Below are 57,671 nucleotides of genomic sequence, written 5' to 3'. Positions count from 1 at the left end.
TAGTGGTGTCAGCACCTGGGTTACAGGCTTGCCGTAGCCATGAAGAAGCGAAGTAATCAACGAATCATAGTTAATTCCATAAGCAATGGCCTGATTGACCTGACTCGATTTGGTTGGTGTATCGCCTACCATATTGAAGGCCAGATAAGCAACACGCTCAGTAGGCGTAGAGAATACTTGAAGTTCAGGCTTACTCTTGATATTATCCACATCATCAGGGCTTACAGCAGAGACAAAATCGGCCTTACCCGACTGCAAATCCGCAACACGGCTGGCTGGATTGGATACGAAGCGATATTCGACTGACGGGATTTCAGGCTTGCCGCCCCAATAGCTTGCATTGGCCTTCAGTGTAATTTGTGTGCCCTTTGCCCAGCTTTCAAATTGGTACGCACCGCTGCCTACGGGATTCAAGTTAAACTGATCGTTGCCTTTTTCCTTCACATACTTTTGCGGCACAATGCTCAAATTAACCAACTGCGTCAGCAGGGTTGGACTCGGTTGATCCGTCGTAATTTTGAGATCGGAGCCCTCGGCTTTCGCTGAAGAAATCATATTGAAATTGGCATACTGCGGACTACGGAAATCTTTATCCAAAATACGCTGAATACTGAAAGCTACGTCCTCTGCCGTAAGTGCATCTCCGTTATGAAACTTGATATCCCCACGGATTTTAAATGTCCATGTCGTCGGCGAGTCCTGTTTCCACGATTCAGCTACCCATGGCACAAATTTGTTGGTTTTAGGGTCGCGATGAATCAAATTGTCAAAAATGTTCCGGTATACCGAATAGCTGTCAAAGTTATATTGTAGCCCCGGGTCGAGATTCGACGATTCATTGGCTAAGTCAACGACCAGCTTGCGGCTTTCCTTTTGGGTAGTAGTATCCTGCGGCTTCTGTTCGGTGCTGGCCGCCTGCTTGTTGGCTATACTGCACCCTACAAGCGTGATAATCACTAATAAACTGAAAATAAGAGTTGCGCTTTTCAATAATGTTTTCATATAATCCTCCATGTTGTTTTCTATAAATAAAGTAAATCTTAGTTGAGATGGAGCATCGTATCCGCCCGAATCTTTTGCAAGTAGTTATAGACTGTAAATCTGGATACGCCCAACGTTCCAGCCACATATTCGATAGATCCCTTAATCAGGAAAGTGCCTTTTTGCTCCAAAAGTCGGACACATTCGATTTTTTCTTCCGTTTCCAGCAAAGATGGGGCCTTGTTAAAGCCATTCAGCACTTGACTGACCAGGTTGGCAATGACCTCCTGCACCGTGGAATAAAAGCTTTCCTTGTCCGATTCCTCATGCTCGAATTGAACCAACTGCTGCAGCTGATTTTGGATAGTTATCAAATGGCTGACATTCAAATTAATGCACATCGCACCGATAATCTGGTCCTCGGCGTCTCTAAGAAACACGGTTGATGATTTAAGCACATATCCTTTGGAGGATACCGTCTTGTAATTAGCTATATCCTTGATTTGTGCTGCAGGCTTCTTCAATTCTTGCAAAACCAAATCTGTAATAGGAGCTCCGACCTTCCGCTCTGTTATGGTTCCCGCCAAGTGTATCAAAGACTGCTCGAGATCAGAAAAGTCATGAATCGCAATTTCACATTCTTTCCCTAGCATTTTCACCAGCATATCCGCGGTGCGAATGGCTTGATCGAAAATGGATTGCTGTGTATGGTTCATGTCACCCTTCCTTTATCTTATCCTCTTGTCATCCGTTCTCCAGGCTCCAGTACAGGAACTTCCACCTGAACAGTTTCAGGATATTTAATTCCACTACCTGTATTCAGCGCAATGACGGTTTCATTCTGTTGAATCCAGCCGCTTTCCCTAAGCTTGCGAGCTGCCGAGAACGTCGCCGCACCTTCTGGGCAGATGAACACACCTTCCAATCGAGCAACGTCTGCCTGTTCCCTCAACAGTTCCGCATCATCAATGGCAATCGCACAACCGCCTGTTTTATAAATGGCTTCCAGCACCAAAAAGTCGCCTAATGCTTTGGGCACATTGATTCCAAAAGCTATAGTTGTCGAATCCTCCCAAAATTGCGAGTCCGCTTTACCTTCCTCCCATGCCTTTACAATCGGTGCGCAGCCCTTCGCCTGAACAGCGACCAAACGTGGAAGTTTGTTTTCAATCCAACCTAATTCGACAAGCTCCTGCAGCGCTTTATAAATGCCAATCAAACCGACTCCACCCCCTGTAGGGTAAAGAATCACGTCAGGCAGCTTCCAATCGAGCTGTTCGATAATTTCCAGCCCCATTGTTTTCTTGCCCTCGATCCGATAAGGCTCTTTCAGAGTGGACGCATCATACAGATTGTATTCCTTGACGGCTTGGCCTACAATTTTACCAGCATCGCTGATCAGACCATTGACCAGATTCAAATTGGCACCTGAAATCGCACATTCATTGCGAGTAATGACCGGAGCTTCAACGGGCATCACGATCGAAGCCTGGATACCAGCTCTTGCCGCATATAATGCCCAAGCCGCTCCAGCGTTGCCATTGGTAGGCATCGCCAGCTCCTGCACCGCCAACTCCTTGGCTTTGGATACACCAACCGCCGCTCCTCGTGCCTTAAAGCTGCCTGTGGGGATGATCCCTTCATCCTTCATCCACAGATGATCAATTCCCATAGCCGAGCCGATTCGATCCATTGGCAGTAGAGGGGTCATTCCTTCGCCCAGCGTTACGATATTCTCAGGGTCCACGACTGGAAGAAGCTCATGATATCTCCATAGATCATTGGATCGTCCAGCGAGACTGGCCGGAGTCCAATGCTTTTTAAGCTCCTGCAAATCGTAATCGACTAATAAAGGAGAACCGCACGCGCACAACTGCTGGATGACATCAGATCCGTATTTCGTTTGGCATTTGGGACAATGCAGATGGCTTATATAACTGAATTTCATAGCTAAAACCTCCTTTTTTGAAAAATAATGGATCTTACAACTTTGTACCAGCTGCAATTTTTTTGTAATCGACTAGCAATAACCTATTCAGAAAAATAAAAAGCTCTAATGAGCCTGTAAGAAACAGGACAAATTAGAGCCTTCGGTGGTCCGATCAGCTTATTATTCTATTAATCTGGTAGGAATACTTTTGTATTGCTGAAAAGTAATTTAGCACGGAAAAAAGGTGGTGTCAACACTTATTACTAAATTATTTGATTAGTTACAATTTTTTTGTTACCGATAGTAAGCGATCTAGCTTGATCAAGCGCAAAGTGTCGTAGCCTCCTACAACACCGTACGATCACTGCTCATCGGATCTCTTCGGATTCAGAGTAATCTTTCTTACCAATTCAAAAAAACCATCACTCATATGCGATGGTTTCAGTCAATTATCCAACTATATACAAATCGATATCCTCCATATGGAAAGCAATCAATTCCTATATTCCTATTATTTTTAATAACTATTATTTATATGTACCTGCAACATGTCTATCTTTTTAGGCTGCTTCCTGTTCCTTTTCCGCTTTCCTGAACCTTTTGAACTGAATCAAGATCATCAGGAAATGAACAAAGAACACTCCGGCTATAATATAAAATACAAGTGAAATGCCGAGACTGCTTGCCACCAATCCGCCAAATATGGCTCCTGACAAATTCCCCAATGAGCCAGCGCTTGCGTTATAGGCAAATACGCTGCCTTGAATATGAGACGGAGTCAACTTGCGCAGCAGTGAACTGATCGATGGGATCACGCCACCGATACATAAACCGGTTACAAACCGAATGCCCATAAGCACCCAAGGATCTGTGACCAAACCTTGAGGAATATGCAGAATGGCAATGAGTATAAGCGATAAGAGCAGGATAATGGAATGACCGTGTCTATCCCCCATTCTTCCAAGAATCGGTGCCGTGATCATGGTGCCTAGGGCCGTAGATGCAAATATGAGGCCAGCCATAATTTCAATATGGTCCACGATGTTCATGCTTTTTACATACAACGAAATCATCGGACTAATACTAGCAAAGCTTATAGATATTAGATATGTAGAAATAAATAGCGTCAGAATGAGTGGTGATTGTCCAAGGACTTGACGCAAGGCTGTCTTACTAGGAACTTTTCGATCACGATTTTTGGATTGAAGGATTGGATGACTCAGCTTAAGCAAATTTGTGAACCTGAATTTAGAGTATTTTGTGGTTTCCTTTACTCCTACCACTGTCAGCAGCGCAGCTATGAAAATAAAGAGACCCGTTATAAAGAAGGAATCTCGTATCCCCAACCATTCAGCTAGAACACCACCAATTAGCGGACCTAACAATTGACCCGTGACTTGTCCAGTTTGCAGCGTACCTAACGCGTTGCCCACCTTTTGCTTGGGTGCTTCGATCGCCAATAACGCTACAGAAGAAGTGGGATAACCCCCCATTGTGCCAAAAGCGGCGCGAAGCAGAAGAAGCTGTATGGGAGTATCAACGAGCCCCATCGCTGCGATGATAACTGCCGAGCCTATAGCTGTTATTACCATAACCAATTTTTGTCCGTACGTATCGGAAAACTTACCCCACAAGGGAGATATCAGTGCGATCATTAAATGATTGATTCCGAAAATCATGGCGGCCCATAGAGCAGCCTGCTTCACATCGTGTACTCCAAGATCCTGCACATAAAGCGGCAAAAAAGGGATAATCATGCCAATACCAACCGAAGTTAAAAAGTTTCCTATCCATAAGATGTATAAATTGCGTTTCCAGACCTCCATATGGAATAACCTTCTTTTCCGGTGAAATAGTTACTTATTCAATGTAAGTATATTGCTTCACTCCGTCAAGGGAAAAAGTGACTTATTCTTTTAGCATATATGCGGTTCACTAACATTCGCACGACTAAGTCTACAATCCCGCAGGTTCTCAAGCTTACAATTGTTCGAATATAATGAAGATTTGATGGTTATGTGGCTGGAATATATATAAACAGAGGAGCCACGCTCCAATCCATCAAACAACGGATCATGAGAATAGGCTCGACACAACGGAGCTCCTGGATCAAGTGCTGCCCTGCATTCCAATGCATAAATCCCAAGCTCACGCGTTATATAACCGGAGGTGTCTCCACCCGCAATAAGGATACGGGAAAGCCCCTGCTCAGCTATTAACCTTTGAGTCAGCACTCCAAGTGCACTTCCCAATAGACGGCCGCTGTCTTCCGCTTTTAAGCCTTGTTCCATAAGCGCTTCGCGGATATTGGCGATGCTGTCATCATTCGGACCAGCGGCTGAATACAAGATTACGCTTTTGCCTTGCTTTAATGCCTCTTGCGCTTCACATTCCACATCGTAGGATGACGGTCAAGCCTGTGAACCGTATCCCCACCTGCCGCAAAATGATTGCCAAATATGGTGTATCTGCGCAAATAAGGAACACCTGCGAGCAGAGGTATTTAACGGCTGCCGAATACGTACTTACCAATTTCCGCCGCCTTAAGATTAACCCAATCCGGTATCTCATTGGTTTCTATATGCATTTCCATAAGCCTCCAACGGGTTTTTGCAATCGCTTTCAAAAATAATAAAGAAAACCCTGCTATGAAACCATCCACAATACCGACCTCTGATGTTTATCTTTCTGATTTCCTATAGCCGATACCAAAACGGTCTTTAAAACATGAATTTGCTAAAAAATGCCAAGCTCGAAGTTGCTTCGAGGCTTAGCATCAATTTTCACTACAACGATTGAGTTTATTTACTTATTGTTAACGACCTGGCAACCGAAGCTGCTTCCTTTATCATACTTAAATATTTAGCAGGATCCGTTTCTTCTTTACCTAATCCCTTGTACACATTTTCAGTCGGTCCGGCATTAATAAAGACGTTGCCTTGGATCACACCTATTTTACTGAAAGGGACTCCCCTTTTAAAAACAGGACCGTTAACGAATTGAGTCCATTCGTCCTCTGAACCCCATAGCTGTACATTAAAAATATGAGCTTCTCCTAATAACTTGTTGTCAGGAACATAAGTAAATGTAATCCCTGATTCAAGCTCTTCAATTTTGTAATTCGGTGCCCAGCTTACAGGTATCGCTAGTGAAAAATTATATTTATGGTTTACGTACAAAACGGTTGGATTGATGTCTGTTTGTATGTTTTCCACACTTGCCTGCTCTACTAATTTACCTTCTTTTTTTGAGTAAATCGTCTTTTGGTACGATAATTCGTTATTGGATAACCATTGAACAAGACTATAATCCGTGTCAGGAGTACCTTGCTTAATTACGGTCTCCTGATTGGTTGCCAAATCCAAAACGTGCACGCTGTATACCCCACCATCTACAAATTCGTCTTTGACTGATCTTGATTCTGTGTCGGGTCGTGTAAAAGCGAGCTTAGTTCCGTCAGGGGAAAACAATAAGCTCTTGGTGCCTGTGTAAGTGATCGACTTTACCAAGTCTCCAGTAGAAGTTCGGTAAATCTCACCGCGTCTCAAAGGTGAAGTGCCAAAATCCAACGCCAAATACTTACTATCTGGAGACCAGTTTATGGCTCCTAATGTATCTCGACTGCTTTTGAGTTTAATAGGCTCGGCACTTAAATGATTGATATACATAGAGGTTCCGTTTTTTGTATAAAACGTATACTCGTCGTTAGGTGAGATCGATTTATCACGAACAATATCCTGACCGATGTAACCTTTAAAAGCGCTCAGCTTTATTAGTTCTTTTTTATCATAGGTGCCTCGGCTGCTTTCTAGGAGTTTCCCTAATGTATCGGCCTGTTTTTTAATAAATTCTCCTGTAATCAGGTTGATATCCTCTTCTTTGCTAAGCTCTGGACGCATAGTATCCGTATCTCCGCCCGTATAGCCTATCAGGTACCAATCCTGGTCCCGATTTTGAAATCTATACTTATGAGTCCATACCTCGTTTGAACCACCAGATACTGTAACCACAAATGAGCCATTAGATATCGATAAGCCTTCTAAGGGATCAGAGAATTTACCACCACAAATTTTACAGAGAACAGATTCTTTAGCATAAATACTTGGTTTATAGCTTCCATCTGGTAATCCTAAATAAATAACAATATCTCGACTTGTGCCCGTTTGTGAAGGATTTTCTACAATGACTACGATATCGTCAATTCCGTCTTTATTTAGATCACCTTTTGCTGAGGCTTCTGAACCGTTAACTTTCGAAGATACAACTTTACCCTTAGGTAGAAAAGAGACAATCTCCTTGGAATAGTCTTTCGGGCCGGTATTGATTATCTTCCCTTTTAAGTCTACATGAAACGTTTTTGTTCCGGCTTGTACTCTTTCATCTTCACTCTTCTTATCTTTATCTGTAATAGCCGCTTGCCGCAAAGGAACTACCGTAAATATAATAGAATCCCCCGATAAGGTAGAAGATAAATGGGTTTGGTAAGGTGAACCGAGGAAATCCATTTCACTAAGCAATTGATTGGAGGTTCCATCCGTTTTGGCTTCGTTTAATTTGTAACTATCATCTGAGGTCGTATACAGGATTCTGTCATTATTGAGGACATTCAGAGATACTACATGTCTTACATCTAAAATCTTCGTTATACTGCTTCCATCACTTTTCTTCTTATAAAGCTTATACTCGTCCTTATCGTTTATAAAATACTCCCAAGGCCCTGTATCCTGAACGGGTTCCTTGTTTATATTAACAGCGGCTTGGTGAGTTGCATTTTCTTTCTTTTGTTCTGACTTTGACTCGGAATTGCTTTGATGGTTCGTACACGCAGTTGCCAGAAAAGCTACTAATAAGATACAAGCAAAAATTTTCATTTAAGGCTACCCTCGCTTCAAAAGTTTCATGCTGAACTATTTTATAATTGAATTTGACTATAAGCAAATATTATTTTTTATGTTATACATTTCCATACTAAAATACGCTAAGCTCCTGAAATACAGAGGCTTAGCGTATTTTTTCGTAACAAGTAATTAACACCTATTCCAACAAATCGGTGACCGCACCAAGTGAAGCAGAAGAAACCAGCCGCGCATATTTCACTAATACTCCAGAAGAAACCTTAAGGGAGGGTTGAATCCAAGCCAGTCTACGTTTTTCAAGTTCCTCTGGACTGACATCGAATGTAATTTCCTGAGTCTCGCTGTCGATCGTCACGATATCTCCTTCTTCCAGCAGGGCAATAGGGCCTCCTACCTGTGCTTCTGGTGTAATATGGCCAACGACAAAACCATGAGAGCCTCCCGAGAACCTGCCGTCGGTTAACAGCGCGACTTCCCCACCTAGTCCTTTGCCTACGATCAACGCCGTTACTGAAAGCATCTCAGGCATTCCGGGTCCGCCCTTGGGTCCCGCATATCGGATGACGAGTACGTCTCCTTTTCGTATTTCATCGTTAACGATTGCTTGCGTTGCCTCTTCCTCACCGTTGTAGACGCGAGCGGGTCCCGAAAAACGCAGCTTTTTAAGACCTGACATTTTGGCTACTGCACCATCCGGCGCCAAATTTCCTCGGAGTACGACCAAAGGACCATTCGGCTTTAAAGGGTTATCAAAAGGCCGGATAATCGTCTGATCGATACTTAAGTCGTCTGCTGCTGCCAAGTTTTCAGCCAAGGTTTTACCGGTAACGGTCATACAATCCCCATGCAGAAGTCCACGTTCCAGCAGCAGCTTCATAACCCCGGCAACGCCGCCAATATCATTAAGATCCTGCATGACGAACGTTCCACTCGGCTTCAGGTCAGCAAGATGCGGCACCCGTAACCGAATCCGCTCAAAATCGTCCAATGTTAAATCGACCTGTACCGAGTGAGCAATCGCCAATAGATGCAAAATCGCATTGGTAGAACCGCCCAGCGCCATGACAACGGTTATCGCGTTTTCAAACGCCCGCTTGGTCATAATATCTCTCGGCGTGATTCCCTTTTCCAACAGCTCGATGACGGTTCGTCCAGCCTCAGCGCACTCCAACGCTTTGGCTGGAGAAATAGCAGGTGTCGAAGAGGAGCCCGGCAAGCTCATTCCCATCGCTTCAGCAGCGGAAGCCATCGTATTTGCCGTATACATGCCACCGCAGGAGCCAGGTCCTGGACAAGCATTGCACTCAATGGCATGCAGCTGCTCATCATTAATTTTACCCTCGTGATATTGCCCAACAGCTTCAAAGGCGCTGACGATATCGATGCTTTTGCCATCGAGTTTCCCGGGTTGAATCGTTCCCCCATATACGTACACTGCGGGTACATTGATCCGTCCAATGGCCATCAAGCAGGCTGGCGTATTTTTATCACAACCTCCGACTGCAACCATGCCGTCAAAACGTTCGGCATTCATAACGATTTCGATAGAATCGGCGATGACTTCACGGCTCGGCAGTGAGAACAGCATCCCTTCGTGCCCCATCGAAATCCCATCCGATACGGTGATTGTGTTAAAAATCAAGGGCGCACCACCATGTGCTTGCACTCCCTTTTTCGCTTCGACTGCTAGTTGATCGATGTGCATGTTACAGGGGGTTACCTCGCTCCAGGTACTGGCTATACCGATCATAGGCTTCTTGAAATCCTCATCCTTAAAGCCAACAGCACGCAGCATGGCACGGTTAGGCGTCCGATTCACTCCCTCACTAATGACCTTACTGCGAATCCTCAAATCTTTTTTGTCAGCCATCATGATCCACCCTCTCCAAATTAAATAATTGCGTACAGCTCCTGCATCGGTCTTATTAAATTTTGCTTCATCATCGCGGAAGCCGCTGCCGGATCATGCTTTTCGAGCGCTTCAACAATAGCTGAATGCTCCTTGACAGAGGTCATGGTTCCCGTAACAGGCTGCTTCAAAAATACATATTTGAACCTTCTGATGTGAATTTGCAGCGAGGCGCTGAAGGAAGAAATATAGACATTGTCCGATATATCTACGATCAGATTGTGAAACTGCTCATCAAGCTCCATAGCCTGATACGGCTGCCCCTGCTCGATCGCCTTGGCAAACTGATGGTTCAATTCCTTAAGCTGCTCAATATGCGATGGTAATATGAGTCCCGATGCAAATTCCGCGGCGAGCGCATGAAGGGCTGCCAGTGTCGGATACATTTTCAAAATGTCGTCCTTTTCAATAGTCGTTACTTTCGTTTCTTTGCCTGGGTGCATCTCTACTAGCCCCTGTACTTCAAGCAGTTGAAAGGCTTCGCGGATTGGTGTTCTGCTGACAGCCAGAGATTCGGCTAGCTCAGCATCAAGCAGCTTTTCACCCGGGAGCAGTGTACCTTCAATAATCCATCTTTGAATTTGAGATAAGGCGCGTTCTTTGGCGGACATTCGAATAGGTGTAGAAAAATTGGACGGTACCGGCATCAAGATCATCCTTCATTGTTTTGTTATATGCAATATATCGCATACATATATTAAATGCAACTTTTATTTATTCAAGATGATCCTATCAACCACTATTCGCGACATAGCAGCCAACTATGCTTTTTACTTTCCTTAATTCCATGAAAAAAGCCCCGATTCCTGTGTGTTTTCAGGATTTCGGAGCTCTTTCACCTAAATAAAATGGACTGCTTCTGTCTTCATTTAACTACGTATTTTTCAATCGCACCAAGTATTATCGGCAGCCCACAAACGAACATCTCTAAGTTTGGGGATGACTTGGACAACCACATGAATGGATTACAGGCGTTCAGCCCACTCTTCCTTATTGCTCCAATCCTTGGCCTTCCAACGCAGTACATCGGGATTAGCCATGTGGATAATTTCTTTGAAAAATTCAAGCCGCTCCAGATCGGTCATCGGCACAAAGCTCTTCGCGACCCTTAAGTTGTTTTCCAACTGCTCCATCGATTCCATCCCGATAATGGCTGTAGAGATGGGCAGCGACCATGTATAACGCAATGCTTTTTCGTACCACTGAGCAAGTCTTCCCAGACCGATAACCTTCATCCCGATGATCGCCATGCCTTTATCATTCGCTTTTGGCAAAAATTCTTCAGCAAAGCTGTAAATGAAATGATCCGCAGCAGACAAGGCAACCAATGCGCTATCAAACGGGAATCGTTCAATCGCTTCGATCTGAACATTCGGATTTGTATGTCCACTAATACTGATATGCTTGATAATCCCTTGTTCCTTGGCCTCAATCAATGCCTGCAGAGCACCGTCCTTGGCAAAACACTGCTCTAGCTGCTCCATCGTTCTTACATCATGCAGACGCCATTCTTCTACATGATCCGTTTGTAGTCGCTTCAAGCTGGCTTCGATTGAACGCAAGGAACCGTCGCGAGTTCTATCGATCGTCTTCGTAGCAATCCAAACCTGGGATCTACGGCTGCCTAAAGCTAACCCAAGTCTCTCCTCGGATTGTCCTTTAGAGTAGATCGGAGCTGTGTCGAAGTAGGTAATTCCTTCATCAATAGCTCTGTTTACAATCTGAATTGCTTCCTCTTCGGTACAGTTGTGCTCATCGACAATACGTTGGGCTCCAAAGCTGAGTATCGGGAATTCCTGTCCAGTTTGTCCAAATTTACGCTTCTCCATTGTGCAATCCTCCTTCATGTTTTGCGAAGCAAAATGAACTTCGTAAGCATTGCCTGATTATGTTTATTGCCTGCTCATACAAACTTTTTATTTCTTTATCAGTATAAACGATCTTGGCATTTGTCAAAAGCTTAGACTAACGTGCTATGGATGCTCACTTAAATTAAATTCACCTAAGCTGGCACCTTTGGCAAAAAATCGCTTGATGTTATTCTCAACAGTCGGATCAGGGATTAGCGGCGGTGCATGATGCGGCTTGATTCGGGCATCGATAATCATATTATCACAAGCCCAATGCTTATTCTCATAATAACTGTTCACACCATAAATGTCGGTAGAGGGATTGCTGCGCGTGAATGTAGCCCACAGAAAATTGCTGATGGTCGCACTAATAAATGGACTTTCATCACACAAAATGATCAGTGGGCAAGCTGGAATTGGCCCCTTGGCTTGAATGGATTCACATAATTCTTGTAGTTGCTGCTGCGCGTGAGCGTAGTCGATAAATGTTGGTCCTTGAAGCGCCACAACACCCGGCATCACCAATCTTGCCTGTTCTCCCCCTCTTAATTCTTTTAAAGCATCGGGTACTTCCGTACATAATTCTCTTTTTTTATCACCATATGCTGCGATAACGACCTTGCTGCCGCTATTTAAACCAGTACCTGAATAATCAAGAGTATCGATGGTCGTATTAGTGTAAAAATGAATGTCGCGATGCAGATCGATACGTTCCAGAATATAGGTTAAAAAATCCACTTCACGATGGGTATCCAAGGGTTGATTTTCTTCTGCCGTAATGAATAAAAACTTAGCCAGACTCAGCTGTCCTGTCCCCAAAATTCGGTTGGCAATCGTTAGCATCTCGGTAGGCTGCTTTACCTGCTGGTAGGGCGTATATCTTTCACTTCCAATTGCAAAAAGCAAGGGATGCACGCCAGCGGCATCAACAGCATGGACTTCTTTTACGCCAGGGATTTCCTGTTTGATGGCATCACCTGTTAATTGATGGATAAGCTCTCCAAATGCGGTATCTTCCTGGGGCGGACGACCAACGACAGTAAACGGCCAGATGGCATTAGGCTTGGCATACACTTTATGTACTTTCATTAGCGGAAAAGGATGCGTGAGGCTGTAATAACCCAAATGATCGCCAAAAGGCCCTTCCGGTTTGGTTTCACCAGGATGTATTTCTCCAGTAATGACAAAATCAGCATCATGGCTAATACAATGTCCTTCGATATAGCTGTAGCGAAACCTGCGCCCTCCAAGTAAACCGGCAAAGGTCATTTCACTTAACCCTTCCGGTAAAGGCATAACAGCCGACAATGTATGTGCTGGAGGTCCACCTATAAAACAGCTTACTTTCAGAGGCAAGCCCTTCTTATTCGCTTTGTCCTGATGGACGCCAATTCCGCGGTGAATCTGATAATGCAGTCCAATTTCCTTATTTATTTCATATTCATTTCCATTCAATTGAACGCGATACATCCCCAAATTGGAATTCATAATTCCCGGTTTTTCTGGATCTTCCGTATACACTTGCGGCAGCGTGATAAAAGCACCACCATCCATAGGCCAGTGTTGAATGAGCGGAAGGTCGGATATATTGATTTCTTGTAGGGTCCCTGGTTGGTTTCCAGATATTTTCAAAGGGAGTGCCTTCCAGGCTGCGAGACCGGTACTTATATGTTTAAGCGGATTTTTGATCGCTTTGATTGGATCGCTGCGCAGAACCATTACGTTCTGTACTGAATCCCATGTGTGACGAAAAATAAACTTGCTGCGTTCTATGGTGCCAAAAAGGTTGGACACCGCTCGGAACTTAGAGCCCTTCACATTTTCAAATAACAATGCAGGGCCGCCCGCTTCATATACTTTCATATGAATGGCTGCCATTTCAAGATAAGGATCGACTTCCTCCTGAATACGGACCAAATGTCCATTCTGTTCTAAATCGATGATACATTCTTCCAAATTGCGATAAGTCATCAAACGGCTCCAATCTCTGATTATTATTATGGAACCTCAAGCCTATTGAGATTCATGCTGTTTAAAATATACAGTGTGCCTATACGGATTTCAACTGTTCCTACCGTTTATTACACTGCCACTACTCCTACCATACCACAGATGTCTATAAATTCCTGCATGCGAACAAAAGTAGAACAGAAAAAAAGATTACATAATATATATTATGTAATCTTTTTTTCTGTTGTTGAGAGCAAGCTTTTTACTTTTGGGTGACCTGTGCTTAACCGGATTCCTGAACAGAACGTAGGCTGTAGCGTTGATACAGCTGTGAGCAGCCAATTGAAGCTAGCACGATGATCGCCAAACCCCAATAAATATTTCCATAAGCGACGGAAAGCGGAAGTTGTTTCTGCCAAACTAAAGCGCTGGCCGTCGCAGCCACACCGAATGCTCCACTGAAGAACTGCAGCAGCTGGAACAGCCCAAGACCTGAGCCTATTTGCGATTTCGGTAAAATACGTGACATTTCATTGGAAATTGCGCTTGACAGGAAAGTAAACCCGATGCTGAGCAGTATATAAATAAGCATAACAGCAATATAGGATGTGCTGGCAAATAGAGCGAACAGAATAACGGAAGCAAGCACTAGCAGAGGAACATAACGTATGATAGCCCCATTGCCATAGCTATCGATTATTTTGCCTACCCTACGGGAAAGTAGCATGGCCAGCAAAGAACCTGGGAAAATAATAAGTCCAGAGACGCTCGCACTGAGCTCAAATCGGTGTACCAAAATTTGTGGCATCAGAAACAGTGTTGCAAAGCTGCAGAGGTACGTTACGATTCCGACTGCGCCTAACGTCAAGTAAGCACGATTACGGAACAATACTGGCTGTACAAAAGGATCTGCAGCCCGATTAATTCGGATTATGAACAGCACGAGCGCCGCTATTCCCGCTGCCAAAGCTATCCATGATTGATTGGTAAGAAACAGCAGCAGCCCTGTCGTTCCTATCCCCACAAAAAGTGCTCCTAATGCATCAAATGAGCCTTTAGCCGGCTGCTCTTTCGGAAGAAGCATCCCGTAGAATGGAATCAACAAAAGCACGATCGCAGTAACTACAAATAAGTAATGCCATCCCAAATACTCGACAATTCCTCCACCTACTACAGGCCCGAGACCGAGACCAAGTGCAGCTGCTGACATCACGGTCGCCATGGCTTTGCCACGCCGCTCCAAAGGGATATAACGGGTAACTAGAACAAGCGAAAGCGCAGGAATAGAGCCAGCTCCAGATGCCTGCAAAATACGGACGATCAATAGCGGCAAAAAGCTATTACTGAAAAATCCACCGACCGCGGCGATACCCAGAAACATAAGACCGATAATAAATAATCGGCGAATCGGCACAAAATCGGACAATCGACTGAAAGTAATCGAAGAAATTGCAAATACAATCGAGTATCCTGTTACGATCCATGAGGTTGAAGCTGTTGAAATTCCGAATGCACGTGATACGTCCGGTAATGCAAGATTGAACATCATCGTATTCATAATGACAAGAACAACTGAAAATCCAAGCAATAAAGTCACCTTCCCTTCCTGTAGGGCAGGTCGGTCAGCTTCAACGGCTGATGTTACAATAGACGTTTGGGACATCTGGACACCTCACTTCTCGTTTGAATGTTCTATCATAATCGAACAATTGAAATATATCATGAGATATGATAAAATGCAATCATCAGTTTTGCCATTCTAAAGGAGGATTTCATATGAAAATTTTATTCCATCCAGACCGAGCTGATATCCATTTGTCTTCCGTCCTTTATGCTCTAAGTGATCCTATTCGTCTCTATCTTGTCGATACCATATATAAATCTGGCGAACGAACATGCGGAGATATCGAGGTTCCCGTCGTGAAATCAACGGTTTCCCACCATGCTCGTACGCTGAGGGAAGCTGGAATTGTTCACGTACGTATGCAAGGAACACAACGCTTCCTTTCGATTCGTACTGAAGATCTCGAAGCTCGTTTCCCGGGGCTGCTTGATGCTATACTTAAGGCTCATCAAACTTCGGGAGAAACGATTCCGTTTACCACGGACTGATAGCCCTTACATTTTGCACTAGCACAAATAGCAGCCCATAGGGGCTGCTATTTGCTTGTCAAACCGGATTGTCGGATAGCTATTTCTTGATTGATCTCAATAGCCTATTTTATTGTTTACATAATATTTGTTATGTAATCTTATTATTGATAAGTACATATTTTTTTTTGAAGCTGCTGGATTGACCTACAATTTCATCCGGTAAATCGCCTTATTCTCTAACCCGCGGATCGACTGCGTCCAATTTTCCGCTTCCGGGGTAGTATCCAATGCATCTTCCACCATTTGAAGCTTGGCATCTATGGTATCAATATGATGAAGAGCAATCGCCTCTGCGATTTGCGGTTGTACAGGACTTCCCCATTCACCTGAGTTATGATGAGACAAAACCATATGTTGAAGCGCCAACACACGATCCGAGTTTAAATCAATATTCGAAAGAATGGCTGCTTCTGTAATCCAGTTCGACGCCATCGAAATATGACCAAGCAGCTTACCATGGATACTATATTCGGATACAATCCCAAGTTGCGCAGTCATTTCCTCCGGCTTGGCAATGTCATGCAGAATGATGCCTGCAATTAGCAGATCCGGGTTCAAAAAAGGCCGCTGCTTGCATATAAACTCTCCGAGCTCTAGCATACGAACCATATGATAGGCCAATCCCGCAAAATAGGCATGATGATGGGTTTTGGCAGCAGGATAATGCATTAACCGCTCTTCAACCTTTTTGACACAGAAGGAAACGATCGTATGCATTTCTTTGTCTTGAATACTGTCCATCGCCTGCTTGATCGTATAAATCAGATCGACGGGACGGATGGGTGCCGAACGAATAAAATCAGTCAATGATACACCGTCATCATCGTTAGCTTTACGAATTTTGATGATCTTGATCTGCAGCTTTTCCCTGTAAGTTTGCACCAATCCCTGTACACGGACCAGCCCCATTGGAAAAAAAGTCTCCTTATCGGTTGCACTGGCATCCCAATATTTGGCTGGCAGCTGACCGGTCGCATCACAAAGAACGATATCCAAATAATCCTTTGCTGGCGTGGAATTGGTTTGTTTAATTTCAAGCTCCTTGATGAGATAAAACCCGACGAATTCATCTTGTGAATTTAAGGTTTTGATTAAAGACATTTATTCTTCCTCCTAAGGACTTTTCATAGAAAAGTCTACTTCGTAAGCTAATACCAGACTTTTCGTAGAAGTCTGCTTCGCAAGCTTAGACCGAACTATTCGCGGTGAAAATACCACTTCGTCAGTATTTGCTTGACTTTTCAAGCACACTCTTACATCAGTTTAATGACCAGACTCTCCTTACATAGATGTCTGAAGCTGAATCCACAGCGTTTTATTGCGAAATTCTTCTTCCTGCCCAAGCTCTTTACCGAACCAATCCGGTACTTTGAACATTTGTGCAGCATCAAGGTCTGGAAACTCAACCTCGACCACCACAAGATCGATTTGCTTATATTCGTCTATTTCATACAATATCCCATAATGATCCACGGTAGTACGCACTTTTTCCAATGGAATTAACTTGGAACGAGACAATAATTGTTGATACATATCCTCGGAAATAGAATATTCGATTTCCTCTCTAACCATTCCATGTCCTGATTTGAAGGTATGCGTATAGTGGCAGGATCCGTCAACGTCTATGAGCTGGCGTACCCTGATTTCCTCATCCTTGGAATAAGCCAGATAGGTTTGATATATCGTTCGCTTGGAAACCAAGGTGACATTCTCCTGATCCAGCACAGCTTGTGGAAACGCCGGTAATAAAAACTTTTTTTCAATTTCGATACCCATCGGCGAGCTCCCTTCGCTAAATATGCACGAATTACATTATAGATTTAAAACCTGTTGTTGTCGATACTGGCTGGCAACAATGACTGTTCTGACTTGTATTTAGTGCTATGCAAAAAATACAGCGGACTCTTCAAGTTTAATTGTCCGCTGTACAAAAATATCGAAATATAGAGTTGTCAAAAAAAGCTTAGTTTCTTCATCTTACTTCATTTAGACCGTGCGCTTTGTTGCAAGTGGCTTTAAATTGGCTTCAATCGATTGGCGCTGATCCTCCAGAAACGGAGGCAGTGCTAAGGATTCACCCAAAGTTTCAAAAGGCTCATCTGTATCAAAACCGGGACCGTCTGTTGCTAGCTCAAATAGGATACCGTTCGGCTCGCGGAAGTACAAGGATCGGAAATAGTATCTTTCCACGAATCCGGAATTACGCAATCCCGCTTTATTCAACACTTCGATCCATTTAAGCAATTCTTCATTATCATCTACACGAAAGGCAACATGATGCACACCGCCTTTACCGAGCGCAGCGACAGACAAATCATTGCGCGGCTCAACCTGCACTTCTGCACCTGATCCCCCTGCTCCGACCTGCATTACGATAATATCCTCTTGCCCATTAACTAACGCAGGGATTCGATTCTTCTCTGTAAACCCGATCAGCTTGAGAGCAGCAAGTGTTGAATCAGGCTTGCGTACAGTAAGCTTTACAGGTCCGAGTCCAATAATGCTGAATTGGGCAGGCACGGGACTTTGATCCCATGGAATACCACCCGTCACACCGGAATTCGTTTCATCGGAAACTAGCGAGAGCTGCTGACCTTCCGGGTCCTCGAAGAAAATAACGTTACGGCCTGCATAGGCTATAATCGCTGTATGTTTGACACCATGCTCCGTAAATCGTTCGAGCCAATACTCCAGTGCTGCGTCGCTTGGAACGCGCAAGGATGTGCCGGAAATACTGCTTGCTCCCGCGCGTGTCGGACCGATTCCCGGAAAATCAAAGAACGTAAGCTCAGTTCCTGGATTGCCCCGTTCATCTCCATAGAACAAGTGATATGCGGATGTATCATCCTGGTTGACAGTTTTTTTAATTAAACGCATACCAAGAACCTCGGTATAGAACTTGAAGTTGCCTGGCGCATCTCCGGTCATAGCTGATAAATGATGAATTCCTTTAACGTTCATGTTGATCCATCCTTTATGATTGTAGTTTTTTCAACAAATCTAGCAGCTGTTTTTGTTCAGTTGTGTTCAGCTTGTTGAATTGAGCCGCCTGAAAATGCTCCTGCATGGGGACCACATCTCCATATATGGCTTGACCCTGTGCAGTTAGCGACACGTACTTCGTTTTCCAGTCCTGCTCTCGCGTGATCCATCCAAGCTCTTCAACCTTTTGAATAATTTGAGCGATATTTCCTTTGGTTACAACAAGCTTGTCGGCCAAATCCTGCTGACTTATACGTCCCGCCGCTCCTACTTGAGCTAACACATCAAACTGTGCTGCGGTCATCTCCCATTTTTTCAAGTATTGATTCGTTTCGCGAATGCTTTGATTATAGAAGCGGGATAGCCGAAACCACAGCAAAATACCTAACCGCTTTTCCTGGTTGCTTAATGTGTGAAGTTCATCGTCTGCCACATCGCATCATCCCTCTTATATAACGTCAATCATTTGTTGGTTTAGTACTAAACCTATAATCAGTATATACCTAAACTTAAGAAATAGCAATCTGGTATAGATCTATGTGTGCAATCCATCTGCATGCAGCCAAGCACCAATAGACCCCGCATATTCACCATTCTCTATAAATAAAGGCGAAGCCCCTCTAAGCTTCGTATAGCGTTGAACCACTTCTTTAAGAAGATTATTCCCAATAAACGACGAACCAATAAAAATTACGGTTGTCGCCCCTGATTGTCCGGCAGCAAGTACGCTAACAGTTGCGACCGTTTCACCTACTAAACCTACTACAGAAGCTAACAGCTCTTCCTTGGAAAATGGAGGGTTGGAAGCCCCTTGTAAAATACGTCCAAAATTACTTGCTGTCAGGTCACCAGGAATTGGCGGCTCCACACCCTCATAAATATGACTCACTTTTAAATCAATACGATCACGCGCGCCATTGGCTGCCGCTTGTATAATTTCTTCATAATCTGTTAACCCCGTTAATAATTGGGATAAGCCAATCAAGGTACCACCTCCAATACCTGTACCACCAAGCCGACGGTGAGCGTCGCCATCCACCAAGTGTATCGAAGTGCCTGTACCTACATTGGTTAGAACATACAAACTATCCATTATGCCATGCTTTTCGAGGAAATACTGCACCCCTCTACAGGTTGCATCAAACTCAACTAGCTCTCCAGCTTTTTGCTGGATGAGAGACTGTATAGCTGAAGCTTTTCCGCCTGTCATACAAATTCGGGCATCGATCTGTCCATTAATCCAAGCTGCGACATGAGCCATCTCAGAAACTGGAAATTTGTTTAAAATAAGCTCGTTTTTTTCCATATAGGCGATCTTAATCAAAGTGCCCCCTGCATCAATTCCAATATTCATCATATACTTTCTCCTTTTCTGAACGACAAATGTAGATACAATAACTCCTAAGTATCTGGCGAGAATATTTATTTAATATCATTAATATTATGTATGATTAATTAATCCTAATTTTAACCATGTTCAACGTGATATTATCATCATTTTAGCAGATTTATTGCTCCTCTTATACGTTAATACCATTGTGATTTTTAGTCTGCAAAAAAAGCCGCCTCTGGCTGCCTTTGATGGTTGTGTTCTATTATATGACGTGTTTGCGTTTTTGAAGCAAATTTACTGTATTATAGAGTCGGTTAATGCGGATTCTGATCCATTGGAACTTGAGAACTAGGATGCACTTGTATAGCCTGCACATGATTTAAACATCCAATTATGTTTTCACAAAATATTAAAATCTTGGGCACAGCAGATAATGATCATTAGTTTACATAATAATAGTTATGTATTCTCATTGTTGCAGTGTCACTTCAGGTAAATCTTTCGGATCATGAGAACTGTTTCATTTCCCTCCTAATTGTGTAATAAATAACATGTCAAATTAAGGAGGTTTTTATCGGTGGTAACTACTAACATTTCATTCCAGGAAAATTCGGTACCGGTATTTTTATTCGGAGCGGATTCACGAATAATTCCTTCTTTGCTCTCTGCGCTACAGAAAAATCGATTAACGATATCTAGCCTAAAGGAATCTTTGGTGCGTATTGACTTGTTCCGCTCCCAAGCACTGTTGTATTCCGCGCAAGGTGACAAATATTCAATTCCTATTTTCCCTTAATGCACATATGAGGACCTTCAGGTCTCGTACTTATCCATAGATGTATAGGAAAGGAATGGAGCCGCGGCTTCGTTCCTTTTTTGTGCCTACAGGGCCTGTTTGCTGGATATCACCTGGATCGTGACAGGCAGCCCATTTTCACAGCTCGAACCATGTTATATAATGATAGATATAATGTCTGCCCAACCGGATTAACGATCCGGCGAATTAACTGAACGAATAGGAGTAATCAAATGGATATTGTGCAAATACCTACATATTTAATTGATGAAGATACGGATCAGCCCCGCTATCAATTTGACGAGGATTCTTTACAGGAGCTGATGAACAGCATCGCAGAGCTCGGACTGCTGTCCCCGATTAAAGTAAGAACAACGAAGGATGGCCGATATAAAATTATTTATGGCAACCGCCGTTATAAAGCATGCAGTACCTTGGGTAAGCCGACCATCCCCTGCATTGTTTCGGATGTAACCGATGAGTTGGAAATTTACTTGGAGCAAATCGCCGAGAATTTGACACGTGAAGGTTTTTCGCCAATTGAAGAAGCAGATGCCTTTAATAAGCTGCTTAAGGACCCAAAGTTCAGCAGCTCAACTAAATATCTCTCCAGTAAACTTGGCAAGCCAGAGAGCTATATCAAGAATAAGTGTGACCTGCTTAAATTCAGCAATGCGGTCAAAAAGTTGATTGTAGCTGGAACAGAAATCAAAATGGACAAGCTCACCGAACTGCAGGTACTGCCCCTTAAGGATTTGCCGATCGAATATCGGGATTCACTCGCACTCATGGTCGCCAGGGATGAGCTGTCCGTAAGTGATGTCAAGAAAATCGCCAAGCTTTTCAAGGATAAAGACATTTCTGATAATACAAAAACGAAGTTGCTATACAAATCAGGTTATGAGCTTATAGAAACATGGTCCGTATTTGAACAAAATAGAGTGGAACGATCCAAGCAGGCTGAGTCCAAAACCACGATAAAGGTTGATAAATCGGAAAAACTGACTCCTAAACAGACACCAACCGATGAAAATACAATCCCAGTGCCAAGCTCGATACCATCGGCAATAGAACTCAACCCCGAGCCCGATAAAAAAACGGATATCGAACCCTTACATAAGATTTCTGTACAAACAGGTACTGAAGCAGTGACAGAAGTTTTAATTGATCGTACACTACAGCGATTACTTTCCACTCTTCCTTCCTACAGCCCATTGTCTGATGAGGTGCTCCGTTCCTATGCGGATATATTCGAGAACGATAGAGAAAGTTTTCATGCCAGTGTGAAGCTGCTTGTCGACAATTTGGAAAAGCATCTGGAGCAGTGGAAAAAAGTGCAGGAGCTTACGCAGGACCAGATCGCCGCGTCTGGAGCTAACGTTAATTAAAAAGAGGCTGATTCCCCTTCTTACTGCTGGGGAATCAGCCTCTTTTTACTGTGTATATTCGCTTTATCTACCAGATCTTGTATGCATAAGCTAATTATGCAGCCATCCCAATGTTGTGTGCAGGTTGTGTATGAAGCTTGCCATAACGCTTGGAGGCTGAGGTCCGCTTGGAATTGAGATGATTGCGCGCAATTCCAATTGCCACGGCAGGCTCCAGCTGATCCCGTTGTGCCAGTTCCACCAGCACCGCAATATCTCCCAATTGATAAGCTGCTACGAGCATCCGCAGCAATGCCTTGGAGCTCTCAGCTTCAGGTAAGGCAAGTACGCCTTGCTCTAAATCCGATCTGACCGCCCCCAAAGATTGGCGTGCACGGTGAAGTGCCGCTTTGATTGCACCCTCAGTCGTATGCAGCATCTGAGCCGTCTCTATGATCGAATAGCCCAGGACATCCCGTAATAAAAAAACCGTTCTCTGCAAGGCTGACATATGCTTGATAAGCGCTAAAAAAGCAGTCTCCATTTCCAAAGCACCATGATCAGGCATTACCGTCATCGACTGCTCCTGTTTTAGTATGAAGGACAAGCTTCGGCTTCTTCGCAATTGATCTATCCACGTGTTTTTCGCAATACGCAGCAGATAGGCCTCCGGATTCGCATGTCCCGTCTCTTGTAGTATTGGCCTGGCTTTCAGCCACGTATCCTGCGCCAAATCCTCAGCATCCCAACTGGATCCCGTTATAGACAGACAGTACCGTTTAACGGTCATTTGCAGCTGTTCCCAATTCGTATGGCTACCCTTTTCTGTTGTGGGTTCCGTGCATTCTATTGAACCAGCTAAGATCATACAGCTCTCTCCTTTACCCGGTTAATGACCATATATCCCTTCCATATAGAAACGAATGAACCCTGAATAAAGATACGCACCCACTAAAAAAAATTGCTTCAGGGAGAAACACCGAAACGAGAATACCATTAAAATTGGATTTCACAAACAATCGGATGACTCCGTATCCTTTTTCTTAGTTGATTCGTTTGCTGAAAGAAAGCAGATAACCAACCAATACCAATTCATGGAGGTAATCAAATGAACAACAATTATGTGCCATACGTTGTAGAGCAAACCGGACGCGGTGAACGTTCCTACGATATTTATTCCAGGTTGTTGAAGGATAGAATCGTGTTCCTTGGTGCGGCGATTGATGATCAAATGGCCAACAGTATAACTGCTCAATTACTATTTTTGGCTGCTGAGGACCCGGAGAAAGAAATAAGTCTCTATATTAACAGCCCGGGGGGCTCCACATCTGCAGGATTTGCGATCTACGATACGATGCAATTCGTAAAGCCTCCCGTACACACCATATGCACAGGCTTTGCAGCTTCATTCGCAGCCATACTTCTACTGGCAGGAGCCAAAGGCAAACGTTTCGCACTACCTAACAGCGAGATTATGATACATCAACCGCATGGTGGAACACAGGGTCAAGCCAGTGATATTGCTATCAGCGCCAAGCGGATTATCGGGATTCGGGAGCGTTTAAACCGGATTACTTCCGAAAGAACGGGTCAACCCCTTGAAAAGATTGAGAAAGATATGGATCGTGACTATTTCATGTCCTCCATAGAGGCACAGGAATACGGCATTATTGATCAAGTGGTTACTTCATTGTAACATAACAACCTTACTTTTTGATGCAGAACGCAAACAAGCCCGCGGCCCCAATTTATGATTCGGAGCTGCGGGTTTATGCTTTGCAATGAAGTTCAGTTCTAAATCACTTCTGTTTTATAAGGGAAATAAAGCTACAGTATCCCTCTGCTTCAAGCCTTCAATCATTTGCTGCCATTGTAACGGCTTATCAGGCAGTACTGAATAATAGCGTGTCAGAAACTGTACAATTAACGTGGCAGGCACCTCAGTGCAGTCTTCATCGCTCGGTAAAAAACACAAATCCAGTACTTCAACCGCTTCACCATTGTTTTCCCAGGAAGGATGTACATAATCCAGCTCCAGGCGTTGGTAGCCCAAATGAGAAAGAACCTCGCGGCGCACATATGGATCCATCGGCTTAATACCACCAAATTCATGGTCTTCGATACGGTAAGGATCATAAATTTCCGCAAACATGCCAAGCATCGGCCGACCGGATAACGAGGCCTGTTCGAGTAAATCCTTCATTCTTTTAGCTGCCATGAATCGTCCGATCCCCAGACCTGCTTGCCCAATAATCGTAAAATCCGTCATCGCCACCTGCAAATCGTCATAGTAACGATACTCCGTTGCACCTACCACAGCCCCTTCATGAACAGCTACAAAAACACGAATGCCCGGGTCCTCCAGTGGATCCTTCCACAGCGAATACTCCAATACTTCCTCAGGTGGAAACACCTTTTTCATCAGCTCATGCATCAATAGAAAATTCGGGTCCTCAATACTTGTTATCCGTACAAATTCCATCCTTAACACTCCCAGCTACTAGTGAATTTCAACGTCATATTCTAATCTTTCACATACGTTTAAAAGGATTCCGCCACTCCATCAGCAGCCCGTAGTTGCAGGATTCTTCATCCTCCAAATAATTCGCAATAATATCAACTGGTGTTCGTCCACAGCGCATCAAAAAGCTGATCACCGGGTCCTTGAATCGTCCGTCCAGTATCGCTTGCACATATTGCTGTGCCGTCAATTCATTCGCAACTTTATGATAACCAGGCATACGCCCCCCACCCAGCAATCGGGTTAAGCCCAACTGTACCGTAACCTCATACATCGATTGCATTAACCATTTGCCCAAGCCGAGCTTACGGCAATCCGGACGAATACAGACATCGACAACATAGAGTGTATCGCCATCAGGAACATGTGTTCTTATATACCCATTATCCGTTACTTCTGCCCAGCTCTGACCAGACTGTTGTGAATGTGTATGAATACGCAGCCCTGTCATTGACCCCACAATTTCCCCAGCTATCTCCACACATAAGGCACCCTCGGGAAATCTGCTCACATGTTCATACAGCTGCTCCTTGTTCCACCACAGTTCAGATGGAAACGGTGGCGGAAAGCTTTCCTGCTGAATACGGATTAGCGCGTCAAAATCTTCATGCGAATAGCTGCGGATCAGCGCGGGCAGCGGTTTGTCCTCATGATATACATATAGCTCTTTGTAGTATAAAAACTTGTGATTACCTGTAAGCGCTGCTAAATCCTTGCCCACACTCAATTCAAATGGCCTCCTTGTTTATGACCAATCCGTATAGAGGTCGGTTCTGCGGTCCCGCCATGTCGTAACCGAACCTCGTTCTCTCACTTCTGCGAGCAGCTGCAGATCAAGATCAGCGGTAACCACCATATCATCATTAAGCTCACCTTGTGCCATGATGCCTCCTGGAGGAAATGGAACATCATTTGGTGTCAATACTGCGGCCTGACCAAAATTGCTGCGCATAAAATCAACAGTAGGAAGCGCACCTACGGTTCCTGTCGTAACCACATAAATCTGATTCTCGATCGTACGCGCATGACACGTATACCGAACCCGATGATAGCCGTGACGGTCATACGTGCATGACGGACAGAACAACACATCAGCGCCGCGGACTCGAGCCATCCGAACAATCTCAGGAAACTCCACATCATAACATACTAGAATAGCAATTCGCCCTTTATCTGTATCAAACACTTGAAGCAAATCTCCTGCTCCCATATTCCATTCCTTGATTTCTGCAGGTGTTATATGCAGCTTGTTCTGTGTTGCAATTCGTCCATCCGGATAAAATAAATGTGCCGTATTATACAGCTTTCCCTGCTCAGAGGTAACATGCGTTCCACCTATCAAATGCATACCCGTTTTCATAGCCAATCCTTTGAACAAGTCTAAATAAGCCTCGGTAAAATCAGGCAGCGCCTCAATCGGCAGCGGTTGTCCGTTCCCATCTCCAATGGACATTAATTGGGTCGTAAACAGCTCGGGAAACAGCACGAATTCGGATTCATACTCCTCAGCTATGTGGACATAATGTGCTACTTGCTTGGCAAACTCTTCAAAGCTTCCAATTGTGTGCAGATGATACTGTACTGCGGATACTCTCATTTTCATCGTTGCTCATACCCCAGTTTCTACGATTTATCTATAAATAAGTCCAATGAAATTGCATTACCAATTGTAGTATTTTACCTCATTCGTGAACAATCTTCAATTGATTTCAATTTGTATTACTTGACAATCTTTGTCGCAGGGTTTTCAAATGAAGTATTATATGGTAAGATACGATTCATCTAATCATCCTACGTTTGGAGGTTTAATATGCTGCAAAAAACGACACGTCTTACCCTTGTCGATCAAGTCATTATTCAGCTTGAGTCCATGATTGAATCCGGTACTTGGCCGATTGGAACGAAAATCCCGCCTGAACCGGGTCTAGTCAACGACCTGAATGTCAGCCGCAATACATTGCGAGAAGGTATAAAAGCGTTGTGCCATGCGGGAGTGCTAACGACAAAGCAGGGAGATGGCACTTATGTATCTTCCACCAGCGCACTTGGCGCGGCTATTCAACGTCGTGTCCACAAATCAGGCTTATTGGATACGCTGGAGGTTCGAAATGCTCTAGAGCAAGAAGCTGCAAGGCTATCCGCTGAAAGGCGTACTGAAGAGGATTTAGCGAAAATCCGGTTTTATCAACAGGAATGCCTTACCTTTAGAAAAAAAAGAGAGATGGAACAGTATGTGGCCGCAGATATGAAACTGCATCAGACCATTGTCGAATCGACTGGAAATCAAATGCTGATTGATTTATATGAGCATATTACTGAAGCTATTCGGGAATCGATAACGGTTATTATAAAAAAGAAATTTTCTGATAACCTACTACCAAATGCGCATGATCAACTGGTAGACGCGATATTCGCACAAGATTCCGATGCGGCCGTTCAACATGTTCAGCAGTTTATTAAAGAAATGAAACAAGCCATCGAGCAGGAGGACCTATAAATGGAACCCGAACCACGTACACTACATGCCAAAGCTGCTGCAGCTTCTACAGGATGGCTGCTTCTCCTAGGAATTATTTTGATCGCGGCCAATTTACGTGCCCCAATAACTGCGGTAGGTCCATTGATTGGGACGATTCGAGATGATTTAGGCTTATCAAATACGTTAGCGGGGATGATTACGACACTTCCGTTAATAGCCTTTGCTTTGCTGTCACCTGTGGCACCGAAGCTAGCTCGTCGTTTTGGCATGTCCCCAGTTTTGTTGAGTTCCTTAATTTTGCTGGTTATTGGCATTGTGCTCCGTTCAGCATCGAACATCAGCTCATTGCTAATTGGGACGGTCATCATGGGTCTTGCGATATCCATTTGCAATGTATTGATGCCTAGTTTGATCAAAGAAAAGTACCCACTGCAAATTGGAGTTATGATCGGTGTTTATGCAGTTGCAATGAATCTCAGTGGTGCTATTGCGTCCGGAATCAGTGTACCTGTAGCTAGTCAAACGGGTTTAGGTTGGAAGGGAGCTTTGGGTCTGTGGGGGGTGTTAGCAGTTATCGCTATTCTCTTCTGGATTCCCCAGCTAGGGCGTCAGCACAATAAATCTCAGATAACGAAGTCGAAAGAAAAACGTACAAATTTGTGGAAGTCCTCTCTGGCTTGGCAGGTGACTCTGTTTATGGGGCTGCAATCCATGCTATTTTATGTCGTCATTTCCTGGCTTCCTGAGATTTTGAAAAGTCAAGGCATGAGCTCAGATTCTGCAGGATGGGTCTTGTCTATTATGCAGCTCGCATTACTTCCACTTACTTTTATCGCACCGATATTAGCAGGACGTATGAAAAATCAAATCGTTCTTGTTATTGCTACGGCACTCTTTCTCTTCATAGGTATTGGTGGGCTATTGTCTGGAAATCATCTGGTGCTTCTTTGGTCGATCTTAATGGGAATCGGTGCGGGTTGTTCCTTCAGTATAGCGATGGCCTTTTTCGGGCTGCGTACATCGAATTCACATGACGCAGCCGAGCTATCTGGCATGGCTCAATCGGTAGGTTACATGTTAGCCGCTATCGGACCCACTTTATTTGGTTATCTGCACGACATGACTCACGGATGGAAAATCCCGCTAATCGTGCTGTTGGTAATCACAGTATTACTGCTCATTTTTGGTATCGCTGCTGGTCGTAATCGATTCATCGGAGCCCCAAAGACATGATGCATCTTAACCACCTGTCCCTCTCAACACAGACTTCGGCAGCCTAGGCACAACTCGGTTCATTGCTTCCTGCTTTTGCTTGTCGCCAACATGCGTATAAATTTGTGTCGTTTGTATACTTGCATGCCCCAGCAGCTCTTGCAAGGTTCGTATGTCGGTTCCCGCTATCACCTGCATCGTGGCAAACGTATGTCTGAGCTTATGGCTGGAGAACGATTTCCCTTGCAATTCACTAAATTCTCTCTTTAACTGGGCAAAATGGGCTTCGGCAATTTTTTGGATCATACGGGTAGAAATGCGGCGACCAAACTGCGATACGAAAAACGCCTGCTCAACCGTTTTTCTCGGATCAATCCGTTCTTCCAATGCCATATTTAAAATATGTACCAAGGACTCCGGTAGCGGAACCGATCTCCATTTGCGCCCTTTTCCGTATACTTGCAGCATCTGAGCCGAGCGGTTGAAATCCGCCATATTCAATCGATGTAGTTCACTTACACGTAAACCCGCATAGCTCATCAGCAAAAACATAGCGACATTCCGAATTTGGTGCTTCCCTTCTATCGATTCCAAAAATGCGGACAACACATGCTCATCCAGATACGAAGGCAGCGAGTTTCTCTCTACCTTTGATTTTTTCAAATGCAGAGCCGGATTGTTGTCCGCATATTTATGCTCAATTAAGGCATTAAAAAAAGTTCGAATTGAGGATAGATAACGATTCCGCGTAGAATCCCCTGCTCCCCCCTGACGCATTTTGGTGAGAAAACGCATCACGTCCAGAGCTTCCAGCTTACTCAATGATTTAGGTGCTATTGCAGCCAAAAATAATCGGACATCACCCAAATACGCTTTTTGCGTCTGAGGGGTAAATCCTTGGTCCTTCATCCAAATATCAAACAGCTCCAGGAGCTCTTCATCGGGGTATATACGGTCCATTCACGTTATCTCCGTTCGTTTAAAGTTAAATTACGCTAAATATCAATTTAGCGTAATTTTTTTGTGAAAAAAAAGACTGCAAAATGTTCATTCTGCAGCGGTTGAAGCTCATGTATCCAACGAAATTTCATGTATATTGATTTCATATTTTTATTTCCACCAAGCAGCAGAAGGATATTCGGAAGCATTTATGATAACCGCTTCGCCGATTCGAGGAGTTGCAATCGCCACACCTTGTTCTTTAGCGGCTTGAATCACTCGTTCAATCGGTTCCGTCCAATCATGAAAAGCCAATTTAAAAGCGCCCCAATGGATTGGAATCATCATATTCCCTTTCACATCAAGCTGTGCCTGAATCGTTTCCTCCGGCATCATATGTATGGCTGGCCATCTTTCATCATACTGACCGCATTCCATCATTGTCAAGTGAAAAGGACCATAGGTGTCACCAATCTTTTTGAAATGCGGTCCGTAACCACTGTCTCCACTAAAAAAAAGCTTATGCTCCGAACTCGCAATGACCCATGAGCACCATAAGGCTGTATTATTGTCCAATAGGTATCTGCCAGAAAAATGAATCGCCGGCGTACACACCAGCTTCAAGCCTACGAGCTCTGTTTCTTCCCACCAATTGAATTCATGAATTTTATCCTGATCAACACCCCATCTTGCCAAATGCTTGCCAACGCCGCGGGGCATATAGAAACTGCCAACTTTGTGCTTCAATTTTTGAATGGAGCCGTAGTCCAAATGATCATAATGGTCATGAGACAGCAGGACAGCATCAATCGGTGGGAGCTGATCAATGTCAATGGGAAGCTGCTTACTGTACCTTTTATTTCCGAACCAAGGAAACGGCGTCGGTGCTTTACCGAACATGGGGTCCAACAGCAATGTCTTTCCAGCGATTTCAATTAATAATGCCGAATGACCAAACCAAAACACTTTTGTATGGGAGTCATGAAGAAATCCAAGCTCAGCAGGAACTACTGAGATAGGTTGTCTTGGTTTTCCATTCGGATTTCCTTTGATAAGATCCTTCAGGAGCGATAGGTTGGTTCCCGGTGTTGTGTTAGATCCAAAATCAACTTCATTGACAATCTTATCTCCAGACCATTTCCCTCCGAAAGCAGGATAATAACGCAAAAATAAAATTAAAGCTAAAATAATTCCACCAAGTATTATTGCTATCAACGTCATATCAATCTCCTACTAATCAAATTCTTTGCTATCTAAGACGAATTAAACATCATGACAGCAAAGAGGCGCTGCGTGTTTTTTTGATTCATCTTATATAGCTAATAAAACACTTTTCATCTTTCAATATTTTGCAAATGCGAGTTTCCTTTACGTTCTACCGATTATGGTAGCATAGTCCGTTTTAAAGTACAATTTGGCAATCGTTGTCATTAATTTCTTAAGCTACTCTGGTGTCAAATGCTATTATTAATGGGTGAAATGCACCAGTATCTCATAAAAGTTCATCATGCACATTTGTACAGCAGTTAGGTTGATACCCTTCCCCGAATTACGCTTTTTACATAGCATAATAAATGTTAAAACGAGCACTTAGGCTTAGTAGCAAACTAATCGAATGGAAAAATCTTGAATTAATATAGCGAATTATTAATGCTATTAATCACTTTCGAAGGGAGGGAACTATGCTGACTAAATATCTCATAGTCAATGCTGATGACTTTGGACTATCTCAAAGTATAAATCGCGCTATTCTTGAAGCTTTTCATGCTGGAACGGTTTCCAGTACGTCCTTGATGTGTAATATGCCTGGATTTCAAGATGCAGTTATCCTTGCGAAGGAAACACCCACCTTGGGAGTAGGATTACATTTTAATTTAACCTATGGTACACCGCTTTCTGAAAAGCAACAGGTTTCTTCTCTAATTAATCATAAAGGAGTCTTTTCAAAAGATAGAAGCAAATGGACTAAAGAACATATCATCATCGAATTAGATGCTCAGTTTAAGAAATTTATTGACAGCGGCTTATCCCCTACTCATGTGGATTCTCATCATCATATCCATATCGATTCAGAGCTCGTTTACCGTGCTTTGAAAAACCTTTCAATACGCGAGCAAATCCCGATGCGTCTTCATCCATTAATTGCAGAAGACAGAAAAACCTTTCGAAGCTCTGATTACTTAATTCTCGATACTTACGATACAGACGATGGAATTGACCGTTTAATCAGACATCTTGAGCAGCTTCCTGATGGTATTACGGAGCTGATGTGTCATCCTGGGTATGTGGACGATGATGTGAGAGATCATTCGGTTTGGACGGATGGACGAGAACGTGAAGTGAATGTTTTTACAAGTACACGAATTGTCGATAAGCTATCAGAGCTCGATATTCAATTAGTTAACTTCGGATTCATTCCCAAATTAGAAACTCCTGCAAATACGAATCCACTTCATAAAGTCATTTCCCAAATAAAGCGTAAAAGTAAAATAAAAAAGAAGCTTTTGCATCGAAGAAAGAAACGTGTACTTCCTAAGCTTCATAAAGCTAAAGTAAAAAAGCTCCAAAAGAAACGTATCCTGAGGAAGAAACAGCGACTCAAGGGATCCGACTACAAAAAGGTCTCTTAAATGTTAGGAAGTCCCTACCCATCAAGCTAAGGAATACAACATATTTTTAAAACTTAGCTTGACGGGCTGGTAGCGATACTCTTAATATAGCCGAGCCAATCTATTTCTGACGAGATGATAGACATCAATCATCCATTTGAGTGGCAGCCATGCTGGAACATTAGGGATTGTAGGATATGTCTATGATGGAAAAACAATAACCTTTATGATTACATAATAATTATTATGTAAACTAAATAAATTACCTCCCTTTTAATTTTACAATCCCTTCATACATAATAGAACGAACGTTCTCATCAAGAAAAAAACATATTTCAGGTGGTATTTTTTGGGACAAGCAGTTTTAAAGTTTAAGCCCTGTAGTATTTGAGGTAAAATGATTGTAACGATTATTCGAGGGGGTATTCCCATGTGTGGAAGATATACCATAACGATTACTGAAGAAGAGTTAATGCTTCGATTTATGCTTGAGAACTCAACACCCGTTTATGCCCCCCGGTACAATGTAGCACCAGGTCAAATGGTCCCTGCCATCATCAATGACGGAAAACAAAATAAATTAGGGCAACTACGTTGGGGCTTAATTCCCTCTTGGGCAAAGGATACTAAAATAGGTTACAAGATGATTAATGCACGAGTGGAAACTGTTGCAGAAAAGCCAGCTTATCGTACTTCGCTAGTGAGCAAACGTTGCATAATTCCTGCTGATGGATTCTACGAATGGAAGATAATTGAGGATGGCAAACAACCAATGAGAATCCTGCTGAAAGGTGGCGAACTATTTGGAATGGCTGGTTTGTATGATACTTGGGTGAGTCCAGAAGGCGAAAAGATCAGCAGCTGTTCGATCATAACAACGGGTCCGAATAAAACGATGGAAGGTATTCATGATCGGATGCCCGTTATTCTGAGAAAAGAGGATGAGGCGACTTGGCTGGATCGAAGCATACAGGATGTTAAGCTTTTGCAGACTTTGATTGAAAAACCATATCCCGATGAGAAAATGCGAGTGTATCCGGTGACTAAGGCTGTGGGAAATGTTAAGAACGATTCAGCAGAGAACATACAAGAGGTTTCTTAGTTCTGTAATTATTTAGTGGTCGTTATCTGAACAATAATTTAACAATATAATACAAGGAGTTTGATCATGATGACACAAATCACAACCTTCTTAATGTTCGAGGGTAAAGCTGAAGAAGCAATGAATTTTTACACCTCTATATTTGAGAAATCAGAAATAACAAGTATTTCACGATATGGAGCGAATGAATCTGGAACGGAAGGTAAAGTGATACATGCTACTTTCACACTAAACGGACAAGAGTTTATGTGTATAGATAGCTCTGTACAACATAACTTTACCTTTACTCCCTCCATGTCACTGTATGTATCTTGTGATACCGATGCGGATATTGTTAGAGTCTTTGAGAAATTTTCTCTAGATGGTGCAGTCCTTATGCCTTTAGCCGCGTACCCATTTAGTAAAAAATTTGGGTGGGTGGCAGATAAATACGGTGTTTCCTGGCAGTTAAACCTTAAATCCGGAGTTTAGACCTACAAAACCGCTTACCAGAGAACAGATCGCGAGTATAGTCAAAAGCCCTCTATCCGAAGGATACAGGGCTATTAACGATATAATGCTTGCGAAAAAACAACTGAAAGCTCAATTATTCATCGTAACCAAAATCATCGTCCAATTCTTTTCTTATCTTATCAATTTGCTCTTGTGTCTTGTAAGGCCAGTATGTATCATAAACAGGCTTTTCATTCAAAAAAATTCGATGTTTTTCCAAGTAATCGGCTGTGTTCCCAATTACTTTTGCTGGGTTGCCTGCTACAATACTTCCATCAGGTATCGATTTAGTAACAATAGACCCCGCTGCCACAATAACATCGTTTCCAATAGTGACATTACACAATACAACACTGTTATAACCGATAAATACCCGATTACCGATTTTAACCTTCCCGATTTTAGTTTTACCAAAATGCAGCTTTGTACTTGCATCATGCGCAAGTATAGTGCTGTTGGTTATTGTTACGTCATCTCCGATTTCAACTAGCCAACAATGCCATTTGTAAGGATTCTTATATTTAACTCAAACCCATTTTTTGTTATGCACAATATAAATAAACTTTGCATTTAATATACGGATTCTATTATAGAAATGAGGTGATTGGATGGCACGTGTAAAAGCTGTCCGTCAGCATGATTTAGTTTTAATTAGTTGGACAAGAAACCCTCTGGTTCCTGGTTCTGCACGCAGAATTGTTTCATCGCGTGTTATTGGAAGCGCTCAACCTTGTAGGGCAAATCTGTCACCTAATGGATTGCTTATCAATGCCTTTAACTGCTTATTAGATAATGACATTGGTTTTAAAGTGGTCTATAGGAAAAACACTTCAAAAATCAGCGGTTTTGTATTGTTAGAACGCAATCGTTAATTTTTTCAGGGGAGGAGCGATAACGCTGCTCCCATCTGGTAATTATTGCGCAATCTTCTTCTCGATCGTTTCAAATCCCTTTGTGTCATTCCACATCTTTTCAAATTGTTCTGAGAATGATTTAGCCACTTCAGGCTCCCGAATTACCATAAGCACTTCATCATTCGTTGTACTCGCCGCTTTGGAATAGTTGAATGATCCAGTCGTGGTGACCTTCTTATCTGCAATAGTGACTTTCAGATGCATCAGCCCGTTGTGCTTATTTACCTTCGTCGGAATACCGGCACTGCCCAGTATTTTCATAGCTTCAGCCTGTACTTTGGCCTCGGATTGAACCTTGTCTGTGATGAGTCGAACTGCTACGTTTCGATCCTTCGATTCTTTGATCGCAGCCACTATATCTGGATGGGTGAGGCTGTAGATCGCAATATCAAGTGTTTGAGTTGATGCGTTAATCACATCGATCAACGCTTTATCTGGATGCTGATCAGCACGAGTGAAATAGTTTTCGCTAACCGGTTGCGTTGTTGTTGCTACGGCTGGTTGAGTTAACCCTTGAGCAGGCTTACTCAGATCCGGTTTTACAGCAACCTTTACTGCGGAGTAGCCTGCTATCACAATAATACACGCTAATGTAATGCGTCCTATAATTTTTTTCATCATTCACCTCTTGGAAGTTTATAGAAATATTATCACACGGCACGTACTTGCTTGCAAACAAAAAATGCCCATAAAAAATGCACCCCTTAGAATTCATCGGATAAACCAGAGGTTTATTCCAATGACCATTCTAAGGGGTGCACTTCTTTTGCCAATTTGGGGTTTTCCTTTTTACCGAAAGCTTTTTCAGTAGCTAAGCTCTGTCAGCTGCTTACTTCACATTAACATCAAGTGATGCTTGCTTGCCACTCGGTGCGATGACGGTCACTTTGAAGCTCGTCACATCGCCAATCGCGCCTTTATATTTGATGAAGCCAGTACTTGAATCCACGCTTACTGCATCTGGGTTCGCGCCGCTAATATCGGATACGTAATAGCTCAGTTTCAGCAACTCGTTACCGTTATAGCCTGCCCCGTTTGCTTTTACAAGCATGTTATCGTTCGCTTGGCCTTCTTCATTCATCGTTCCAGGTGCGTTCTCGCCGATGAGTTCGTCGCCGTATTGATCTACTGCAGTCAGTTTCTCACCCAGTTTTGCGTCCCACATATACATGCCGGCTTGCAGATCAGCCATGGACACGGATTTGCCTGTTTTCTTCAGCTTCAGGTTATTAACGGTCGGTGCTTCGTTCTTCGCACTTACGTTCAGCGATGCTGTTTGCATATTTTTCTTGCCATCATAATAGATGACGGTCACTGCCGCTTGACCTTCCTTGCCTCCTGCAATATAGTGCGCACCAGCTTTATTCTGCGATTTACTTGCAGTGTCCACTACTTGCGAATTACTCGATGTCAGGGACACAATATCCGATGCTACTTTGACTTCGTCGCCTTTGTCTTTTGTCGCACGGATTTTCACATCTTTGGTGAACGGCTTGTACTTATCGTACATGCCGCTTGCCCCTTGTGCTCCGGTTCCAACCGACATGTAGTCGTCCGCGGCCAGCACTGTGTTGTCCACCGATTTATCCAGGTACGCTTCGTAAGTCAGTTTCGTGTTCACATTCGAAGGATCGAGCACTTCCATCGTCGTGGACAGGTTATTCACTTCGACGTAAGGATTTCCGTTAATCTTCACCGTACCTGTGCTGTCTAGCTTGTACAACGTTGCTTTGTAAGTGTAGCTAGCCTCTTTCGCATCAACTCCCGTGTAAAATTTGAACGATTTATCAAAGAAGGAGTCAATAGAAGTGTCCGAGTTGTTAGCTGCCAACTGAAAATCCTTTGTCACCGCTTGGCCGATCTTCGTCGGATGCAGCGCATATTTGCGCGCGGATGTCGCATCACCTTGGTCCACACGCTGTACGCTAGACAAGCTTGTTGCAGCTAGGCTAGTTTCATCTCCGCCACTCGCCGTCAGCGAGTAACGCACAAGGTATTGACCGTTCGCGTCGTATTTAAGCTCACTACCGTATTGATCGTACAACTTCACTTTCATTTCATTGTCAGTACCGGCTGTCATATATTTTGCTGGCGTTTGGGAGAACCTAATTGTATCGGCTTTTCGCTCGTCATTCACGTTAACCGTCATTTGCGTTTGCACCTGCGGGTTGTCCTTCAGCTGCACCGTAATGGTCGAGCTGCCTTTCGTGTTGACGCTAGCGATGGCGATCTTGCCCTTATTGCTGCCGGAATTCGAGATCGGTTGATTGGCTAGTGTTACGCCGCCACTGGAAAATATCGTAAATTTATCGCGATTATCATAAATTTCCTGTGCGGATAGCGTGTTGCCTTGATCGTCCTTTACGATCAGTGGCAAGTACAACTTGGCGTCAAGGCTTTCATCGCCGCTTGGCATGTCACCTTTAGCTAGTGTGTACGAGTATGTGCCGAATTGAACAGCGGCAGGTACGTTCGTCGCAGTTATGGCGACGGTTTTCGTGACGGACTCGCCGGAGCCGTTGGCGAATACGGTCACGACTACGTCCTTCGCCTTGTCGCTATTCGCACGCAGCTTCAGATCAGCCGCATCGTCACCCACAACGTTCTCGACGAACGCACCAGATTCTCCTTGGTTGCCTTTGTCTAGATCGGAGTCAGAGAAAGTGACGGTGATGCCATTGTTTAGCTCGTCCTTCTTATCAACCCGCAGGCCGTATTGGTCATAGACTTTCAGGTCAAGATAGGCGTAGCTGTTCGCTTCGATGGAGCTTACTACACTACCGGACGAGCTTAGAAGATCACCGAGCTCAATCTTGGACACGACGCGCGCATCGCCGATGTTGAACACTTTGTTCGCTTGTGTGCCGCTGTCCTGATGAATGACGGTCAGCGACAAGCGGTCATCGCGATTCAGCGTTGACGGCAGGGTGAGATAAAATGCCTGTTCGCCACCAATTGGCATTACTGAGCCAAGGCTCGAGTACAGGTTAAATTCACTGGCTGATATTGACGATTGCTTACCGTATTGGTTTGTTGCCTTAAAGTCAATGCGCAGCTTGGCCGATGGGTTGTTCGGCAATGTATCGGACGGTGTCACCAGCTCGATCTTCGAAATTTTCTCTTTCTCTGTTGTCGCCTTTGCCGTTTGGCCAGCTTCGTCGATGCTACTCAATCCGCTGAGTGTCGCGGTCCAGGAAGCATCGTCAAATTTGGTATCAAAGGTTAGCATTGCGGTGGACTTGTCCGCGCTCCATGTTGTCGTATAGCCATCTGTTACCGGCGATCCGTTCTTCGTAAGAGAGAAGGTAACGGCGGAGGTATCAGCAACAACGCCGTTAAGTCGAATGGACAGCACGTTTGCATCAGTCGCTTTCATCGAAGCAATCGCGTATTTGCCGCTGAATACCGATTTGATCTGATATTTTGATTCATAGGAAGCTAGCGCGAGCAGCTCGCGGCTTGCGGCTGTCGTGCCGCCGAATGTGCCATCAGTGTTTTTACTCATCAATCCGCGATCAAGTGCGAGTGCAACATAGCCTTTCGCCCAATCGGAGACGGAAGCGTCCTGCACGGCTGTTATCTCCTGCGCTTTATCCTCAAGGCCAAGTCCGCGAAGCAGGAAAGCTGCCAGCTGTTCTTTCGTCACATGGCCAGCCGGATCGTATTTGCCTACAGCGACGCCATCGGTAATACCCGCTTTAACGATCGCTTCGATATAAGGCAACGCGTAGCCGTTGGCTGGGTCATCGCCGCTCACATCGGAAAAGCTTGAGGTTGTCAATGTCGTATCGATCGGCAGTCCAAAGATGAGCGCAGCTACCTTCGCGAATTGGGCGCGGTTCATGTTTTCTTTCAATCCGAAAATACCTTCTTGAATACCATTGAATACACCAGTGGCAATCAATTCATCATATTTTTCTTTCGTTACGCTATCCAGATTCGCGAGATCCGTGAAATCTTTAGACGATTTCGTCGTTGTCGCTGCTAATGCGGTTGAGGAGAACATCGATAACGCTACGGTCAAAGAAAGAATCGTTGGCATAGTTTTTTCCATATGGTGTATGACCTCCTAGGTTGTTCGACCCTCCCAACCCCTCCCTGTGAAGAAGGTTGAGTGACTGGGTCGTCTTTAAAATCTGTTTTTGGTGGAATCGATCACTTATCATCAACATGAGACCCGCTAACTCTGGCAGGAAGAGACGCACGTTTAATTACTGCATGTTCATTGTTCAAGTGTGGAACACTACCGACTATGTCGGCCAGCTTGATAACTAAGATCACGGATGCTTTCAGCACTGCAATACGTCTAGTTCACGCCAAATAGCGATACACTAGTCGGTTTCTCCAAAGCACACAATATCATTCTTTCAGAACGAATCGTCTGTTTGCTAGGCACTCATTCGCGCCGCCGTCTGTTGTATCGCTTGCTACGAGACTTAGTATACTAGATTATTGTCGTCCGCGTCATTGCCAACTATTTGGCAATACTGCCAGCGATGCGGGTGACCCGCATCTGTACACGCAAAATAAAAACTGATTATGATCACGGCTACGAAATTATCCGCTGTGCTGGTTTAAATCTGAAGAATAATAGTTCAGTTAAGAAAACTTTCTACTATTATCAAACGAGTTCAATCTAGATTTCAAACATTATTATGTTGAATCGTGATGCCAATGATGACTATAATCCTGAATTTTATGCGTTGCATCAGTACTTTGCTCAGCGGTCACAAAATCTGCAGAACAAAAACTAATATATCATAGGTGGCTTTTGTTGAACCTGCTTCGTGTATTGCAAACGTTGGGTACAAAACCTTTGACTACTGAGCTCTAGACTACTTACTCAATATTGATCTATGAAATGTATAGCTACTTATTGTACTTTAATATAAAGTTTTTTTGATCCTTGGTAAACATATAGCCACGTCGTTCGTAGAACCTGTGAGCATGTATTCGACTTGGGTGGGATAACAATTTAATCCCAGAAAAACCATTGTTCTTTCCCCACTGTTCAAGATGCTCAATCAGCATGCTACCTAAACCTTGATTTCTATACTGTTCTTTAACAACAAATCCCAGGACGTTTACTAAAGAGTCAGAAAAAAGTAATTCATATGGGCTTCCATGAATATATCCTATTACCTCGTTATTTTGTTCACAAACAAAGATGATATCTTTTGTTTTCTTTGTAATCATTTCAATCTTCTCTTTTACTTTTTCTTCAGAAAATAAATATAGATTTGGGTTAAAATCTTGGTTTAACAAATAAATATCATGATAATCAGTCACCCTAATTTCCCTAACATTTATTTCTCTCATTTTGAACACCTCAATTCGTTATATCAACTTGAAATAAATAGTAGACATCTTTATATGTTTTGACAAGTAACTTCGGAGACTTTCCCGTATGCTACTATTCATGATTTTTTATACCCTAGAAAGGACAAAAGACGCTTTAAAATGAAGCGTCTTTCACCGATAACTATAAGTCCAGATGGTTGTTGCATGAGGAATCCGTATACTTATTAACGCCCGTACCCTTTTTGATATCTACAAATCTTTCGGTAAACATTTTTATCCTTTAATGACTTAAATCCATAAATAGCTGGTCTAGGGTTTGCTTCCAGAATCCAAGGGTGGAGATTCCGGTCAATACCGATATCCAAACCTAATTCCTTGATCCGCGGAAACGTTTGATTTAAACGACGCGCTGTTCGATATCCTAAGGTTTCCAAATTCTTTTTATACGAGTCCATATTGATCACATGAGGCTTCATTAAAACCTCAATCGACATGGGTTTACCGCCTTTACAGAGGTTAGTGACGATTTTTCTGGGATGGCCCAAACGGCCTATCATACCGGTAGTCTCCCAGTTTCCTTTGAGGTTTTTCTGCACCATTACTCTCAGATCAAACAACCGACCATTTCTTCGCAGCAGATGAATCCCTTGTTGTATCACATAAGGATTTCTTTTCATCGACTTTTTCATGGAACGTACCAAGCTGTCAAAAGAAGTGTATGACTGGGTGAATGTCTTAAGCTGATATTGATAGCGTTGCCCCTGCTTTTCAACCCGCATGATACCATGCCCGCCTGTTCCATCATTGGGTTTGACATAGACCATCTTATATTTATCCAGCATCGTCTTTAAGGTTGAATTGCTGTATAACTTAGTCTCGGGTACGTTTCGCCGAAGTGTCTTATTGACTGTCAATGATTGAGATACGTTACTTTTGGTTGCAAGACCACCCATCAAAATCAAATCCCTCCTGTGCGCATTCATATTCGTATACAATATGTCGAGGTTTCCATATCGGTTTCTGAATTGGGCAGAGGTCAATTAATCTTAAGCTGTTCCAGCTCTGTCCACTCTGTCTAGCTTGTGCAGCTTTCCATGGGAAATATTACTTCAAGTTAAACATCCACCAAAACGTATCTTAAGGAGGAAAAATGAACAACATGAACAAAGGTATCGGACACTAATGGGAATTTAACGGTTCTCCATCCGGCCGATCGAGAGTCTCTTTTTTGGCACTGTTTACGTTTTACGAAGTAAATCAGATTCTAAATACTTTGCAAGATAAATAGCATTTGCAGGATTTAAACTCGGGATATCGTCCACATCAAAAAAACTTACCTCATGTGATTCGGTTGAATCGCTCACCAAATCCCCTTTGTAATCATTGCAAAAATACAGTGCTGTTACTGAATAAAGTTCATCTCCATTTTTAAGTTTTAGATATAAGTCTGGACCAGAAAATAGCTCCAACAAGGTTAAACGTTTTAAGGATAATCCAGTTTCCTCATATACTTCCCTAGCTGCTGTTTCCTCCAACGACTCCCCCAACTCCATAAGACCACCTGGTAATCCCCAATTACCATCTTTGCGGTGTTGAAAAAGAATTTGGCGGTTAACATTTTGAATGATAACAACTGCACCAACTAGAATTAAAGGTCTTGTCCCAACTAATGAACGTAGTTCTAGAATATATTCGCTCATTCTGTCCCCCTATTAATTTCACATAGTAAATGTTGACCTAAACCTTCTTGCTTTGCCGATGGTTTAACTACAACGATGCAAATCCCAGCATATCTGTAAATACTTTAAAATGATCAAAATCAGTATACAATACATATCCTTTATTTGCCATTTATAGCAACAGATATCAGATTGTTCAACTACGCTGAAAACTTATAAATTGTAATATTATAAAAAACGTTGCCTCATGTGGCAACGCACTTTTTAACATCTTAGTTTGGGACACATACCGATCAACGTAAATAATGATTTGTTTAATTTCTTGATCAACCATAAGTCCACTAAGAGGTCGTTATTTTTTTATGCCTTCTTTGATCGCTTTCACTTCATACATACTAACTGTCGTGGATATAATGTAATCCGGTTTCGGTTTACCGTTATTTTGCCGATGCCCTTGAATGTGTGCATCACTCTTTTCCCAATTCTTCCAGTCTTCTACGGATTCCCATCGAATCATAATAACCACTTCTTCTACATCTTCTTGCTTCTTTCTGTTCACCATAACGGTTTTGTCTATAAGCCCTTCCATAACATCCATCGGGCTTTCTTTAGTAAAGCGTTCAAGGACCAGATCCGCCATTCCCTTTTGCACGACTATCGTTCTTGTTTGAATTAACATAGAAATGCCTCCAATTATATTAAGATGTAAAGTTATTCAATCTCTCTGTCAGTTGGTATTTAAAAACGTTGCTTATCTTTTCCTGAAATCGATCATCTTTGTGCAATTTTGGCTTCACGTTCTTTCGTCTCACCTTGCGAGTGTCGGTACAATTCGTCGTAATAGCCTTGCATCTGGAGCAGTTCCGGATGCGTCCCCTCTTCGACGATCGCGCCATAGCGCATGACAAGAATGCGGTCGGCCTGCATGATGGTTGACAAGCGATGCGCAATTACGATCGTGGTCCGCCCTTCGGATACAATCTTTAATGCCTGCTGAATCAGTTGCTCTGTCTGAGAGTCCAGATTCGCAGTGGCTTCGTCCAGAATGAGAATTTGTGGACGAAAGACAATGATACGTGCGAAGGACAAGAGCTGCCGCTCGCCTGCGGACAAACCGCTGCCTTTCTCAGACAATCTCGTATCGTAACCATCCTTCATCCGCAGGATCTGCGTATCTGCGCCTACGAACTCGCATGCACGGATAACGGCATCTCGGGAGATCGTCTCATTGAACATACGGACATTATCAATGATACTACCCGCATACAGAAAAGGCTCCTGCTGAACCAAACCGACGACTCGGTGCAACTGGCTTTGCGGTAAATCGCGAACATCGATGCCATCTATGAGAATGCTGCCCTCCTGCACATCGTAGAACCGGCACAGCAGGCTGATAAGCGAGCTCTTGCCCGCGCCGGTCGTTCCTACGATACCGATCATCTCGCCTGGGCGGATGTGAAGGTCGAGTCCGCGAATAACTGGAGAACCATTCTCATAGCCGAAGGTAATATGATTAAAATCAATTCGGCCCTTTATCGATTCCCGATCGATCAGTTGAGACTGCGGATTGTCCTCGATATCGGGCCGAATATCGAACAGACCCCAGATCCGGTTGACCGCAACCGTAGCCGACTGCAGCGTGTTCCACTGCTGCGTGATAGCGTTAACTGGCTGGAAGAACTGACGGATATAGGTGATAAAAGCATACAGAACGCCGAATTCTAGCGTTTGATCCAGGACCGCTTTGCCGCCAATCCATACCACGAACGCGATCGCAAGGTTGCTCAACAAATCGAATGACCTAGTAAAGAGAACGAGCGTGCGTATCTCACGAATGTTAGCCTTGAAATAGGTGTCATTCCGTTCTTTGAATTGCTCCGCCTGTGCCTTTTGCTGTTGGAAGACCTGAATCAGATTCATACCCGATAAGTTCTCAGCTACGAACGCCACGAGACGGGACAGTCGCGTGCGGGCCATCTGGTATGTATTACGCATAAAGGAACGGAATGCGATCGCGATGAACGCTATGAGCGGGAGCAAGACCAAGCAATACATACCAAGAGTTGAGTCTAGCTGAAACATCATGATGAGGATGAAGATCAACGTTAGACCATCACGCAGCAGCGTTATTAGTACTTGATTGAAAAATTGGTTCAACGCTTCGGTATCGCTAGAAACGTGTGTAATCAGGCTGCCACTTGACGTCTTATCAAAATAAGACATGGAGAGCTTCGTTATATGCTCAAACAACTGCTTTCGAATTTTGGCCACAATGCTTTGTCCAGCGTACTGCACTAAATTGTTCTGTAGGTAAGTGAACAGCAGTCCGGAGATCGATAACCCAAAATAGATGATGCAGATTGTAAGCAAACTGCCGAATTCATTCTTGCCTGCCATCAGATTATCATCAATGGCGAGCTTGACCAAATAAGGCTGGAACAGCTCGGCTGAAATGGCGATTATTGTACAAATCACGACAAGGACAAAAGTGAACCGATGTGCTCCGGTATAAGAGCCAAGGATCCGGAATGCAGATCGATACTGGGGCTTAGGCTGCTTGCCGATATTCGCCTTCTGATCCATCTGCCAGTTGTTAACGGCCTGTAGCATGCTGAATTCCCTCCTCTTGTATCGCATGGAGTGTGGCATAAAGCCCCGGCTCGGCAAGTAGCTCTCCGTGTTTCCCACGCTGCACGATTCGACCTCCCTCCATGACGACAATAAGGTCGGCGTGCTTCAACGCGCTGATGCGGTGTGCGATGATGATGGTGGTCTTGCCATGACGCTCTTCCTGAATCGTCTTCAATATCTCGGTCTCAGTGACCGCATCGACGGCGCTAACGCTGTCGTCCAGAATCATGAACGGCGCCTGCTTAATGAGACCGCGAGCCAGGCTCGTTCGTTGGCGTTGTCCACCGGAGAGGGTGACGCCCCGCTCCCCTAGCTTCGTTTCGAATCGATCGGGGAACTCGACGATGTTGTCGTAGATCCGTGCCTGCTTAGCCGCTTTGTCGACTTGCTCCTGTCCGGCTTCCCGCCTTGAGAAGGTAATATTCTCGCGAATCGTCGTGCTGAAGAGGAAGCCGTCATGCGGCACATAGGCGATCTGTTTACGTAAGCTATCCAGCGTCAGCTGTCGGATGTCCTTCTCTCCGATCCAGATCGTCCCAACGGGCGGTTCATACGTTCGCAGCAGAAGCTTGACAAGCGTCGTCTTACCGCTTCCTGTCCGTCCGACAATGCCGATCGTCAGCCCTGCCTTAATAACCAGGTCAATTTCCTGCAATGCAGGCTGGGACGATTCCGGATAGAAAAAGGTCAGCCCTTGAATACGCACGGCAGCTTGCTCAAGATCAACCGGCACAGCGTCTTCGGACTCCACAATGTCAGGTTGTACAGCGACCAATTCATTCAACCGCTGCAAGGAAGCTCGTGAACGCTGCACGGTATTGATCACGTTACCGATCTGTTGCAATGGATTCATCAGCATACGGATGTACAGCGTCAGCGCGACGAAATTGCCAAGTGTGATCTTCCCCGTAATGGTCAGGTAACCGCCAAGCGCCAACGATATGATCAAAGACATCGCCCCGAGGAATGGTACTAGTGCTTGGAAGAGCGAGGACATCCGAACAAGCGACAGTTGATTGTCACGTATTCGGTCAACATAGGAAGCGAATCGCTCAATCATGATCGATTCAACTGCGAATTTCTTCGTGACACGTATGCCGCCGAACTGCTCCTCAGCGGTTTCCGTCATTGCGCCTAGTGCCTCCTGCACTTTCAGCGATCGTTTCCGAATGGCCGGACCGAAGCGTGTTACGATCCAGGGAATCACGAACAACGGCCCGACGGAAGCGGCGATGAGGTAGATCGGGATATCGCTAAAGACCATGACACTAATACATGAGAACAAGAGCATTGTCGCCGCCATCATCTGGTTGACACCCATCGAGATCGATTCCCGAACGCTTGTGACGTCGTTCATAAAGTAACTCAACATCTTACCCACGCCGTTCCGCGAATAGAAGTGCTCACTAAGCTCTGAGAAGTGTAAGAATAACCGACGGCGGGTTACATATTCGAACCATCGGCCGACATACATAATAAGATAATGGCCGTACCCTCCAATGAATACGTTCCCCGCTCCGATTGCCACCAGCAGCAGACAGTACCGAACGATATCGTGTTCATTCAGTTCCCCGGCCTGCAGCCGATCCGTGAAATTCCCCAGCACCATGGGGAAGTAAGCATACACGATGCTTGCGACCGTATGCAGTACAAATGACGAGGCATAGATTCGCCAAGACTCTCCAAAGAACGGTTTCAATATGCCTTTAGACTTCAAAAACCATCACTTCTTCCAATGGATTTATAAGCATGTGATCTATGGACAGGGTGGCTGCTATTCGTCGATCCCGTTATCGTCAGCTAACGAAGCAGCATCTACTGGCGGTTTAATGGTATCATCGATGCTGGAATTTGGAGTCGAAGCCGATATTTCTTTCAGACTGACCTGAAACTGTGTCATAAGCTCTTGAAACGCTTTGGCTTGCTCAGAGGAAGGGTTCTCCTGTGACGCTTTTGCTGCTCCCGCCATTAAATAAATGACTTCCGACCATTCTTTCATTAACTCGCGTAATTCACTCTTTCCGTTCTTCTGCGATAGCCCATGCCGACCAGGACGCTCCCAAAGCTTATCAGGCCGTTCCATGTCTGTCCGTTCTCTCTTGCGAAGATATTCCTTTCCTTCATCCGTTATATGGTAAAGCTTCTTACTGTCTTCATCACTAAACCCTATAAGATTCATATCCTCGAGCAGCTGCAAATTGGGATAAACCGAACCGGCGCTTGGGGTATATAAACCTCCTGTTTTCTCTTCCATCGCTTTAATAAGCTGATATCCGTGCATAGGTGCATAGGTGAGAAGTTCGAGGAGAGCATATTTAAATTCCCCACGCTCAAAAAAACGACGTTTTCCTTCCCCACGTCCCCCAAATCCTCCTCGCGACCCATCACGGTGATGCCTAGAAAACATTTCCTGATCTTCATTGCCAAACCGTTGCCAACCTTGGTAGCTGTTTCTGTAATTTTTGAATTTCAAATTCATCATCCTCCAATGCGATATATCGTTATGTATTTATAATAATACGATATATCGCATTGGGTCAATACTTTATTTTACATTTATATATTCTTTTCCTGGGAGGTTCTTTGTGTTGCTTGGCGAATACTCTTTGACTTCGGACAACGCACATTTTAAACAACATGGAGGATACAAAAAGAAGCCAACTTTTTTAATAGTTGGCCCCATGCCTTAGTGCTTACTGAATTTTGATTTTTCTTTTAACCATTGTTCAATTTCTGAAGTCATCTTTGCATAACGCCTTATAGCAGTTATGGTTCCTAATACTTGTTCAGTTCCAGCCTGTTGATCTTTTTCATCTATACACTCAATCCATAATGACCGCTTTAAACTATATTCCAGCCAGTCTAACTTCCCCAAAAATCCACTTGCCAATATCATTCTCCAATTTGCTTGAATGGGCTCATGTGATTTTTGATAACCATTTATAAAAGCAAAAAATTTATCTTTGTCAATCTCGCCCGACTCTGTTTCAGACCAATAAATTGCGGTTTCAATTAATTCCTGCATAGGATTTCTATAGCCAGCTGATTCCCAATCAATAAGGATGGGGTTATGGGCAGACCACATTACATTCTTAGGGTCTAAATCTCCATGACTTATAACCATTTCCGACGTGAGTTCGTTTGCGGCTTTTATTGCTGTGGTATTCCAATCTTGAAGATTTTCAATGATTTCAAGCAGATGATTAGTCCATTTCGCATTGCTTTCTCGTCCTTTTTTCAAATAATAGTTCCAATCTGTTGGAACCCTGTTGTCGGACAAACTATTTACTATACCTAACTCTGAAAAATCAGTCAGATGTAAACACGAAAGAACACCACCCATTCTTTCGCAATGAACCGTAGTTATTTCATTTTGCTTCAAACTTTTGCCATCAATCCAATCGAAAATGAGATGGAATTGATCTCCCACCTTTTGAATACAATCTCCATTAAACTTCTTAGCTGGAAGCGCGGGAACAAAGTTTGTAGCATAATTAGCAATCCGTTCAGATGTGACATAGTTTTGCATAGCTGTTGGTCTACACATGATTTCTGAGTTCAATACTTTGATCGCATATGTGCCTGAAGTGGTTTGTATTGCATACATTCGATGCAATAACCCTCCTGTTACCGATACAGGGGAATCTATTAACTCTCCCAGCATTAGATTATTGCATAACCTTTGAAGTTGAAGAAGGTTCTCTTTTTCATTCACCGTTAACGGCTCCTCTTAATTTGTAGTTAGTTCTGCCCCATCAGATTCCATATTTTTATATATTTATTCTTTTAGACTGTTGCATCCATTGCCCATTTCCTCAGTAAGCACTCGGAACTCTAATTCACATAAAGCGTTTCTTAAAACAGCCACTATCCTATTACACTTAGTAAATGTTCCTTCAAGGATTTATCTATATCCCTATACATACTTGTTAGCTGTTGTTTATATACTACTTTACGCGGCACTTCTTTCGTGTAATCTTTCACGATTCATTCCTCTTCATCATTTAATTTGATAACAAACTATTTATCGAAAAAAATTTAAAAGTTGTCATAAATCTTTTTCAAAATGTTAAGAAGATCTTCCTTTTCTTTTTCTGAGATATTTAAGTAAAACACGTCTAGCATGTTTTTAGATATTGATTCAAAAATCGGTTTCAGTTCACTCCCCTTATCGGTTAAAGTAACATAAACAACCCTCGTGTCCTCTCTGTCCCTTTCCTTTGTCACATATCCGAGCCGGACTAACTTATTAACAAGTGCTGTGACTGTAGACTTCTCCTTATTAATCCTTTTAGAAATATCCGCCATAATGAGTCTGGGCTTCTTAAATAGAGCATAGATGATATCACCATGTGAAGTGCCAATACCGTCTACTCCATGCTTCACCATCTCTGCTACAATGAACCGATTAGTCTTTGCTGCTCGTTAGCACAGCAACTATTTTTGATATCATTCGTCTAAAGATATATCCAATTTATTCTATATTCTAGGAGGCCATTATGAAAAAATATATGCTTGGCCTTGTGAGCGGCATCATGTTTTCGATTTGCACCGCTGCCATAGCGTCCGATGAGGTTCAAGCCATTTTGTTTCCAGATCGCATCGTTGTTAACGGGGAGGTGAAGCCACTCGAGCAGGACTATAGCGTACTAAACTACAATGGTCACTTATATTTGCCAGCCCTGTTCGTCGTTGAGCTGATGGGAGGACGCGTGTTTTATGACGAGGCAAAGAAACGGCTTTCAATCGTGGACGATCGTCTTTCAAACCGGCAAGACATGCTTGCTATGTCCAAGGTGTTGATGGAGAGCGCCAAGCAAGGAGATCTGAAGAAGGCCGGAGAGATCATCGATACCTACACCAGGGAAGATAGAGACCGATTGTTTTTGTCGCTAACGAAATATTTGTTTCTGTATGCTGGGGAACCAAATATGAATGAGCTGCTTCAGCTTTTTATCGCAAAGGGTACTAATCTTGAAGTCCGCGATGAAGCATCCAGCCATACACCTCTCCTTATACTTGCGAGTCAAACCCCTCAATATATCCATTTGCTAATCAAGGCAGGAGCTGATGTCAATGCGGAAGATAAAAATGGAATAACTCCCCTCATGACGGTTGCCGGAAGAGGAATGCCCGAAATTGTTCAAGATTTGCTTGTCCACGGAGCGAATCCGAAAGCCAAATCTCATTATGGATTTACACCTCTAAGAGCAGCCGTCCTTCCTATGTTCACTAACTACCGTCAGGAAACCGTTGATATTACGAAGCTGCTGCTTGCCGCCAACGCAGATGTCAATGCCATTGATGATGAAGGTAACTCACCATTACTCGTTGCTTCTGTGTATGCATCTATTTCCAAGCCGGTTATGCTTCTATTGCTCGAAGGAGGCGCGGATGTAAAAACTACGGATAAGAATCTGAGAACTGCACTCCACTACTGTGTGCGGGGTGGGGACGCTGATCTCATCAGTAAGTTAATTGAGCATGGAGTACCGGTTGACAGTAAGGATGTAGAAGGAAATACGCCGTTATATTACGCAGTAAGCGAAATGAACAATGCGACCAACGAATCAGAGGAGGAGATCCTTCAAATCATTCGTCTACTAATCCGCACCGGTGCTAATCCGAAAGCAAGCAATATGTTAGGAATCTCACCAGTAAACCAAGCAGTCACATTGGAAGATCCAGATAAGAAAGTGAAAATATTAAAAGTACTTCAAGAACAGCCATGATTTGAAGTACTCACGGATGTGCTGCGGATCACGGAATGATCCTGAATGTTTGAGATTTTGAAATCTTATTAGAGAAAGATCGATACTAGGACATACTAAAGAAGAAGTAGCTTCCTGATTACGTCCATTGCACAATCGGTTCCTGTTAGCTTGAAACCTTGGGTTTACACTAACATTTTAGTCAGAAGTATTTCCAACGGCTCATTTTCTAATAATAAACAACCTGCATCCTGATACCTCAGTTTTCTATAGAAATGTTGTGCCTCTTCATTCGACAATGTAGATGTCATTACCAGTTTAAAACCCTTTTGTTTCATCTCGTTTTCCCAAAAGAGAACAGCTTGCTTTCCTATACCCTTTCCACGACACTGCTCATCGACCCATATCATATTCATAAAGGGTGTGTTATCCCAAAAATATCCGTGTCTCATCCATCCGATATTACTCTCATTATCATCCCGTAATATGTATATTTCATTTAACTTAATTTTCGTCATGATTAAGCTCTCTAATATATGTTTATCACGATCCCGAATGTATCCATAGTCTGAAACCGTTGCGGCAACAATTTTCATACCTTCCCCCTCTATTAGTTAGAACAAATCTTTTTGATTCTTGATCCCACCTGTACGCCTCCTCCTTAAACTAATAATAGCAATAGTCACATAAATGGTAATCTAGATTTATTCCATAATGATCCTGCACATTCCTGCTCGTTATATCAACAAAAGGAGTTAATTGCAAAGGCGACAGTTCCTTAAATCTTCAATGCAAGAAGAAACCTTCCAAAGATCTAATGGAAGGTTCTTTAGCTTGCCTATTTGTAAGTGTCGCCATTATTTAAATAATTTAAGAGAAAAATGCGGACAAGATATTAGCTGGTTTTATCAGAGATATTAGCGTCGTGATCTATTTCTGGTTATACAATCTGTAAATGACGACCGCCGCTTCTGCTCTTGTCACTTTGTTTTGCGGATAAAGATAAGAATTATCGCCTTCGATCAATCCTTTTTTAAGTAAACTATTGATGCTAGTAATTGCATAGGAAGAAACTGAAGATGAATCCTTATAGTTGTTCAACTCTGTAGAGACTGCCTCGTTACCTGTGACTCTTTTCAAAGTTAACGCCCTGTCAATAATGACCACCATATCCTGTCTGGAAATTGGATCATACGGACGGAACAGGTTATCTTCCACTCCATCAACGATCCCGAGCGCCTTCGCTGTTTCGACGGACTCATAGAAATAATCGTCTTTGCTGACATCATCGAATGTTGTAGGATTCGCTGCCGTTAAACCTAACGTACGGTTCAGGAGCAAAATGAAGTCGGCTCGGCTTACTTGATCTCCCGGACTAAAAGCATCGTCTTGCGTGCCTTCCACAATAGCTTTTGATGCCAATACTTCGATCGCTTTCTTGGCCCAATTGTGGTTGTATAGATCAGAAAATGTTTTGTACACTTCGGTTAACGCGTACAGGCTGAAGTGGTTAACTTTAAAAGTAACAACCCCCTGTGCAGTATCGTATTTTCCTGATGTAATAGTTTGAGTTTTTCCTACCGGGTCCACATACCATACGACTACATGCTCAGGATCGGTATCTGTTGAACTTAGATGGTATGGCACCGTTACTTCAACAAACGAATCAGCACTTTTCCATTGGATTAAGCTGTCACCAATCTTGAGCGCAAGATCAATTAGAGGTTTACCCGCCAACGCTTTTAGCAGTTCAGCAGGAAGCTGGTTTGTGTCCGCCTTCGATATAAGCAGCGTAGCCGTTGCAGATTTTTGTGAATCCGCCTCTTTCAGCATAGTCGTCTGTAGGATTACTGAAGCGTACTCGGTTATGATCTCAAGCTTTTTGGTTGCATCATTTGAGCTCAGGAAAGATGTGGGCAGAACGATTTCATATCCCTTGGAGCCTTCAACTTGGTCAACTCTTACTGTAAATGTCTTAATCCCATCGGCATCTGCCTTAATTTCCTCAAACGCTTTGCTTAAATTGTCCGAGGAAATAGCTGCTTTAGTTACAATTGTTTTTGTATCCAGCGTTGCGGGTTCTCGGTTTTCTTCCTGCTTGACACCGTTATTATCAGTACCGGACTGTTCAGTCTGCCCAGACTCTGATGGACTCGAAGAACTGGGTGGATTAATATAATCTCTTGTCACTACGACATTATAGCTTTTTGTAGAACCGTCTGCTGCAGCTACTACATAAGTAACCGGTGCGCTGAAATCATTTTCAGTGATCCCGCTAACTTGTATAGTGGATCCAACTTTTACACTTGTTCCTGTTGTGGCGAACATGGCAACCAAATTGGTCAAGTCAGTTAAATTTGGCACGGTTACAACAATATTTGTGCCGGAGATCACGCCATTCGATGAAGCCGGCAACCCTTGGAAGACGAAAGATGTGATATCTTTATCACTGCTTGCAGCTTGCGGAGACTGCGGTGTGTCCAGATCGCCTCCCCCTACTGGTGAAACCACTATATTGCGAACTGCTTCTATCCCGAGACGATCCTTCAATTGCTGAGTATACAGGCTCAGCGGCTGCACGTGGCTGCCTTCATGCTCCCAGTAGCCTTGCTCCCGTTCTCGTGCTGGATCCTTTCCTCCAGGAAAATTACCGTAATCTCCGGGATATCGGGAGCCCACGAGTCCGATTGCATAATTTTGTGCTGTTGGTGGCTTCTGAACGGCCAACTCCCCCGTTTGGTTCCACACGACATAATTCGCTCCAGCCCAACCGTGTCCCGTACCGTAGTTTGCCCGGTCAATGATATTGGCATTGCCACGAATGTTATCAAACAAACCTCCTACAGACCATCGATGATGCGGTTCGCTTCGGGCGAATGAATTGACTGAATCACTATCTGTAAAAACGTTAGGTCCTGTGACCTGACTATTAACAATAAACGAGTGTCGGGCTGTCTCCGTATATACCCTCTGAGTCAAAGCCAATTGCCCTGTATAAAAGAAAGCATATCGCCGACTGCCCGTAATGATGCTAACCATATCATAAACTTTGGCATCCTGGATTGTGATCCATTTCGAGGATCTTCCCGTGAAAACGAGAGATGTTTCCAGATGGTAGCCGGTTACATTCCGAAGCCAACCATCCTGAATATAGCCGAAACGTGCAAAGGTATGAGCTTTATTCTCGTCCGAATAGTAGGTAACTCCATCCAATACACTCTTCACGCTTGGGTCGAATTGCACATCAACCCGAAGATTTTCCACGCCTACCCTTTCTATCCGACCGCTATCGTCATACTTTCGGATATCTCCCCCGCCCCATTGACGTTCGATCGCATTCGGTACGGGCGCGTCGATGGTGATTTCATTTCCGTTTACTTTAGTCACCACTCGGTCGAAATCAAGCGAGAACGGCTGCCATTGAACGGTTTCCTCCATTGTACTTGGCAATATTTGATCCATATTGATTTCATGGATCCAGCTGCTGTTGCCATAACGGCGGATCATAATTTTATCTCCGGTTTTATAGCCGGAACCATCCTTGACATGAAAAGTACGATTACCTGAAGGCACATATAGATCCGTGATTTTTGTATGTGTATTTTCCAGCAAGGTAGGCGAAGCCGATGTGTCCCCAATATTAAGGATATATCGTCTTGTTGTCCCTGTTGCGTAGAGAATGGTATCCTTTTCTCCCTCTCCCTGACCTCTCAAGACAACTCCGCTTTTACGAATGAATAGTTCTCCATTGATATCATAGCGACCCTTCTTGAGCAGAACGGCTCCCCGGAACCCGTCCGACTGCATAGGCAGTTCAGAAACATAATCAATGGCGTCCTGAATGCGCGCTGTATCATCCCCTACTCCTGGTTCTATCGCCACTCTAGCTTGCACATCAGGCAGCTTAATTCCGCCCCCCTTATAACCCACGTTGGAAAAATCGAGAATGCGGTTCCCACGGTAATCGGGTACATAGACCATATTGCCATCCGTTCCTAAGTAAGCAATGTGACTTTGATCATCTGGAATTTGATTCACATCCAGCACGGTGAAGTACAATTTGTCAAATATCGTGCTTCCATCCTCTAGACTTAGCTGTAATTCAATTTCATATTGTCCGGGTATTGCCGTACCAGGAACGTTAAAGACCGTTTCAGTCCCTGCCACCAACTTGACCGGATTAATAGGGTGAACTGTCTCACGACCGTCCCGTCGTACTTGTCCCGTCAATTCGGCACCCACAAAGGCTTTGACGGTCAAATCCGGATAGGTATTCCCCGGTGGAATAATGGCTGGAGTACCAATCTTTGTCTGAAGGCTTGGGTGGACTAACCCAGTATCGGCTATACGTGGCGTATCGTCCTGTACAATAAGAAAGATGGACGCCGTCTTGGTTATTTGTCCATAAGTAACCGTTCCCGTTAAGAGTGCAACTCCACTTGCAAGAGCCCGGATCGTTCCGTCTTGTTCGATTGTCGCAACCTCCGGCAAGCTGCTGGTAAAGCCGATTTGCGCTTCACGCGGATTAAGCTCCGTACCGTCAAACATTTTGCCCCCTATCGATAGTTGCGCCCCGCCTCCTTTGGGAATATTCATTTCAGCTTTTTCCGGATACTTAGCTACCGTACGATCATATAAAAATACGGCAGTTAGCGCATTGGTAAGCGGTGGTACAGGAGCTTCATTCGTTCGATATACCTCCAACTCATAGATGAGTGGTGATGCGGCTTTCATCGCAAATACGTTAACTCTGAGATATCTAGCGGTAACCGGTTCAAAGATCGCCGTATCCGTATTTGCTATCAGAATCCGATTTTGATAGAAACGCTGCCAGGTTTGCCCGTCATTTGAGAAATAGAGATCATAATTTTGGATAACTCCGTTGTTCAACTTCATGACCGTTTTATTCAATGATGTAGGCCTGCCGAAATCAACCGACAGCCAGTGCTGACCATTATTAGCCTGAAAGTCGGAGGTAAGGGCGCGCCAATACGTGCTGCCGTTGCCGTCAACTGCTTTATAGTCCTGCGTTCCATTTGCGCAGGTATCACCGCAGAAGGAGCTTGATGCTACAGGCTTTTTCAGTGCCAAATTTACTGTAGACATATCCGTATCCGGCTGGTATGCATCTACCCAGATGCGGGTCGATTTGGTGACAGTCCCTTTGCGCACATTCACGTTAATGTAGGTGGAACCGCTGCCTACTATCGTGATCCACCCATTCTCGTCTACTTGGATCACCTCAGGAAAGCCGCTGCTGTATGTAATAGCAGCATCGCTTAAGTCCGCAGCAATTTGATTATCCATAACACCCCTTACCATCAATTGATGAGAGTCCCCGGGAGTTAGCGTGAGTGTTCCATTATCGGAATATGGGTTTACCTTGGCATCGTATAAGTACACCGCGCTAAGTACGGTTCCAATCTGTTGATTCACATTAACCTGTAAACTTGCGGTTTTTGTTACACCATTTAATGTTGCACTGCCATGGATCGTTGTTGAGCCGCCTGTTAGAGCTACAACCTGTCCGCTCCCGTCAACCGAAGCAATGGCAGCATTAGAGCTGCTATAAGTAATCGATGAAACGGTCAAAGGAGCCGCTTGTCCGTTCGTTAGCAAGCCCTGCAGTCGAAGTAATGCAGATTGTCCTACTGTAAGAGAGAGCAGTTCACCAGAAGCATTACCCGCAAAGTATACACTTGCAAGAACGTTTGAATCCGTTGGTGGCGTCGTGCCGGATCCAGCACCTGTATTATAAATTTCTACCTCCGACAGCACATTATCCTTAACGGTAGCTGATGCCTTCACGGTAAGGCTAATTTTAACATAACGGGCATCCATAGATGCAAAGCTGAGTGACTCCGTGGAGGTAAGGCCGCTTGTCTTTTGAAGTACTTCCGTTTCTGTCGTGCTTCCGTTCTGCCTGGCGAGCACCTTATAGGCGATAATGAAGGAAGTGTTTAGCCCTTTCAATACAGCCTTATCAAAATGGGTGTTTCCGGAACCTCCCAAATCTATTTCTATCCATACATTATGGTCGTCGGTTACATCGGAGTCACTTGGTTTCCAATATGTACTCTCATTTCCGTCAACTGCATTCACACCGGCACCCGAAGGATTGCAGCCGCTACAATGCGAGCTGTATTTCACCGATTTCCCAAGGGCCAAATTTAACGGGTCTTCAGCATATACCGATGGGATCGAATATAACAAGGGAATGATCATTGAAAATAATAGAAAGAATATTACGCTTTGTGTAATCCGTTTGCGAATGGGTTTCATTGTACCCTCTCCTCCTAAATCATTCTATCCTTTAATAGCTCCAAGCAAAGCGCCCTTCACAAAATACTTCTGGAGAAATGGATAAACAAACAAAATCGGCAGTGTTGCAATCATAATGGTTGCATACTTAAGAGTTTCGGCCAGCATGACCATATCGCCTGCTTCTGCTCCGGTAACCATACCCGCTGTCTCCCCAGAGATGAGTATCTCGCGAAGAATTAATTGCAATGGAAATAATTCACGGTCCCTAATAAATATCATCGCGTTAAACCACGAGTTCCAATGGCTGACGCCGTAATACAGAATCATAACAGCCATGATTGGCAACGAAATAGGTACAATAATCCGAAATAAAATGATAAAGTCATTAGCTCCGTCGATTTTGGCTGATTCCTCCAAACTATCGGGAATAGCGTGAAACGTAGTTCTCATGATAATGAGGTTAAACGTATTGATGGCTTGCGGAATGATCAGCGCCCACACGGTATTGGTCAAACCAAGTCCCTTAACCGTTAAGTAGTAGGGGATCAGACCCCCGCCGAAGAACATAGTAAACACGATAAACAGCGTCAGCTGTTTACGGTAATACAGTCCCTTTCTGGATAGGGCGTAGGCACCGAAGGCTGTAAGTGTCAAGTTAAAAAGCAGTCCAACAATTACGATGAATATAGTGTTGCCATATCCTTTCAGGATCATCGGGTTGTCAAAAACCATAGAGTAAGCCTTGAGCGAAAAGCCCTGCGGAAACCAGATCATGCCCTTATGAGACATTAATTCGGTCGGATTACTTATAGATGCAATAGCAACGTAATAAATGGGGTACAACGTAACGAGCATTAGCAGCGATAGTGCAATAATGTTAAACACATCAAATATTCTCTCTTGAACGGTTGGATACTCACGCATGTTGTCACTTCCTTACCATAAGCTAGTGTCATTGACCTTACGACTAATGTAATTCGATAGAATGACCAAACCAAAGTTAATCACCGAGTTGAACAAGCCCACTGCCGCACTAAAGCTATAATTAAATTCTTGCAGGCCGGCGCGGTATACATAGGAGGAGATGACATCCGCAGTTTCATAGGTTGACGGATTATAGAGTAAAATAATTTTCTCGAAGCCTACATTCAGCAGTCGTCCCAGATCCAGAATTAACATAATAATTATGGTTGGTACGATACCGGGAAGCGTAATGTACCTCATCTGTCTCCAGCGATTCGCACCATCAATTTTTGCGGCTTCGTATTGTTCAGTATCAATGGTAGTCAGCGCAGCAAGGTAAATAATAGTGCCCCAACCAACATGCTGCCAAATACCCGATGATATAAAAATGGTTCGGAACCATTCCGATGAAAGCAGCAGACTTTCTTTAGGACCGCCGAGCCAAGCTACGAGCGTGGCAATGAGGCCTCCTGTAGAGGTAAAGTCCTTAATCATACCGCAAATAACGATTAACGAGATAAAATGCGGCATATATGTAATCGTTTGCACAGCACGCTTAAACCAAGAGAGCCGAATTTCATTTAACAACAAAGCAAGAACAATCGGAGCTGGGAAACCGAACAGCAAATCATAGAAGCTGATCAGAAGTGTGTTCTTCAACGTTCGAATGAAATACGGTCCATTGAAAAATTGAACAAAATGATCGAATCCCGTCCAATCGCTTCCCCAAATTCCCCGTGCTGGTG

General features: G+C 43.7%; 48 protein-coding genes (2 of these 48 only partly in view). 10 read left to right on the top strand and 38 right to left on the bottom strand.

All coding sequences use genetic code 11. The annotated features are described in order from the left end of the window. The 11 genes from BM210_RS18190 to BM210_RS18140 form a co-directional block, all read right to left on the bottom strand. Positions 1–1,002, bottom strand: partial view of an ABC transporter substrate-binding protein gene (locus tag BM210_RS18190; protein WP_177237881.1) — the 5' portion only. The gene continues 561 nt to the left of window position 1, outside the view; the window shows 1,002 of its 1,563 coding nt (coding positions 1–1,002); its start codon is at positions 1,000–1,002; its stop codon lies off the left edge, out of view. 38 nt (positions 1,003–1,040) lie between these two features. Next, a complete protein-coding gene (locus tag BM210_RS18185) occupies positions 1,041–1,697 on the bottom strand; it encodes a helix-turn-helix transcriptional regulator (RefSeq protein WP_091170984.1) in 657 nt (218 codons plus the stop codon). 17 nt (positions 1,698–1,714) lie between these two features. Next, entirely contained in the window at positions 1,715–2,929 is a 1,215-nt protein-coding gene (locus BM210_RS18180; protein WP_091170982.1) for a threonine synthase, read from the bottom strand. Between the two features lie 542 nt (positions 2,930–3,471). Beyond that, complete coding sequence (locus BM210_RS18175; protein WP_091170980.1) at positions 3,472–4,737, bottom strand: MFS transporter; 1,266 nt, start codon at positions 4,735–4,737, stop codon at positions 3,472–3,474. A 90-nt stretch (positions 4,738–4,827) separates the two neighbouring features. Continuing rightward, positions 4,828–5,307, bottom strand: a complete 480-nt coding sequence (locus BM210_RS18170) for a nucleotide-binding domain containing protein (RefSeq protein WP_091170977.1) — start codon at positions 5,305–5,307, stop codon at positions 4,828–4,830. 405 nt (positions 5,308–5,712) lie between these two features. Beyond that, on the bottom strand, positions 5,713–7,782 hold the full coding sequence (locus BM210_RS18165) for a DUF5050 domain-containing protein (protein ID WP_091170975.1): 2,070 nt from the start codon (positions 7,780–7,782) through the stop codon (positions 5,713–5,715). 163 nt (positions 7,783–7,945) lie between these two features. Further along, positions 7,946–9,637 carry a dihydroxy-acid dehydratase gene (gene ilvD, locus BM210_RS18160; RefSeq protein WP_091171088.1) on the bottom strand — a complete coding sequence of 564 codons (1,692 nt, stop codon included), beginning with the start codon at positions 9,635–9,637 and terminating at the stop codon, positions 7,946–7,948. A gap of 20 nt (positions 9,638–9,657) precedes the next feature. Further along, positions 9,658–10,323: a GntR family transcriptional regulator gene (locus BM210_RS18155; RefSeq protein WP_091170973.1), complete on the bottom strand. Its 666-nt coding sequence runs from the start codon at positions 10,321–10,323 to the stop codon at positions 9,658–9,660. Between the two features lie 318 nt (positions 10,324–10,641). Next, entirely contained in the window at positions 10,642–11,505 is an 864-nt protein-coding gene (locus tag BM210_RS18150) for an aldo/keto reductase (RefSeq protein ID WP_091170970.1), read from the bottom strand. 144 nt (positions 11,506–11,649) lie between these two features. Continuing rightward, complete coding sequence (locus BM210_RS18145; RefSeq protein WP_091170968.1) at positions 11,650–13,497, bottom strand: UbiD family decarboxylase; 1,848 nt, start codon at positions 13,495–13,497, stop codon at positions 11,650–11,652. 262 nt (positions 13,498–13,759) lie between these two features. Continuing rightward, positions 13,760–15,139, bottom strand: a complete 1,380-nt coding sequence (locus tag BM210_RS18140) for an MFS transporter (RefSeq protein WP_091170966.1) — start codon at positions 15,137–15,139, stop codon at positions 13,760–13,762. 113 nt (positions 15,140–15,252) lie between these two features. On the opposite strand from BM210_RS18140, the gene BM210_RS18135 reads away from it, so the two are divergent. Further along, complete coding sequence (locus BM210_RS18135; RefSeq protein ID WP_091170963.1) at positions 15,253–15,588, top strand: ArsR/SmtB family transcription factor; 336 nt, start codon at positions 15,253–15,255, stop codon at positions 15,586–15,588. Positions 15,589–15,774: 186 nt separating this feature from the next. On the opposite strand, the gene BM210_RS18130 is transcribed toward BM210_RS18135, so the two are convergent. From BM210_RS18130 to coaW, 5 genes are all read right to left on the bottom strand, one after another. Beyond that, complete coding sequence (locus BM210_RS18130; RefSeq protein WP_091170959.1) at positions 15,775–16,731, bottom strand: 3'-5' exoribonuclease YhaM family protein; 957 nt, start codon at positions 16,729–16,731, stop codon at positions 15,775–15,777. A gap of 180 nt (positions 16,732–16,911) precedes the next feature. Further along, on the bottom strand, positions 16,912–17,406 hold the full coding sequence (locus tag BM210_RS18125) for a CYTH domain-containing protein (protein ID WP_091170956.1): 495 nt from the start codon (positions 17,404–17,406) through the stop codon (positions 16,912–16,914). 210 nt (positions 17,407–17,616) lie between these two features. Then, the gene (locus BM210_RS18120; protein WP_091170953.1) at positions 17,617–18,591 is read right to left on the bottom strand and encodes a ring-cleaving dioxygenase; all 975 of its coding nucleotides are present in this window, start codon (positions 18,589–18,591) and stop codon (positions 17,617–17,619) included. A gap of 13 nt (positions 18,592–18,604) precedes the next feature. Beyond that, positions 18,605–19,045 (bottom strand): MarR family winged helix-turn-helix transcriptional regulator, encoded by a 441-nt coding sequence (locus tag BM210_RS18115; protein ID WP_091170952.1) that lies wholly within the window; start codon positions 19,043–19,045, stop codon positions 18,605–18,607. Positions 19,046–19,147: 102 nt separating this feature from the next. Then, positions 19,148–19,969 carry a type II pantothenate kinase gene (gene coaW, locus BM210_RS18110; protein ID WP_371263497.1) on the bottom strand — a complete coding sequence of 274 codons (822 nt, stop codon included), beginning with the start codon at positions 19,967–19,969 and terminating at the stop codon, positions 19,148–19,150. Between the two features lie 1,005 nt (positions 19,970–20,974). Between coaW and BM210_RS18100 the strand changes: the two genes are divergently transcribed. Beyond that, positions 20,975–22,129, top strand: coding sequence for a ParB/RepB/Spo0J family partition protein (locus tag BM210_RS18100; RefSeq protein ID WP_091170947.1), 1,155 nt, complete (start codon positions 20,975–20,977; stop codon positions 22,127–22,129). A 94-nt stretch (positions 22,130–22,223) separates the two neighbouring features. Here BM210_RS18100 and BM210_RS18095 read toward each other — a convergent pair whose 3' ends face one another. Next, complete coding sequence (locus tag BM210_RS18095) at positions 22,224–22,976, bottom strand: sigma-70 family RNA polymerase sigma factor (RefSeq protein WP_091170944.1); 753 nt, start codon at positions 22,974–22,976, stop codon at positions 22,224–22,226. A 240-nt stretch (positions 22,977–23,216) separates the two neighbouring features. Here BM210_RS18095 and clpP point away from each other — a divergent pair, with 240 nt between their 5' ends. After that, positions 23,217–23,804, top strand: a complete 588-nt coding sequence (gene clpP / locus BM210_RS18090) for an ATP-dependent Clp endopeptidase proteolytic subunit ClpP (protein ID WP_091170942.1) — start codon at positions 23,217–23,219, stop codon at positions 23,802–23,804. A 114-nt stretch (positions 23,805–23,918) separates the two neighbouring features. Here clpP and BM210_RS18085 read toward each other — a convergent pair whose 3' ends face one another. The 3 genes from BM210_RS18085 to BM210_RS18075 are packed head-to-tail and all read right to left on the bottom strand — an operon-like array spanning position 23,919 to position 26,232. Further along, on the bottom strand, positions 23,919–24,590 hold the full coding sequence (locus tag BM210_RS18085; protein ID WP_091170940.1) for a GNAT family acetyltransferase: 672 nt from the start codon (positions 24,588–24,590) through the stop codon (positions 23,919–23,921). Positions 24,591–24,639: 49 nt separating this feature from the next. Further along, on the bottom strand, positions 24,640–25,356 hold the full coding sequence (locus BM210_RS18080) for a GNAT family N-acetyltransferase (protein WP_256223733.1): 717 nt from the start codon (positions 25,354–25,356) through the stop codon (positions 24,640–24,642). Between the two features lie 18 nt (positions 25,357–25,374). Further along, positions 25,375–26,232, bottom strand: a complete 858-nt coding sequence (locus BM210_RS18075; protein WP_091170937.1) for a carbon-nitrogen hydrolase family protein — start codon at positions 26,230–26,232, stop codon at positions 25,375–25,377. Positions 26,233–26,439: 207 nt separating this feature from the next. Here BM210_RS18075 and BM210_RS18070 point away from each other — a divergent pair, with 207 nt between their 5' ends. Both BM210_RS18070 and BM210_RS18065 read left to right on the top strand, forming a co-directional pair. Then, entirely contained in the window at positions 26,440–27,126 is a 687-nt protein-coding gene (locus BM210_RS18070) for a FadR/GntR family transcriptional regulator (RefSeq protein ID WP_091170934.1), read from the top strand. Beyond that, positions 27,127–28,341, top strand: a complete 1,215-nt coding sequence (locus BM210_RS18065) for a CynX/NimT family MFS transporter (RefSeq protein ID WP_091170932.1) — start codon at positions 27,127–27,129, stop codon at positions 28,339–28,341. A 6-nt stretch (positions 28,342–28,347) separates the two neighbouring features. Here the strand turns inward: BM210_RS18065 and BM210_RS18060 are convergent, their stop codons facing one another. After that, positions 28,348–29,280, bottom strand: coding sequence for a tyrosine-type recombinase/integrase (locus BM210_RS18060; RefSeq protein ID WP_091170929.1), 933 nt, complete (start codon positions 29,278–29,280; stop codon positions 28,348–28,350). 150 nt (positions 29,281–29,430) lie between these two features. Then, on the bottom strand, positions 29,431–30,480 hold the full coding sequence (locus BM210_RS18055) for an MBL fold metallo-hydrolase (RefSeq protein WP_091170927.1): 1,050 nt from the start codon (positions 30,478–30,480) through the stop codon (positions 29,431–29,433). 461 nt (positions 30,481–30,941) lie between these two features. Between BM210_RS18055 and BM210_RS18050 the strand changes: the two genes are divergently transcribed. The 3 genes from BM210_RS18050 to BM210_RS18040 all read left to right on the top strand — a co-directional run bounded on the left by BM210_RS18050 (position 30,942) and on the right by BM210_RS18040 (position 33,441). Then, positions 30,942–31,889 (top strand): carbohydrate deacetylase, encoded by a 948-nt coding sequence (locus BM210_RS18050; RefSeq protein ID WP_091170925.1) that lies wholly within the window; start codon positions 30,942–30,944, stop codon positions 31,887–31,889. A gap of 409 nt (positions 31,890–32,298) precedes the next feature. Further along, positions 32,299–32,970, top strand: a complete 672-nt coding sequence (locus BM210_RS18045; protein WP_091170923.1) for an SOS response-associated peptidase — start codon at positions 32,299–32,301, stop codon at positions 32,968–32,970. A gap of 66 nt (positions 32,971–33,036) precedes the next feature. Beyond that, positions 33,037–33,441 (top strand): VOC family protein, encoded by a 405-nt coding sequence (locus BM210_RS18040; RefSeq protein ID WP_256223731.1) that lies wholly within the window; start codon positions 33,037–33,039, stop codon positions 33,439–33,441. 115 nt (positions 33,442–33,556) lie between these two features. Here BM210_RS18040 and BM210_RS18035 read toward each other — a convergent pair whose 3' ends face one another. After that, a complete protein-coding gene (locus BM210_RS18035) occupies positions 33,557–33,847 on the bottom strand; it encodes an acyltransferase (RefSeq protein WP_305728468.1) in 291 nt (96 codons plus the stop codon). A 223-nt stretch (positions 33,848–34,070) separates the two neighbouring features. Here BM210_RS18035 and BM210_RS18030 point away from each other — a divergent pair, with 223 nt between their 5' ends. Further along, entirely contained in the window at positions 34,071–34,334 is a 264-nt protein-coding gene (locus tag BM210_RS18030; protein ID WP_091170919.1) for a hypothetical protein, read from the top strand. Between the two features lie 42 nt (positions 34,335–34,376). Here BM210_RS18030 and BM210_RS18025 read toward each other — a convergent pair whose 3' ends face one another. The 11 genes from BM210_RS18025 to BM210_RS17975 form a co-directional block, all read right to left on the bottom strand. Next, complete coding sequence (locus BM210_RS18025) at positions 34,377–34,997, bottom strand: phospholipase D-like domain-containing protein (protein WP_256223729.1); 621 nt, start codon at positions 34,995–34,997, stop codon at positions 34,377–34,379. A gap of 208 nt (positions 34,998–35,205) precedes the next feature. Beyond that, entirely contained in the window at positions 35,206–38,430 is a 3,225-nt protein-coding gene (locus tag BM210_RS18020; protein WP_091170913.1) for an S-layer homology domain-containing protein, read from the bottom strand. 815 nt (positions 38,431–39,245) lie between these two features. Continuing rightward, positions 39,246–39,695, bottom strand: a complete 450-nt coding sequence (locus tag BM210_RS18015) for a GNAT family N-acetyltransferase (protein WP_091170911.1) — start codon at positions 39,693–39,695, stop codon at positions 39,246–39,248. Between the two features lie 206 nt (positions 39,696–39,901). Further along, a complete protein-coding gene (locus tag BM210_RS18010; RefSeq protein ID WP_091170909.1) occupies positions 39,902–40,630 on the bottom strand; it encodes a YheC/YheD family protein in 729 nt (242 codons plus the stop codon). Between the two features lie 285 nt (positions 40,631–40,915). Further along, positions 40,916–41,377 (bottom strand): NUDIX hydrolase, encoded by a 462-nt coding sequence (locus tag BM210_RS18005; RefSeq protein WP_091170906.1) that lies wholly within the window; start codon positions 41,375–41,377, stop codon positions 40,916–40,918. Positions 41,378–41,708: 331 nt separating this feature from the next. Further along, positions 41,709–42,035, bottom strand: coding sequence for an antibiotic biosynthesis monooxygenase (locus tag BM210_RS18000; RefSeq protein WP_091170904.1), 327 nt, complete (start codon positions 42,033–42,035; stop codon positions 41,709–41,711). 92 nt (positions 42,036–42,127) lie between these two features. Further along, positions 42,128–43,966: an ABC transporter ATP-binding protein gene (locus tag BM210_RS17995; RefSeq protein WP_091170901.1), complete on the bottom strand. Its 1,839-nt coding sequence runs from the start codon at positions 43,964–43,966 to the stop codon at positions 42,128–42,130. Then, complete coding sequence (locus tag BM210_RS17990; RefSeq protein ID WP_091170899.1) at positions 43,950–45,704, bottom strand: ABC transporter ATP-binding protein; 1,755 nt, start codon at positions 45,702–45,704, stop codon at positions 43,950–43,952. Before BM210_RS17990 ends, BM210_RS17995 begins: the two co-directional genes overlap by 17 nt. Before the next feature lie 57 nt (positions 45,705–45,761). Beyond that, positions 45,762–46,460 carry a PadR family transcriptional regulator gene (locus tag BM210_RS17985; RefSeq protein WP_256223726.1) on the bottom strand — a complete coding sequence of 233 codons (699 nt, stop codon included), beginning with the start codon at positions 46,458–46,460 and terminating at the stop codon, positions 45,762–45,764. Positions 46,461–46,673: 213 nt separating this feature from the next. Further along, on the bottom strand, positions 46,674–47,702 hold the full coding sequence (locus tag BM210_RS17980; RefSeq protein WP_256223724.1) for a phosphotransferase: 1,029 nt from the start codon (positions 47,700–47,702) through the stop codon (positions 46,674–46,676). Positions 47,703–48,025: 323 nt separating this feature from the next. Continuing rightward, positions 48,026–48,376 (bottom strand): MarR family winged helix-turn-helix transcriptional regulator, encoded by a 351-nt coding sequence (locus BM210_RS17975; protein ID WP_091170897.1) that lies wholly within the window; start codon positions 48,374–48,376, stop codon positions 48,026–48,028. Between the two features lie 110 nt (positions 48,377–48,486). Between BM210_RS17975 and BM210_RS17970 the strand changes: the two genes are divergently transcribed. After that, complete coding sequence (locus tag BM210_RS17970) at positions 48,487–49,719, top strand: ankyrin repeat domain-containing protein (protein WP_091170894.1); 1,233 nt, start codon at positions 48,487–48,489, stop codon at positions 49,717–49,719. 164 nt (positions 49,720–49,883) lie between these two features. On the opposite strand, the gene BM210_RS17965 is transcribed toward BM210_RS17970, so the two are convergent. The 4 genes from BM210_RS17965 to BM210_RS17950 all read right to left on the bottom strand — a co-directional run. Then, complete coding sequence (locus BM210_RS17965; RefSeq protein WP_091170892.1) at positions 49,884–50,294, bottom strand: GNAT family N-acetyltransferase; 411 nt, start codon at positions 50,292–50,294, stop codon at positions 49,884–49,886. 334 nt (positions 50,295–50,628) lie between these two features. Beyond that, positions 50,629–55,980: an S-layer homology domain-containing protein gene (locus BM210_RS17960; protein WP_091170889.1), complete on the bottom strand. Its 5,352-nt coding sequence runs from the start codon at positions 55,978–55,980 to the stop codon at positions 50,629–50,631. Positions 55,981–56,004: 24 nt separating this feature from the next. After that, positions 56,005–56,886, bottom strand: a complete 882-nt coding sequence (locus tag BM210_RS17955) for a carbohydrate ABC transporter permease (protein WP_091170887.1) — start codon at positions 56,884–56,886, stop codon at positions 56,005–56,007. 12 nt (positions 56,887–56,898) lie between these two features. Further along, positions 56,899–57,671, bottom strand: the 3' portion of a protein-coding gene (locus tag BM210_RS17950; RefSeq protein ID WP_091171073.1) for an ABC transporter permease. 163 nt of this gene lie beyond the right edge of the window; 773 of the gene's 936 nt are visible here — the last part of the coding sequence; its start codon lies beyond the right edge, outside the window; its stop codon occupies positions 56,899–56,901.

It is taken from the genome of Paenibacillus sp. 1_12, from assembly GCF_900114475.1.
GTDB lineage: Bacteria > Bacillota > Bacilli > Paenibacillales > NBRC-103111 > Paenibacillus_S.
The sequence above is the reverse complement of the archived record's forward strand: the minus strand, read 5'-3'. Positions and strand labels throughout refer to the sequence as shown.

Excerpts from the sequence above, each read along its gene's own strand:
- BM210_RS17965 (WP_091170892.1), bottom strand. The coding sequence starts at position 50,294 with ATGAAAATTGTTGCCGCAACGGTTTCAGACTATGGATACATTCGGGAT.
- BM210_RS17955 (WP_091170887.1), bottom strand. The coding sequence starts at position 56,886 with ATGCGTGAGTATCCAACCGTTCAAGAGAGAATATTTGATGTGTTTAAC.
- BM210_RS17995 (WP_091170901.1), bottom strand. The coding sequence starts at position 43,966 with ATGCTACAGGCCGTTAACAACTGGCAGATGGATCAGAAGGCGAATATC.
- BM210_RS18065 (WP_091170932.1), top strand. The coding sequence starts at position 27,127 with ATGGAACCCGAACCACGTACACTACATGCCAAAGCTGCTGCAGCTTCT.
- BM210_RS18100 (WP_091170947.1), top strand. The coding sequence starts at position 20,975 with ATGGATATTGTGCAAATACCTACATATTTAATTGATGAAGATACGGAT.
- BM210_RS17960 (WP_091170889.1), bottom strand. The coding sequence starts at position 55,980 with ATGAAACCCATTCGCAAACGGATTACACAAAGCGTAATATTCTTTCTA.
- BM210_RS18145 (WP_091170968.1), bottom strand. The coding sequence starts at position 13,497 with ATGACTTATCGCAATTTGGAAGAATGTATCATCGATTTAGAACAGAAT.
- BM210_RS18185 (WP_091170984.1), bottom strand. The coding sequence starts at position 1,697 with ATGAACCATACACAGCAATCCATTTTCGATCAAGCCATTCGCACCGCG.
- BM210_RS18070 (WP_091170934.1), top strand. The coding sequence starts at position 26,440 with ATGCTGCAAAAAACGACACGTCTTACCCTTGTCGATCAAGTCATTATT.
- BM210_RS18095 (WP_091170944.1), bottom strand. The coding sequence starts at position 22,976 with ATGATCTTAGCTGGTTCAATAGAATGCACGGAACCCACAACAGAAAAG.
- BM210_RS18175 (WP_091170980.1), bottom strand. The coding sequence starts at position 4,737 with ATGGAGGTCTGGAAACGCAATTTATACATCTTATGGATAGGAAACTTT.
- BM210_RS18050 (WP_091170925.1), top strand. The coding sequence starts at position 30,942 with ATGCTGACTAAATATCTCATAGTCAATGCTGATGACTTTGGACTATCT.
- BM210_RS18055 (WP_091170927.1), bottom strand. The coding sequence starts at position 30,480 with ATGACGTTGATAGCAATAATACTTGGTGGAATTATTTTAGCTTTAATT.
- BM210_RS18085 (WP_091170940.1), bottom strand. The coding sequence starts at position 24,590 with ATGGAATTTGTACGGATAACAAGTATTGAGGACCCGAATTTTCTATTG.
- BM210_RS18045 (WP_091170923.1), top strand. The coding sequence starts at position 32,299 with ATGTGTGGAAGATATACCATAACGATTACTGAAGAAGAGTTAATGCTT.
- BM210_RS18000 (WP_091170904.1), bottom strand. The coding sequence starts at position 42,035 with ATGTTAATTCAAACAAGAACGATAGTCGTGCAAAAGGGAATGGCGGAT.
- BM210_RS18180 (WP_091170982.1), bottom strand. The coding sequence starts at position 2,929 with ATGAAATTCAGTTATATAAGCCATCTGCATTGTCCCAAATGCCAAACG.
- BM210_RS18125 (WP_091170956.1), bottom strand. The coding sequence starts at position 17,406 with ATGGGTATCGAAATTGAAAAAAAGTTTTTATTACCGGCGTTTCCACAA.
- BM210_RS18020 (WP_091170913.1), bottom strand. The coding sequence starts at position 38,430 with ATGGAAAAAACTATGCCAACGATTCTTTCTTTGACCGTAGCGTTATCG.
- ilvD (WP_091171088.1), bottom strand. The coding sequence starts at position 9,637 with ATGGCTGACAAAAAAGATTTGAGGATTCGCAGTAAGGTCATTAGTGAG.
- BM210_RS18165 (WP_091170975.1), bottom strand. The coding sequence starts at position 7,782 with ATGAAAATTTTTGCTTGTATCTTATTAGTAGCTTTTCTGGCAACTGCG.
- BM210_RS18140 (WP_091170966.1), bottom strand. The coding sequence starts at position 15,139 with ATGTCCCAAACGTCTATTGTAACATCAGCCGTTGAAGCTGACCGACCT.
- coaW (WP_371263497.1), bottom strand. The coding sequence starts at position 19,969 with ATGATGAATATTGGAATTGATGCAGGGGGCACTTTGATTAAGATCGCC.
- BM210_RS18135 (WP_091170963.1), top strand. The coding sequence starts at position 15,253 with ATGAAAATTTTATTCCATCCAGACCGAGCTGATATCCATTTGTCTTCC.
- BM210_RS18005 (WP_091170906.1), bottom strand. The coding sequence starts at position 41,377 with ATGAGCGAATATATTCTAGAACTACGTTCATTAGTTGGGACAAGACCT.
- BM210_RS18060 (WP_091170929.1), bottom strand. The coding sequence starts at position 29,280 with ATGGACCGTATATACCCCGATGAAGAGCTCCTGGAGCTGTTTGATATT.
- BM210_RS18015 (WP_091170911.1), bottom strand. The coding sequence starts at position 39,695 with ATGAGAGAAATAAATGTTAGGGAAATTAGGGTGACTGATTATCATGAT.
- BM210_RS18010 (WP_091170909.1), bottom strand. The coding sequence starts at position 40,630 with ATGGGTGGTCTTGCAACCAAAAGTAACGTATCTCAATCATTGACAGTC.
- clpP (WP_091170942.1), top strand. The coding sequence starts at position 23,217 with ATGAACAACAATTATGTGCCATACGTTGTAGAGCAAACCGGACGCGGT.
- BM210_RS18120 (WP_091170953.1), bottom strand. The coding sequence starts at position 18,591 with ATGAACGTTAAAGGAATTCATCATTTATCAGCTATGACCGGAGATGCG.
- BM210_RS18030 (WP_091170919.1), top strand. The coding sequence starts at position 34,071 with ATGGCACGTGTAAAAGCTGTCCGTCAGCATGATTTAGTTTTAATTAGT.
- BM210_RS18155 (WP_091170973.1), bottom strand. The coding sequence starts at position 10,323 with ATGCCGGTACCGTCCAATTTTTCTACACCTATTCGAATGTCCGCCAAA.
- BM210_RS17970 (WP_091170894.1), top strand. The coding sequence starts at position 48,487 with ATGAAAAAATATATGCTTGGCCTTGTGAGCGGCATCATGTTTTCGATT.
- BM210_RS18025 (WP_256223729.1), bottom strand. The coding sequence starts at position 34,997 with ATGATGAAAAAAATTATAGGACGCATTACATTAGCGTGTATTATTGTG.
- BM210_RS18075 (WP_091170937.1), bottom strand. The coding sequence starts at position 26,232 with ATGAAAATGAGAGTATCCGCAGTACAGTATCATCTGCACACAATTGGA.
- BM210_RS18150 (WP_091170970.1), bottom strand. The coding sequence starts at position 11,505 with ATGGAGAAGCGTAAATTTGGACAAACTGGACAGGAATTCCCGATACTC.
- BM210_RS17975 (WP_091170897.1), bottom strand. The coding sequence starts at position 48,376 with ATGGTGAAGCATGGAGTAGACGGTATTGGCACTTCACATGGTGATATC.
- BM210_RS18040 (WP_256223731.1), top strand. The coding sequence starts at position 33,037 with ATGATGACACAAATCACAACCTTCTTAATGTTCGAGGGTAAAGCTGAA.
- BM210_RS18130 (WP_091170959.1), bottom strand. The coding sequence starts at position 16,731 with ATGTCTTTAATCAAAACCTTAAATTCACAAGATGAATTCGTCGGGTTT.